Genomic DNA, 56725 nt, shown 5'->3' on the forward strand with positions numbered 1-56725 from the left:
AGGGGAATACTCCTCTCCTTCCGATTCCATCCATCTCCCAGGACCTTGGAATTGAGGGGTATGTCAAAATTGAAGGAGCGAACCCGACAGGCTCTTTCAAAGACCGCGGCATGGTGATGGCGATGGCTAAGGCGATTGAAGAAGGTTCAGAAGCTGTGATCTGTGCTTCTACAGGAAACACGTCCGCTTCTGCAGCTGCATTTGCTGCACGAGCAGGCCTTCGCTGCATCGTCGTCATCCCTGATGGAAAAATCGCTGAAGGAAAACTGGCGCAGGCGGTTATGTACGGCGCGGAAATTTTTGCAATCAAAGGGAACTTCGATGACGCTCTTCGTATGGTACGGAAAATGGCAGAGAATGAGCCGGTCACTCTCGTAAACTCTGTGAACCCTTACCGTATCGAAGGACAGAAGACGGCTGCCTTTGAAGTTTGTGATGCGCTTGGAACAGCACCGGATATCTTAAGTATTCCTGTCGGTAATGCCGGAAACATTACGGCGTATTGGAAAGGGTTCAAAGAATACAACGAGCGACATGGTTCCGGACTTCCCCAGATGATGGGCTTTGAGGCGAGCGGTTCTGCCGCAATTGTCCGCAATCAGGTTATTGAAGATCCGGAAACATTGGCGACAGCGATCAGAATCGGGAACCCGGCAAGCTGGGATAAAGCGTTAAGCGTGCGTGCTGAATCGAATGGCCTAATTGATGAAGTGACAGATGAAGAAATCGTTGAAGCCTATCAGTATCTCGCGCAAAAAGAAGGCGTGTTCGCTGAGCCTGCCTCCTGTGCTTCCATCGCAGGTATGATTAAAAAAGTGAAAGACGGTACGATTCCACAAGGTTCTAAAATCGTTCATGTGTTAACAGGGAACGGGTTGAAGGATCCGACGACAGCCATGGACCAGAGCCCAGTCAAACCGACACGCATCGAAAATGATTACAACATCTTCGCTTCTGCTGTGACAGGTGTTCAATCATGAGCCGGTTTCAAATCCGAGTGCCTGCGACATCCGCGAACCTCGGCCCGGGATTTGATTCCGTCGGTATTGCACTATCGAAATATGTGACGCTTGACTGCCAGCCGGCCGATGAATGGTTTTTTTCCGTTCCTGAAGAAGACCAGCCTTATATCCCTTCGGGTAAAAACAACCTGATTTACAAGACGGCGTTATTCACAGCCGAAGCCATGGGGCATGAAGACCTCCCCCCCACCTATGTGCAGCTTGAGAATGATGTGCCAATCGCCCGAGGGCTTGGAAGTTCATCAACCGCAGTAGTGGGAGGTATTGAACTGGCTGATCATCTCCTTGACCTTGGCTTAAGTCGTTATGAAAAATTTAAAATTGCCTGCGAGATTGAGGGGCATCCTGACAATGTAGGACCGGCGATTTTCGGCGGCATTATGGTTTCTAATTATGACGAGGAGCATTTGGATTATGTCCATTTCACAGAAGGAATGGATAAGTTAACCTGGCTCGCCATCATTCCCGACTATCATTTGGAAACGGAAAAAGCACGTGGATTACTGCCTGTGGAAATGGAGTACAAACAGGCGGTGAACAATAGCGGGAGCGCCAATGTGCTCGTCGCTGCCTTAGCTACAAAAAATTGGGCGCTTGCCGGAAAAATGATGCAGAGCGACCGCTGGCATCAGCCTTACCGGCAGATTCTCATTCCTGGATTCTCTTCTTTTAAAGAAATACTGGAAAAAGAACATTCGCTCGGCCACTATATCAGTGGGGCAGGACCGACCACTGTGGCCCTTTTTGATGAATGGGATGAAGGTAAACGAGAACGACTTGAAGTAGCTCTTGATGAATATCAGGTCGAACCGCTCCAGGTGAACCTGAGTGGTGCAGAAACATTGGTTTTGACCCCTGAAAAATGACAAAGAGAACCAGTACATGAAGTACTGGTTCTCTTTTTGTTTTGGTGTGAATGGGCGAGCCTTTTGCGCGACTCGGCACTTCTTTGGCGCGATTCGGCTTCCCTTTGGCGCGACTCGCTCTCCCTTTGGCGCGACTCGGCACCTCTTTGGCGCGATTCGCCTTCCCTTTGGCGCGATTTGGCACCTCTTTGGTGCGCTACTATAAAATATGGAGTCCAGGATCAACGTTTCTCCGTGCTTTTTCTAACATAAAAGAGGAGAATGAGTAAAACTCCCACCAAGCCTCCAATGCTGTCTAAAACGACATCCCCGGCATAAGGCGTGCGGTTGGGGGTGAGTGACTGGTGATATTCATCAAAACAAGCATAGAGGACGGTGATCATGTAAGATACGATCAATTTCCCTTTTAATCCCCACCTCGTGTTGTGATGGAAAGCGAGAAATGTCGTGATCATGAGGAAGAAAAAAACGGTCAGGTGGGCTGCTTTCCTAATGAGAAACTCCAGCATGCCATCAACCCCACGGCTTTCTATATTGATCGTCTCCCCGTAGTAAGTAAATTCGATGAGGGATAACACGGGTTTGATAAAATCTAAATTCATATAAAGATTCATCGTTGGACGCAGGTCCTGTTGTTCATAGGGCTGGGAAGAAAAGAAGAAAATTAAACCCATTACACCCAGGGGTAATAAACCATAAATAACTTTTTTACACAAAATCAGTCACACTTTCCTATTATCTTTTCATTTGCATATTTAATAGTTTACAACAACTGTAAATGATTTTAAAAGATTTAAAGAATTACTAACTCACACTATTATTAAGGAGAAAATTTGTATACAATATTATTAGAAAATCAAAAGGGGGATTCGAAATGGCGAAGAAGAGTAAACAATACGACTATGACCTCAGCGAAGTAAAACGTCTAATCGGCGAGACAGATAAAAACTACCGAGAAATTGCTGCAGAGACAGGATGCCCGTATGCGAGCGTCGTGTATCACGGTCGTAAGATTCGCGGACGTGTCAATCGTATGCGTCAGGAAGAAATGATGGAAGAACAACCACAATCGTTTTTATCGATTAAAGAGGATCAACATACATCAGAGGAAGCGACGATGTTGTCTGGCGGGACGACGTTGAGCATTTCCAGAAATGACGTGCAAATCCAGGATGCAGAGCAAGAGGCGGCTAAGATGATTAAAGCTGCACGCGCGCTTGGATTGAGCAAAATAAATATAACCATTAATAAATAAGCGCACAGTCTCGGGGTCCCCTCCGAGGCTTTTTATATGGTCTTACCAAGTTCCTTCAGTTTCTTCCTTGCGTGTCTCCCCCAGTTTTTCACAGCATCCTGACTTACCCCTTCCAGACGAGCAATCTGTGAAATGGACCGGTCCCTAATGATATAGTGATAGACCCATTTCCACTGATTCGGTGTGAGCGCCTCTTTTACCTGGTTCCATAGGGGTTCGTCTGTAATTTCGTCCTCCCATTGATCGCGTCCCTCCTGTACCATCTGCTCGGCGATCCCCTCCTCCTGCTCATAGGTTCTTGAATCTTTACGGATTTTATCAATCAACGCATTGCGGACTTTCCAGTGCATGTATGAATGCAAGGTTCCCGCCTCAGGGTCATATGTACGGTAGGCATTCCACAGAGCGAAAAGACCTTCGGCATAGAAATCGCCGTTTCGATCTCTAATATTCAGCTTATGAATATGATAATGAATCAACTCTTCACTTTCTGCTACTAATTTTTCAAACATATCATCGATAACCATAAGACACCCTCCCTAAATAATCCTTCATACTATAATCGATAGAAAAAGGGATTTTGGTGTCATGTTTTTGCAAATTTTTCAATTTTATGTAGAAGAAAATTGAATTTTTCTTTTCATTCGTTAGGAAATACAGGATAATAGATGCATAGAAAGGAGTGTGTCATGAAAGATCATATTCTTGATTTCCCCGCTTATCAACGCCTTATCCATTCCTGCCTCCGTCGTTGGAAGCTCCCGGAGCCTTACGAAGACTGCCTGCAGGAGAGCTATCTCATTTATGTACGTTGTGTAGAAAAGTATGACTACAAACGCAGCAAGTTCTCCACGTTTTTCATTCAATCCTTGTACAGACACTTCCAAACGATGAACAGAAGAAACCATCAAAACAGGGAAGCCATTCACTTTTTCTCCATCCAACAAAACCCACACGGAAAAGACCCGCTGCACGAACCTCTTCTTCTTCTTGACATTCATCACTTTTCCTCTCTCACACTTATAGAACAAGCCGTTTTTGAAAGATGCTATATCGGTTACACCGTGAATCAAATTTCTTCATTGATAGGAAAGAGCCCTTCTACTATTCTAAGAGCCCGAAGACAGATCAGGAGAAAAACAGCCGACTGTTTACCCACGTAGTAAATAGGGAAAATATAATTATCCCAATAAAAACGGAGGAATCCTCTTTGGAACAAACGTCCCGGTCCTTGTTCCCTCTTGCGAATATATGGCTCGATGATGCACCAACTACGTTCACCCATGCATTCCTTGAGCGTCTGGCTTACGAATGGATGGTTGAAATCGTCAATCCTTTTCCGCTGCCACTGTTAGAAGATCGAGAACTTATACTCGACATCTCCATCGAACAAACCGACGGCACTCTATTTGCCCACCTCCCCATTCAGTCCTACAGCATCGAAGCCGGCAATGAATTTAACGTCTATCGGTTTCACATGTACCCACCGGAGTAATCACGATTTTCCTCCACGTTCCTTAGAATGTTATAATGTCAGGGACGTTTTATGGAAAGGAAGAGACGATGCTCTATCTCGGATTTGCCGGATTTTTTCTCATTTATTTAATTCTGGGCTGGTTCACGAATGTCGTGGAAATGTCGACCTTCAGCGCCATCTTCAGTGTCGCGTTTCTATGCCTGAACCTTTATATGTTCTGGAAAGATAAGAAAAACCAAAGCTCCACATAAAAAAGATCCGTCTATAAAGGCGGATCTTTTTTATGTGGAGCTTTCCTGTAGTTGTGGTGTTATTGGAATTATTTGTATTACCTGGTACAACAATATTTGGAAATGGTGCAGGAGTTTAGACGCTTTTGTCGAATAAAGGAGAGGTGTAATTATTGATGGAGAAAGGATTGATGTTATGCGTAAGCGTCGATGGTTTCCGAAGGCCTGGTACCATATAACGGCTAGAGGAAACCGAAAAGTAGATATTTTTTATGATGAGAAAGACAGGTACAAGTATTTAACACTATTGCAGGAAGCAAAGCTTTCCCACCCGTTCCACCTTCACTCTTTTTGCCTCATGTCCAACCACGTCCACCTCCTTATCGAAACCATTGAACTCCCACCAGGCACTTTCATGAAGGATCTTCACTCCCAATACGCGATGTATTTCAACAAGAAATACGGCTATGCTGGTCATCTCTTTGAAGGGCCCTATAAAGCGAAGCTCGAGGATGATGTGAATGCCGTGCTCCAGGTCAGTCGCTATATTCACTTGAACCCTTGTCGGGCACTCATCACCTTTCAGCCTGAAGATTACAAATGGAGCAGTTACGCTCATTACTTATCCCCCTCTCCTTATTACTCCGAGTTCGTTTCCACCTCTACGATTCTTTCTTATTTCAAAGACGTGAAGCAGTATGAGTTTTTTGTTCAAATGGCAAATAAAGTAAGACCTGGTCACCCAAATAATGGATGACTAGGTCTTACATAAAATCCCACACAGAACCTCTATCCTTTCACAATTTATGATAACTTAAGTTTATAATGATTATTCGACATCATATCTTTTTCTAAGGAAGTGCATAGGTATATGACTGAGAATATGTATTTAAGAAAGTTCTTGGTGGGTATGATTTTTTATTTTATTTTTCTCTTATTCACCATTTTTTCAAGTTTCATCCTAGGATGGGAGATCGTAGAGTTGGTGACTGCGGTTACGAACATCCATTTCCTTTTTGCATTTTTTGTTTACGCCCCGTTCTGGTCGCTCATTAGTGAAGGGTTAAGTGATGCACTAAGGAAAAAAGGAAGAATTAAATCAAAGAACGCACGATACGTTTCTCTACTCTTCCATCTCGTAGGGGGACCTCTTTTTCTATTCTTTTTTCCGCTGCTTGAAAACAATCTGGAAGGTTTATTCACCAGGTTTTACCCGACGATACTTTTTCTATTTTTATCTTCCATTCCGGCATTTTTTTACTGGTGCATAGAGGAAAGTTTGATGCGAAATAGAATGGATTCCAAAGCTTAAAAGCCCTGCTAAAAAAAGACCTGGTCACCCATATAATGGGTGACCAGGTCTTACATAAAATCCCAATTAAGGCTGAAGGAAGGTTTCTACTTCTTCGAGGGCTTGGGCGGCGTCGGGGCCGATGCAGGTGACTTCGATTTCGTCGCCTTCGTGCAGTCTTAAGTTGATCAGGCCGAGAAAGCTTTTCAGGTTGGCTTCGTGTACGCTTCCCTGGACCACTTTCTTCAGAATGATTTCTGAATCATAGCTTTGGATGATCTGAGAGAGCTCCATGATTGTTTGTGTTTCTTTCATGTGTACCTTCACATCTTTCGATACTTTTTCGCTCATTTCAATCTTCCTCCTTTATATGAATAAGTTCAATAGTATAGGGATGGTGACGATACTGAATAACGTCGTCACTAAAGTAATGCTTGAAACAAGGTCCGGCTTCGAATTGAACTGGACGGCATAAATGGTCGTCGTTGCTGCTGAAGGCATGGCCGCGGAAACGATCAGCACAGCAGCCATCATGTCACTCATCGGCAGCACTAGTGTCAGAACGAAGGCGATGAGTGGTGAACCAATCAGACGAAGGGTCGTGGCATAGGAAACTTTCGGCCATTCCAGGTTTCTCAATGGGATGCCGGCAAGCTGCATGCCAAGTACCACCATCACCATCGGAACTGTTGCGGCTGCCAGCAAGTCGATGCTGTTCATAAGATTATCGGGGACGGGTACTCCGCCAAGATTCATGGGAAGTGCCACAAGTACCGCATATGTCGGTGGCATTTTCAAAACAGAAAGCAGGGCCATTTTCAATCCGGAGGTTCCTTTAGCCGCATAGTACACGCCGAAAAAGTTCATAATGATGGCCTGCAGAACCATGAAGGACACGGAGTAGACAAATCCTTCTTCACCGAAAGCAAAAAGAATGATCGGTACGCCGTAGTTCCCGGAATTCATGAACGCCGTTGATAAAATCAACCCGCTCTCCATGCTCTGGTCGTAGTTTTTTACCTTGCTGACAATTTTGTTGATTCCAAGAATGCTGAAAAGCAACAGGCCGGAGAAGACGAGCATCATCAAATATTCCCCGTTCAAATCCGCTTCGTAAAATGTCTGGAACACTAAACAGGGCAGCATCACATACAGAGCGATCGTCGATACAGATTTCACATCTAATTTAGCGATTTTTTGTATGGTAAAGCCGGCTCCGAAAATGAGAATAACCGGCAATACGACTTGGATAAATACACTCATAACACATTTACCGTTCGGCTGCGTCCCGCCATCCAATAGACGGCGTCCGCACCGCCTTTCCTTTTAAACTGAGGGGTGTAATGTAACGCTTAAAACCGAAAAACCCCTTGCCTAAAAGCAAGGGATTCCGGGTGACGTACAAGGAGGGTCAGTCCTTTTTTCATCATTCAGCGAAGCTGATCAACCATAGAGATAATTCTGGAATAAATGTAATCATCAGTAGCGAGAAGATCATCGCGAAAAAGTATGGGATGATCGCACGGGATAGCTGCTCGATGGAGAGCCCGGATATTCCGGATCCGACGAACAAGTTGACGCCGAGTGGCGGTGTAATGAATCCGATCGCCAGGTTCACGACCATGATGATTCCGAAGTGGATCGGATCGTAACCAAGGTTTACGGCAATCGGTAGCAGGATCGGTGTCAATATGATGATCGCTGCCAGTGTATCCATGAAACACCCGACGATAAGCAGAAGCAATGTGATCAATAGAATCAGAATGATCTCATTTTCTGATATGGACAACATGAAGTTGGCCACTTGCGTAGGGATCTGCTCGATCGTAAGTAGACGGCCGAAAGCGGTTGCGGAACCAACGATGATTAGGACGGTCGCCGTCGTCAAAGCTGAATCTGCGAAAATTTTCGGCATGTCTTTGATGCTGAGTTCACCGTAAAGGAACAAGCCGGCGATCATACCGTACACGACAGCAATAACGGCTGCTTCTGTCGGCGTGAAAATTCCGCCGTAAATCCCACCTAAGATAATGACAGGAATGACAAGGGCCCATTTGGCTTCCCAGAGTGTTTTTCCGATGTTTGCGAGGGACGTTTTTTCTGCCAGACCTTTATACCCTTGTTGTCTTGAATAAATGTACGCCCAAGCAAGAAGTGCTCCACCGACGATAAATCCTGGGATAATTCCTGCGATGAACATGTCTCCGATGGAGGCTCCACCAACGACACCGTAGATGACCATTGGAATACTTGGAGGGATGATGACACCAATGGAACCCGCTGCAGCTACCGTAGCTGTCGCGAATTTCTTGTCATATCCTTGTCTCACCATGGCAGGAATCATAATACCACCGATCGCTGCAACGGTGGCTGGTCCTGAGCCGGAAATCGCTGCAAAGAACATACATGTGACGATGGTCGCCATCGCAAATCCACCCGTTTTGTTACCAACCAGAGCGTTTGCGAAGTTGAACAATCTCTCGGATATGCCGCCTTTCCCCATGATTTCACCAGCTAGGATGAAAAAGGGAACGGCCATCAATGGGAATGAATCGACAGATGTGACGAGTTCCTTCATTAAAAACTGCACCGGAATGGCGCCCGTATAGAAGATGGTCGCGAGTGTCGATAGTCCGAGAGCGATCCCGATTGGTACACTAAGCAATAGGAAGAGGGCGAATGTCCCGAATAATACGATTGTTGTCATGATTCATCCTCTCCTTCCTGCTGCTGCATACGATCGCGTTCATCGTCGACGTCGAGTTCTTTTTTACCAATCAACATTTTGATCTGAACAATCAAATTTTGTACGAGACGGATCGCTGTCAAAGCAAATCCGACTGGTGTCGCCATGTAAACAAGCCCCATCGGTATATGTAAGGCCGGTGACTGTTGGCCGAACGATAGCAACTGGGAAGCGATGCTGTATCCATTGACGACCACATACAAACTGAAAACTAAGAATAGTAGATTCGCAATGATGGCGAGCATCAATTTTGCTTTTCCTTTAAGTAACAGCAGCATGACATCCACTTTGATGTGGCGCTGCTTCTTCACTCCGTAACTGATTCCGATATACACTAACCAAATGAAGCAGTACCGTCCGAGTTCCTCTGACCAGGACAATGAATTTCCCGACACACGCATCGCGACTTGCAGGAAAATGACACTGACCATGATGGTCGAGAAAATGACGAGCAATACTTCTTCAAATCTTCGGTCGATCGCTCGAATGATGTTCATTTTCTTCACCTCAACTGACCCTGAATGGAGAAGAATACGCTGCAGACCCGCTACAGCGTACCCTTTTGCATTCTATTATTTTTGCGCGTCTTCAATCGCTTTGTACACTTTGTCTACCGTTTCTTCACCAATCTTACTCTTGTAATCTTCAATGACAGGAGCTACCGCATCGACCATTTCCTGGCGAGCTTCATCTGAGATTTCTGTGTACTCCATGCCTTCTTCTTGAAGCTGTTTCAAATACTTTTCGTTCGCTTCACGGTTCAACTTACGCTCATGCTTACCTGCTTCTACTGCTGCATCTTTCACAATCTTCTGCTGATCTTCAGTCAATCCATCATAGAAAGATTTGCTCATCAAGAATACGAATGGGCTGTAGATGTGGTGCGTGTTGGATACGTGATCCTGAACTTCATAGAACTTTTGAAGATAGATTGTTGCATAAGGATTTTCCTGACCGTCAACTGTACCTTGCTGCATTGCTGTGAACAATTCTGTGAATGCCATAGGTGTAGGGTTTGCTCCTAGTGCCTTGAAGGCATCCAGGTGAAGATCGTTTTCCATGGTACGGATTTTCAAACCATCAAAGTCATCAACGGAGGCTACCGCGCGCTCACTGTTTGTAAGGTCACGGAAACCATTTTCCCAATAAGCAAGGCCTACAAGGTTCTGTTCTTCTAGTTTCCCAAGCAATTCTTGTCCAACTTCACCGTCTAGTACTTCATCCGCTACTTGTTCGTTAGGGAAAAGGAACGGAATGTCGAAGACGCTGAATTCTGGTACGAAGTTCGCTAGTGGTGCTGTAGAAGGAACAACCACTTCCTGTGTACCAAGCTGAAGGGCTTCCGTCATGGAACGGTCGTCACCAAGCTGACCACTGTGATAGGTATCCACTTTGATCGCGCCGTCTGTTTTCTCTTCCACAATTTCCTTAAACTTCAATAGACCTTTGTACTGAGGGTGGTCACTGTTCAGACCGATACCCGCTTTAATCGTTTTTGTTTCCCCGCTGTCGCCTGAAGCGCTTTCACCTTCGCCACTGCTGGACTCTGCATCGCCGTTACCACAAGCGGCAAGGACCGTAATCAAAAGAACCATGGACAATAAACCAAATAATTTCTTCATGTTCAACCTCTCTCCTTTTGTATGTAAAATTTTTTTCACAAAGCTTACGTACTATTCCTAAAACAGTAACCGCTTTCAATAAAGGGCCAACGTAACAGGAATCGATTCCATAGAAAATAGTTTCCGTATGTACATCTCCCTCTGCGTCTTGATTAGAAGCGCTTTCAAAGAACCTCTAAAAAAAAGCGTGTTGAAAAATGTGAAAATTATTTTCTGTAATTTCGATTATACAATAAATCTTTTTTAGTTCAATAGTTTTTCAGAAAAAAATTTCAACGAACCCAAACTTTCTTTTGAAATTAATTTCATATACAATAAGAGAAAGTGGAAATTCGAAGGAGGAATCCCTATGATTGAAGCTCCCACGAAACACGTCATCAGTCGAATCCGTTCTTCTTATACGCAGTTCAGTGAAAAAGAAAAACTGATCGCTGATTACATTTTAGAAAATTCAGAAGAAATCGTTCACTCTACCATTAACCAGGTTGCGGATGATCTTATGGTCGCTGATGCAACCGTTTTCAGATTTTGTAAGCGCTTAGGTTTTAAAGGCTATCAGGCCATGAAAATTGCTTTAGCCTCAGAAATCGTCAATCCGATCCAGGATATCCATGAAAAGATATCTGAAGAAGATACCGACTTTGAAATTACTGAAAAAGTTTTTCAAGCGAATATCCGGGCACTTGAAACATCCCGGGATGTCCAGAACCCGCTTTCTTTGAAAAAAGCAATGGAGTACTTGGTCGAAGCCGATCGGGTGTTCTTTTTCGGAAGTGGGGGCTCGAACATCCTTGCGATGGACGCTCAGCACAAGTTTATGAGGACCGGAATGGAAGCCTATGCGTACCCGGATACACACTTACAGCTGATGTCCGCTTCGCAAATGAGAGAAACGGATGTAGCGGTCGTTATTTCCCATACCGGTTCCAATCAGGATATTCTCGATATTGTGGATGTCGCGAAAGAGAACCATGTGAAGATTATCGCTATAACAAACTTCGCTAAATCTCCACTGACAAAAGTGGTTGATTTGTCTTTGTATACTGTCGCAGAGGAAACGGAATTCCGTTCAGAAGCGCTCGCTTCAAGAATCGCCGGTCTTTCGCTGATCGATTCTCTTTTTGTCAATTATAGTGTAAAAATGAAGGAACAAGCGCAGACCGCTACGCAGCGCATGCGTGATGCGATCTCAAGAAAGCGTGTGTAGAAAGGAAATTTAAGATGAGTTATGTGATTGGATTAGATCTTGGAACGACGAGCGCGAAATCCGTCGTTTTTCATAAAAATGGAGAGGTAGCCGCTGAATACGAAGTGGCTTACCCTCTCTCCCACCCTGTCGTCGGTCACGCCGAACAGGACCCGCTTCAAATAGAGCAGGCCGCACTAGAAGCGTTGAATTTAAGTACGGAAACGATTGAACGTGAAGACATTGTGGGCGTCGGAATCTCTGCTGCTATGCACTCCCTGATTTGTATGGATGAAAAAGGGGCTCCTCTTTCCCCGTCAATCATTTGGGCAGACGCGCGCAGTGCAGAGGAAGCGAACACCTTGAAGGAAAGCCACCCCGATGTGTATAGGCGCACAGGTACACCGCTGCATCCAATGTCTCCGTTATCGAAACTGTTATGGATGAAAAACAACCACTATGAACCATGGCAGAAAGCCGACTACTTTGTATCGGTGAAAGAATTTTTATTGTATCGCTGGTTCGGGGAAAAAGTGGTCGATTATTCGATTGCTGCAGCCACGGGGCTTTTCAACATTCTTGAACATACTTGGGATGAAGAAACGCTCACTGTTGCAGGCATTGGTCGCGAACAGCTTTTCCAACCTGTGGAGCCTACGTATGCAATGAAAGGCATGAGTGCAGAAGCCGCTGAAAAGGCTGGTCTCGATGCAGGAACGCCGTTTGTCATCGGCGGCAGTGATGGGCCTTTGGCGAACCTTGGAATTGGAGCGATTCAGCCTGGTGAGACAGCCATCACCATTGGGACAAGTGGAGCGATCCGACAATTTTCCAGTGAACCGCTTCTGGATGATCAACAGGAAGTGTTCTCCTACAGCTTTACCGATGATTTATGGATTACCGGCGGACCGTCAAATAACGGAGGTCTTGTGTTGCAATGGGTGCAGCGGCTCTTTTCCGGTGAGGAAAAAATTTCAGTGGAAGAGTTGACTCGTCTAGCCAGTGAAGTGGAAGCGGGTGCGGGAAATTTGATTTTCCTTCCTTATCTAAATGGGGAGCGCGCGCCGTTCTGGAACGCAGAAGCGAAAGGATCTTTCATCGGTCTCACACCTGCCCACGGCAAGGAACATATGACGAGAGCCGCGATGGAAGGCGTACTGTTTTCCATTTTACATATTGGAAGTGCCCTGGAGCGTCTTGGTAACAAGCATGACAAAATTTATGCGAGTGGCGGGTTTGCCCGGTCAGAGGCGTGGGTTCAGATGCTCGCTGACATTTTCAACAAGCGGATCGACATTCCGGTAAGCCATCAAAGTTCCGCCTGGGGAGCGGCCTGGGTAGCCTTGTACAGTCTCGGTCACGTGGACAGCTTAGCATCGATTAAATCTTCGATCCCAATGAAGGAACATTATGAGCCGAATGCCGAGAATCATCAAAAATACAAAGCCCTCTTTGAAGTCTACGAATCCGTATCAAGCAAACTGCAAACCGACTTCGAAAAACTTCATCGTATGTAAGATGTAAATAAATGGTGTACCAGGTCATCCAAATATTGGATGACCTGGTACACCTCTTTTTTCCATTTTTTATTTGACGTTTTCTTTGAGCCAGTATTCTCCGTCTTTGTATTCGATTTGTTCAGGATAACGGAGGTCCGTGACTTCATCCTGGGTTTGTTTGGATGGTGGTGCGGTCGCGAGAGAGACAACGACGTTCGCTATGATAGCGGCGGATGCCCCGAAAACGCCGGCACCGGTATCAATGATTCCTAGAATCGTGAACCCTCCGTATTTCGCTGCAAAAATGTATCCGAGGGTCACGGAAAGTCCGACAAGCAAACCAGCAATAACCCCAGGTCCATTGGCCCGCTTCCACCATACGCCGAGGAGCAAGGCCGGGAAGAACGAGCCGGATGCTAAAGCGAAGGCCCAGGCGACGATTTGCGTGATGGCCCCTGGCGGATTCAAGGCAATCAAACCTGCGGCGACAGTAGCAAGGACGATCGACCAACGTCCGACAGCCAGACGTTTTTTCTCACTCGCATTCGGATTGATGGAGCGGTAATAAATGTCGTGGGACAAGGCTGCGGAAATCGCGATCATCAATCCACCGGCTGTTGATAAGGCAGCCGCCATTGCACCGGCAGCCATCAAACCGATGACGAAGATGCCAAGGTTTGCGATCTCTGGTGTTGCCATAACGACGATATCATTACTGATGACAAGTTCCGACCACTGAAGGACCCCGTCACTATTATTGTCCGCAAGGGAAAGCCGTCCGGTATCCACCCAGGCTTGTGTCCATGCGGGAAGGTTATTCAATTGCGAACCAGCCACTTCCGTCATCAAGATGAAACGGGAAAAAGCGGCGTACGCAGGAGCAGACAAATAGAGTAAACCGATGAATAGCAAAGCCCAGGCTCCACTCCAGCGAGCAGCTTTCATCGTCGCTACCGTATAGAAACGGACGATGACGTGTGGCAGACCGGCTGTTCCCGCTGTCAGTGTGAACATCAGAGCGATGAACTGCCATTTCGATCCTTCTGTAAATGGAATGATGTATTCAGAAATGCCCAATTCCTGATCGATCGTACGCATCTCCGAAATGACGTCCCCGTATGAAATCCAAGGGACAGGGTTCTGCGTCAGCTGCAGCGACATGAAAATGACCGGAATCAAATACGCGATAATCAATACCAAGTACTGGGCGACCTGTGTCCAGGTGATTCCTTTCATTCCACCCATCGCTGAGTAAAAGGCGATCAGCACGACGCCAATCAACGTCCCAGTGACCGTGTTTATTTCAAACAGACGTCCAATAACAACCCCTGACCCAGATAATTGTCCGACCGAGTAGGTGAAGCTTATAATGATGGTTGCTACCGCAGCAATTAACCTGGCCGTATTGCTGCGATAGCGGTCTCCAATGAATTCCGGCACGGTGTACCGGCCATATTTTCTTAACTGTGGTGCTAAAAGGAACGTAAGGAGCAAATACCCGCCTGTCCATCCCATAATGTATGCGAGTCCATCGTATCCAAGAATCATAACCGTACCGGCGAGTCCGATGAATGAAGCTGCACTCATCCAATCTGCTCCAATGGCCATGCCATTGTAAACAGGCGGCACCCCGCGGCCGGCAACGTAGAAATCTGAAGTAGCCCTTGCTTTATTGTAAACAGCGATACCTATGTACAGAGCAAAAGTAGCGACAATCAAAGCAAGGGAGACTATAAACTGTGCGTCCATATTTCTCCCCCTATCCTATTGGTTAACCACTTGATTTTGATCGGAATCTTCTTTTGGTACCAGCCCGAATTTCTTATCGACGACGTCACTGATGATGGCATTAAAGAAAAGCAGTGCAATAAACGTAATAATAGCTCCCTGTGCTCCCATGTAATAGGGAAGAGGTATCCCCATCACTGTAAAGGACTGAAGACTTTCGGCAAAAAGAACAACTCCAAAAGATACGATTGCCCCGATAGCGAGATAGATGATGATCAAAGTCGTACGCAAACGGAAATACGCTTTCGCCTTCTGTGGATCCATTTTTTTCACAACGATTCACCTCCCTTTGCATTATCCTCTTAGGTTAAAAATGAACTGTACGGTTTCCCAGAACGGCATCGGCACCATGATGATCTTGGTGAGAGCGACACCGAAGAGCGCAATGAATGGCACAGCCAGTAGGAACGGCCGCTTCTTTTTCAGTGCGAAAACAACAGAAAGTACGGTTATAACGGAAAGAATAATCGGAATCAGCAACGAATCTACCCTCCTTTTGTGTAAGCGTTAACATGACAAGGTAAAAATTTTTGTGTGAATATTTAGATTTAACTGAATATTACAACTTGTATTATTATAAAATTCTCATAATTTGTCAACAGGTACGATATGACTAGACAAGTTTCGAGGATTTATGTAATTTCCTCTTATGCATCAGTGCGATTCTATTAAAAACCAGCATCCTATGAGGGATGCTGGTTTCCAAACATCTTCCGCCACGTGCGAGGTCCAACAACACCATCAATTTCAAGCCCGTGCTGTTGCTGGAATGTACATACGGCCGCTTCAGTTAATGGCCCGAAATGGCCGTCGTCTGCTATTCCGACTGCCCGCTGGATCCGTTTGACCACGGACCCTTTAGCGCCGAAGTAAATGGGATTTCCCGGATAGGTGCGCGCGTTGAGCCGGTTTGTCGTCAACGGGCCGGCACTCCCATCCACTTCCAACCCTTCCTGGTGTTGAAAAGTTACGACTGCTTGTTTGGTCCGTAGCCCATAAAGGCCATCGATGGGGCCTGGTTCGTAACCTAATCGGCGGAGCTTCGTTTGAAGATCACGGACATCCTGGGATTTTTCCGGCCATTCGAGATGGGCATAATCCTTGAAGCTAGACCAGTCTCCACCCCACTGAAAACCGAGTGACTTCGCAATATCCGCTACTTTACGCCAATCCTGATTCACCGTCCAGAGTGCTTTTCTCCCATCTGAACTGACCAGGAAAAAATCAACCGCGCGGCCGCTGTGGTGATTGCTTTCTCCAGGTGTGGCATAGGTGACGATGTTCCCGCTGTGTCCATATCTTTTCCCGTTCCAATAATAGTCCGGCCGTCCCTGTCCATACAAGCGGGCCTGCTCCTCATGCGTGCGATGGCCGGAGGAAATTTGTACAAATATTCCCTCTGTGTAGGATTGCTCGATCATTTTCCAAACCTTTTCTTGTACGATTGTTTGGACGTTCCCCATTTTATCCAAACTGCGATGCTTCAAGGTTTCTATTGTAATCATAAAATCCCTCCCTGCTTCTATAATCGAAGCGGAGAGGGATTTGGTGTCAGGCTGCTTTCAAATTTTTCAACACATTGAACACGAAGAAGAAAATGCCGAGTGATGTGATGGTTGCGCCTGTCGCGACAAGGGGAAGCCACACGTCATTTTCGAAAAGGACGACTAAAAATAAGCCGAGCATCATGATCGGTAGACCGATGTTATGAAGCCAGAAATGAATTTTTCCAGATAAAGATTTCGCTAGGTCGGGAAAGAGATGATATAAAATACCCGCGAGTGTGAGGGCGCTCCATCCGAGTACATTGATATGGACGTGCACAGGTGTGAGCGCATAGTCGTGTGCACTGGACATGTAGTAACCGATGGCAATGCCGATGGCAAAATAGACAGTTGAAATTTTAACCAACGTAATCCCCATAAAGTCCAACCTCCTTTTTCCCATATATACGTGGGACAGCTTCCAAACAGAATCATGGAATTCCGCTGATCAGCATCGTAAAATGGAGGAGAATCTAATGAAGAGGTGAACGCAATGAAAATAGAAATTTGGTCAGATTTCGTCTGTCCTTTTTGTTATATCGGAAAACGCAGACTAGAAGAAGCGCTGGAACATTTTCCAGGCAAACAAGTGGATGTCGTTTATAAGAGCTTTGAACTTGATCCGAATGCCGAGCGCAACACGGGAAGAAACATGCATGAGAAACTCGCGGCTAAATATGGCCGGTCAATGGAAGAAGCGCGTGAGATGACGCAGAACATGACCGAGCAGGCGAAGATGGTCGGCCTTGATTTCCACTTTGATTCGGTGGTACCGACAAACACGTTTGATGCCCATCGTGTCTCTCAATTGGCTAATGAAAAAGGATTGGGCATAGCTTTTGCTGAACGCTTTTTCAAAGCCGTTCTGACAGATGGCAAAGATGTCGGGGATCATGAAACGATCACGGAGCTGGCCGTTGAGGTCGGACTTGACCGGGATGCGGTGGTTTCTGTTCTTGAAGGAACCGATTATACGGAAGCGGTTCGCCGTGAAGAAGCGGAAGCCCAGCAGATCGGTGTCCAGGGTGTACCGTTTTTCGTCATCAACCGGAAGTATGCCGTCTCTGGCGCACAGCCGACGGAGGTCTTCGTTCAGGGGCTTGAAAAAGCTTTTGCCGAAGAGGAACAGACGCCTGCATTTGAAGATTTATCCAGTGAGAGTGGAGCGGCTTGTACGGAAGATGGCTGTGAAGTACCTGGGGAAGAAAAGAAGTAGGATGAAAGCCGCGGGGTGTCCCGCGGCTTTTTTATGTGCATTTTCATGTGCGCGGAATGGTGCCAGGTCGATCCCCTCCTCCATTAGGAGGCTATCCTTTTTATAAAGAAGATCCCCTTTCTCACCTCTCCCTGTATTAGTGAATAGCCTATATAAAAAAGAGGAGGCATTTTAATGGAATTGACAATGTCTCATTGGATTTATGGGCTGTTCACATTTCTCATCATCTTAACGATGATTTTCCGTAAAGGGGTCGTACTCCCCACTTTGCTTGGTACTTTTGTGGTCGCATGGATGTTTAATGGTAATTTAATCAGTGGCTTTGTGGGTGTCTTCAATGCCAACCTTGTGGCTGCGAAAGAATTGTTCAATATTTTCTTGATCATTACTTTTATGGTTGCCTTGTTACGTTCCTTAAAAGATCTCGGTGCGGATACACGCATGATCCAGCCGATTCAAAAAGTGATGATCAACAGTCATGTATCGTTTTTTATTCTTGTCGGAGTCACCTATGTCGTGTCTCTTTTCTTCTGGCCGACTCCTGCTGTTCCGCTCATCTGCGCCCTTCTTGTCCCTGCGGCCATCCGTACGGGCCTGCCTGCGATGGTGGCGGCGATGGCAGTGGCGCTTGCCGGCCAGGGGATGGCGTTATCGTCGGATTATATCATCCAGGTAGCACCAGAATTATCCGCAAAATCGGCAGGGATCGATACAGCGGGCGTCATGGATCAGGCTTTGATTTTATCGGTGGTTACAGGGATCGTTGCGATCGGTCTCGCTTATCTCTTCAATAGAAAAAGTTTCCGCTCCAAGGATGACCCTCATAACGAGCAGGAAATTGTTCAAATGCAGGGGCTCAAAGAACCAGGAGGAACGCCAAGTTCACGTGTTCATCTCTGGAGTAAAGTCTTTGCCATCCTCGTCCCTCTCTCCATGCTGGCTGTCATGATTTATATGGTTTCGACCAAGATTGGCTCGGGACGGATGGGTGGATTTGAAGGAGGAAGCGGAGCGGCCTTTATCGGAGGCGTTGCTGTCGTTTTATTGTTGCTTTCCAGTGTGGCCTTCGGAAAACATAAAGCCCTCGATGATGTGAGTGAGCATATTACCGAAGGTTTCGTTTTTGCCTTTAAAGCGATGGGACCTGTCATTCCGATTGCCGGTTTCTTCTTTCTCGGCAGTGGGGATTTTGCCAAAGATATTCTTGTGCTGCCTGCTGAAGCGGCCCCTTCCTTTCTTTTCGACCTCGTCCAATCGAGCCAGGATTATCTGCCACAAAGCGCCTTTTTGACCGCTTTTAGCATTTTAATCATCGGAATCATTACAGGATTGGACGGCTCCGGTTTCTCAGGACTTCCGCTTACCGGCGCGCTATCCGCCTCCCTCGCCAACGGAACAATTGACGCTTCAACCCTCGCTGCCATCGGACAGATGGGATCCATCTGGACAGGAGGCGGGACCATCATCGCCTGGTCGTCCTTGATTGCGATTGCAGGATTCTGCGGCGTCCCCGTCATGGAACTCGTCCGGAAAAACTTCATCCCCGTCATCCTAGGACTGATCACCTCCACCATCGTCGCATTACTCCTGTTTTAGTTTCCTTTATTTGGTGTACCAGGTCATCCATAATATGGATGACCTGGTACACCATTTTTTGTCAATCTCACTTTCCTCCTTCATTTGTTTGTTGGTTGGTGTTTCTTTAGACACACGAAGGGTTGGATATGCAGGAAAGATAGACTAGGGAACACCTGTCCGATTGATTCATTTTTCTGAATATTAATGAAATTAATTTCCTCACATGTTATATTTTGGTAAGCATTTCATTAGAGGGGGAAAATTGATGAATAAGAAACACATCGTTCTCAGCTCAGCGATGGCTGGGTTACTTGTCTTTTCTGCTACACCGACAACATTTGCGCACGACATGCTTGATGATGCTTTAGTAGAAAAGGGACAGGAAGGGTCTCAATCACTTAATGAGGTACCTGTTTTAGAAGGCACAAAAAACGTGGGGAACTGGAAGGAAGTCGGTTCTGCACAACTGAAAGAATATGACGGAATCCAGAACAACACCGCCGATGTTTATGCCCATGACGGCTATGCTTATGTGGGAACACATACTAGAAACGGCGGCGAAGGCGGCGTCCGTATCTTTGATTTGAAAGATCCATCCAATCCTGTGGAAATCGCGAAGTTTGCCGATGACATCCCAGGCACATGGCAGGAGAAGGTCATTGTTAAAAAAGTGAACACGAAGGAATTCAAAGGTAATCTTGCTGTCGTAAGTGTCCAGCAGCTCAACCGCAGCAACCCTGATTCAAAGGGTGGTTTCCTTTTGTATGACGTATCCAATCCTGAATCACCTGAAAAACTCGGTTTCTGGGAAATGGACAAGCGCGTGCCAGGTACTCATGAACTTTACCTGACAGTGAAAGAAGGAAAGCCTTTCGTATTAGCGGCCAATCCGTATGCAGATTACTACACGCACGGAGAAGAGAAGGATTTTGCTTTAGTTGACGTCAGCGATCCTTCAACTCCGGAAACGATTTATGAATTCGACCCGCGTACTCTCCCTGAAGTGGATGAAGACTTTAATGGATATCACTGGAATTCTCCGGATGGAAAAACGCGTCCAGTCTTCAACCACAGTACAATGACGGATAACAATGGAGATACGGCTCTTCTTTCCTTCTGGGATCTCGGTACAATCATTCTCGATATCTCTGATCCTTACAATGTGAAGTTTGAAGGTCGGACTGATTATGCTCCGGATGTCCAGGGTTCCGCGCACTCCGCTGCCCTTGCTAAAGGCGGCAATGTGCTGATTGAAACACGCGAAGTGTACAACCCTACGAAAGAAGGTTATGAAGAATCTTACGGCTACACAAGAATTTTTGATATTAAGGACAAAGAGAATCCGAAGCTGTTGAGCACGTTCAAGACAGAGCTTGTCGATGACGTGGAAGATGGCGTCACCTTCGCCAATACGGTTCATGATCCAAAAGTTCACGGCAACACTTTATACCTCTCCCACTATGCAGGAGGTATTCGAGCGGTAGATATCACAGATCCAAGCAACCCCGAGCAAGTTGGAGTTTATAGTCCAGCAGGTGGTTATTTCTGGGGAACATTCGTCGATCGCAACTACGTGCTCGGCTCAGACATGAACCAAGGTTTGAAAGTGCTGCAGAAAAATAATAGCGATAAGTAAAGGTAAAGCCTCCTGATCATACAGGAGGCTTTTATCAACCAAAAATCTCTTATATCAATTAAATCTTCTATATATCAATTAAATCTTTGATATATCAATTAAATCTCGAATATATCAATCAAATCAACAATAGATCAATCAAACAAAAAAGTGCAGGAGCTTTCTCCTGCACTTTCCTTATCCCTTCACAATTCTACTTTCAAATGGCCCCAGATTCTCCTTACCATACGACTTTTCCTTATCACTGTGATTCATCAAGAATAAATAGTAATCTCCACCGATATGACGGCGATACACTTCCACATCGCGCTCGGATTCGATTGTTTGAATGCCATGGTCACTCGTCACATCAGAAGCAATTTTCTCCAAAGCCTCTTCACTCAAACCTCCACCGATGTAGTAGACGCTTCCTTTTCCAAACGTGTTCTTCGTCACAGCTGCATAGTCTTTGTAAAACTGGTCCTGATACGAATAGAGGGTCTGTGCTTGTTCAGGAACGAGGAGATCGCGCCAGACAGAAATAGACGCTGGTACCTCAGCAAACGCACCTTCCCCTTGCAATTCAAGCTGATGAGCGGCTGTTAGAGATTCTATTTCCTCTACACGCGCACCGATCAAGTCGCGGACAGGCCCAGGCAGGACTTCTCCGAGTCGGATGTTGTTGTCCTTGCCTTTCAGTCCGGCACGGTAGGAAAAGATGACCGTGCCGCCTTCTTCTGCAAAGGTACGAAGACGACTGGCAAGCGCATCGTCCATCAGCTGCATGACTGGGACCAGTACGACTTTGTATGTACTGAGATCACGGCTTGCCGGGATGACGTCGATGTTCGTATTCTTCCGGTAAAACGGGCGGTACAAACGCAGCAATTCTTCGTTGAAGTCGAAGTCCTTGCTCTGGATTTGTGAACGCCAGGACCAGATGTTGTCATAATCATAGAGTACCGCAACATCAGACTTGATTTCCGCATTCAACAGCTCTTCATGTTCTTTGATCTCGCTGAATAAGGATTGAACCTCTTTATATTTGCGGCCGTAGACGTTGTCATGATCAACGACACCGTAACAGAACTGTTCGGCGCCCTTCGTCATGCCGCGCCAGCGGAAGTAGAGCAGGTTGGAACAGCCGTGTGCGAATGCTTGATACGACCACATCTTCGCCTGGTTCGTTCGTGGCAGATAACCGATGACATCGTGCCCCTGGGCTCCCATCAGTTCTTCGACGATCCAATAGTTTTGATCGAGCAAGCCACGATTGAAATCATGCGTCATCGCAATGGCCTCTGGAGGGATCGGTTTTTCGAGTCCGCCCCACACCGGATAGTTATCATACGAAACGAAGTCCATTGGCTTCACATTTTCTTCATGGTCAAACCATTTATCGAAAAATCCACCGGACACGTTTGTCGTAACGGTTTGATGGCTTCCCTTATGCTTCTTCACAATCTCCGTCATTTCGTGAGTGAATCCGTTGACGGAAGCAGAACGGAAGCGCGCCCACTCCAATTTCAATGTCGGATTGTGAGTCGTTACCGTCGGCTTTGGAATGGGGATTTCAGAAAAGTCATTGTACGTCTGTCCCCAGAAGATTGTGCCCCATTCGTCATTCAATTGCTCCACACTGTCGTATTTGTTTTCCAAATACTCATGAAACGCGGAATGACACTGATGACAGAAACACATGTCGCTTCCTTCATGGCCGAATTCGTTGTCAATCTGCCAGGAGACGATAGCTTCTTCGTCTTTATAGTGCTGGACGAGTTTTTCCGTAATCCCTGCTGCGTACTGACGGTACTTGTCCGAGTTGAAGCAGTACTGACGGCGGCCGCCGAATACTCTTGTGTTACCGTTTTCATTTTCAGCCAAAATCGAGGGGTGTTTTTGGGCGAGCCAGGCTGGAAATGTCGCGGTCGGTGTCCCGAACATAACATCGAGGCCCTGCTGTTTCACTTTTTCAATCACACGGTCAAAGTAGGAAAAGTCGAACGCTCCTTCCTCTTTCTCCATGAGATGCCACGCAAATTCCCCAATCCGGACGATGTTTGCGCCCATGTCCTTGATGCCTTGAATGTCTTCATCCATCATTTCTTCCGGCCAGTGTTCCGGATAGTAATCGACACCTAAATACGTCATTTATAAGCCTCCTGTCTCGATGTTCAACGTCCACGTGTATGAGCCGTGTGCTGGGATGTAGGAAACTTTGCCGATTTTTTCAGCAAGATACACATCATCATAGACGCCTGTGCAAGGTTCCAATGCAATATTATGCTCTCCCCGGTAGCCGCCACGCGTTTTCCAGACCCCGAGGTAAGGCACTTTCGTTTCAGGAAAGCGATACATCAATTTCCTGTTTACGTCCGGTTGTACGAGCGAGCACCATCCTTTGGAAAGCGGCTCTGTGAAATAAAATTTTTCTGCCGTTCCCTCTTCCATAGGCTCGAGCTGACTCAGGTCAATCGTGTTTCCTGTTTTCGCTGACTTTGTCTCAGGATAAGCGTGTGGCGTTCCCCAGTCACCTAAATGCTGTGACCCTTTTTCCACATTCATCACTTGATTCAAATCTTCAGGTACTTCGATGGCTGTGTGTTCATTAAGATTGAGCAGTGCATGCGGCGTCCAAATGAACGGAAACGGCTCATCACTCTTGTTGATCGCTTCATACTTGATTGTCACACCATGGCCGTGCAGGCAGATTTTCTTTTTCAATGCATAAGGAAATTCAGGACTGTGAACCTCAAGCGAAACCCCATCGTGGGTCGCTTTATATTCCCACGGAAGCGTCCATACTTCTCCGTGATCGGGAATCTCCTTCCAGTCTGTCGGGTGAGGACCCTTGTCGATTCCAGGAAACATCTCGTCAAAACCGCTGGAATCATAGTTGGAAAAATCCGCTCCGTACGGGGGAATCTCGAGATTTGGACGATCGGTCTGATACAGCCATTCATAATCGGCTTCTTTATCAAAAAAACTGACCATTTTCCCTCCGTATCCCGGTAGGATCACCGCTCTTACACTCTCATTTTCCAATACAACGGCATCCAGACTCTTGAATTTTGTCTTCTGGTACGTACATACATCGACCATCGGTCACCGCCTCCTTAACCTAATTGTTTCATGAAACGCTGGAATGCTTCCTTCCCTTCTTCTGTACGTTTGAACACCCCTGCATGTTCCAAAACAGTGGAAAATCGTTTGCCGATTTCTTTCTGCATCTGTTCCCAGACCGCTTGTTCAGATGTTGTGGTCCACTCGATCTGCTTCGCCCACGGCACATGTTTTCCTACCAATCCATCATTCACCGCAGCATCTAATTTTCCTTCTTTTATAAAACGGATCAACTGCTCCATTTCATCAACCAATCGTCCTGGTAGCACGGCAAGCCCCATCACTTCAATCAGACCGATGTTTTCTTTTTTAATATGATGGACTTCTTCATGAGGGTGGAAAATTCCCATCGGATGAGCTTCGTTCGTACGGTTATTCCTAAGGACGAGGTCAAGCTCATAGTGTCCCTTTCTATAACGGGCGATCGGCGTCACTGTGTTATGAGGTTCGCCCTCGGTTTCTGAGAAAACTTCTACTTTTTCATCCGAATACGTCCGCCACGATCGTAAAATGATGTCTCCGAGTTCAGATACACGGTCACGATCCTCGCCTTTCAGCCGAATCACGGACATCGGCCAGCGAACAATACCTGTCTCAACATCTTTGAATCGAGGAATCTCAAACGTTTCTTCCACTGGTGCTTTTGCCATCGGAAATTCATGGTGACCACCCTGGAAATGATCATGACTCAAAATGGACCCGCCGACGATCGGTAAATCAGCGTTGGATCCGACGAAATAGTGAGGCAGCTGATCTGTGAAATCGAGGAGGCGATCAAAGCCTTCTTTGGAGATTTTCATTGGCCGGTGTTCCCGTGATAAAACGATCGCATGCTCGTTGTAGTACACATACGGCGAATACTGCAGGAACCAGTGCTCCCCTTCGAGATCGACCGGGATGATGCGGTGGTTGTCTCTTGCCGGATGGTCGAGTCTGCCTGCGTAGCCGACATTCTCTTTACAAAGTAAACACGCTGGATAAGAGGTTTGCTTTTTGGTTTTCGCCGCTGCAATAGCTTTAGGGTCTTTTTCCGGTTTTGATAGATTGATCGTAATCTCTAAATCTCCATATTCCGTCGGGCTGAACCAGTGCTTGTTTTTAGCGATACGGTCTGTACGGATGTAATGGGAATCTTTGGATAGTTGATAAAAATGATCCGTCGCTGCCTGCGGTCCTTCTCTTTCAAACTTGTAATAAAAGTCTCGGGTGATCTCTGATGGGCGCGGGACGAGGGTATCCATAATTTTCGCATCAAAAAGGTCCCGGTCCGTGACCGTATCTTCTTCGATGATCTTTTTTTCAACCGCATAAGAAAGCATGCGGTGTAAAATTAAAACAGGAGTGGTGTAGTCCTCATCTTCAGGAGACACTTCCACGAAAGCGCCTTCAAGTTTGAACAAATGAAATAAACGGTTGCGGACATAATCCACATCCCATACCGAAATCATGCGTTTATGGAGTCCATAATGAATGAGATGTTCAATGTCTTGATAGATCGTCATATCCTCACCACCCTTTTAATCTTCGTACCCATTTGGATGTTCCTGAAACCACTTCCATGCGGATTCAATCATCTTTTCGACCTCTGGATATTGTGGAGACCATCCGAGCTCTTTTCTCGCTTTTTCAGATGATGCGACAAGCTGCGCCGGATCTCCCGCTCGTTTTGGCGCGACTTCAGCAGGAACCGGGTGTCCCGTCACTTTGCGGACCGCGTCGATGATTTCTTTCACGCTGAAACCCTGGCCATTGCCGAGGTTGTAGATGGCACTTGTGCCTTCTTTTTTCAAGCGATCGATTGCCTGCAGATGGGCAGCTACCAAATCTTCGACGTGAATATAATCGCGGATACATGTGCCGTCGCTGGTCGGATAGTCGTCACCGAAAATCATGATTTTCTCCCTTTTACCGAGGGCGACTTGTAAAACAATCGGAATGAGATGCGTTTCCGGACGGTGATCCTCCCCGATCCGCCCTTTGACGTCCGCTCCGGCCACATTGAAATAACGGAGGACGGTGTACTGGATGCCGTACGCCTCTTCGGCCCACTTCAACATTTTTTCAATCGCGAGCTTCGTCTCCCCGTAGGGATTCGTTGGAAGTGTTGGATCGCTTTCCTGAATCGGAATCTGCTCAGGCTCTCCATAAACAGCAGCCGTGGAAGAAAACACGACCCTCTTTACGTCATGGGCAGCCATCGCTTTCAAAAGGGATGTAGCTCCTCCAACGTTGTTATCATAATATTGGAGCGGTTTCTCTACACTTTCCCCGACCAGAGAGTCGGCGGCAAAATGGAGCACAGAGTCGATCTCATTTTCCTGGAAGACGGTGTGCAGGAAACTCTCATTCCGCAAGTCTCCGTCATAGAGTTTCGCTCCATCCAGTACAGCGGGATGATGACCTGTCTGGAGATTATCGACGACGATGACGCTCTCTCCCCGGTCCAGAAGCTGTGCGACAGCGTGACTTCCGATGTATCCTGCTCCTCCACATACGAGTACGGTCATATTCTCTCCCCCTCCAAACGTTTCGCTCCATCTCCAATTTCTACGACGTAAAAATCAGCTTCCAATCCTGTTTGTTCCTGGTAACGTCGTCCAACGGCTTCAATAAAGCCATCCACGTGCGTTCGTTTGACGATGCTGATCGTGCACCCACCAAATCCGGCTCCAGTCATGCGCGATCCGACTGCTCCTTCGTTCCAGGCTGCTTCCACGAGAGCATCCAGCTCTTTTCCTGTCACCTCGTAATCATCTCTCAGTGATACGTGGGAGGCATTCATCAACTTCCCGAACCCTTCAATATCGCCGGCATTCAATTGATGGACCGCTTCGATCGTGCGTTCGTTTTCATAAACGGCATGTTTTGCGCGCTTCCGGACGGTCGCATCTTCTATGCTCGATTGGTGGGTTTCAAAATCTTCCACACTCAAATCTCCCAAACTACGAATAGAAACGACTTGTTTCAGTTGTGTCAGCGCTTGTTCGCATTCCTCTCTACGCTCGTTATACTTGGAATCAGCAAGACCGCGTCGTTTATTCGTATTCGCTATAATTAATGCATGGTTTTTGAGCTGGAGAGGTGTGTATTGATAGTCCAAGGTGTCACAGTTCAAAAGCATAGCGTGATCACTTTTCCCCAAGCCGATGGCAAACTGATCCATAATGCCGCAGTTGACGCCGACGAATTCGTTTTCCGCCTGTTGAGCAAGCTGAATCATCTTTACACGGTCCATCGATAAATCGAACAGTTCATCCAGCACGACCCCTGTGACAAGTTCAATGGATGCAGATGACGAGAGTCCGGCACCATTCGGGATATTGCCATAAAAAGCAAGATCAAGTCCTGTATCGATGTCATAGCCCGCTTTCCTGAAAACGTCCATGACGCCTTTCGGATAATTGGCCCAGTCATCCTCTACCTCATATACCAGTCCTTCCAGATGAGATTCGACAATTCCTTTGTCCGGAAAATTCATAGAGTAAAACCGGAGCTTCTGATCGTTTCTTTTTCTTGCAGCCACATACGTTCCTACACTTAACGCACATGGAAAAACATGTCCTCCGTTATAGTCCGTATGCTCCCCGATCAAATTCACCCGGCCTGGTGCGAAGAACATTTGCGCATCCTGTTCTCCGTTGAATTTCTCGTGAAAAACGGAAAGTAAATCTTCCATTTCGATTCCCTCCTTCTTCATTTTTTCTCTTTAATGACGAAAAGCTGAGACTGGTGGTCTCCGCTGCGTTCTGATTTTTCATGATTAGCCCCATTGAACTCCACACCAAGCGGCAGTCCGTGATACATGAGTTCGTCGCCATAAAACGTCCGCTCTGCTCCCTCTATTTCATACCGTTTCTCAGGATCCAGACCACGTAGTTTCACGACCTGGTCGTTCTTCGGATTCGGGAAATAGTGAGCCCGGTACCAGCCGACGACCGCATGATCTTTTTCCTCTGAGACGACTATCCAGGAGGTATCCTCATGTTTGAATGGGTTTGTCAGGCGATAAAATGTACCGGAATGAATCAAACCCCGGAGTGATTGAAACTGCTTGATTTGATCTCTTACGATGAACTTTTCTTCCGCCGTTAATTGACTGGGATCGAATTCATAGCCGAACGTGCCAAAATAGGCCACATCGGCACGGAACTTCAAAGGCGTGTTCCGATAGGTCTGGTGGTTCGGCACCGCGGAGACGTGTGATCCCATGCTGCATAACGGGTACGCAAGAGAGGTACCGTATTGAATCTTCAACCGTTCCACAGCATCGGTATCATCACTCGTCCATGCCTGTGGAGCATAGTAGAGCAGCCCCGCATCAAACCGTCCACCTCCGCCAGCACAGGATTCGAACAAGACATCCGGATACTTCGTCGTCAAACGCTCATACAACTCATAGACGCCGAGGATGTACTGATGAAAAAAGTTGACCTGGTCATACAGATATTGGGAATATGGTTCGGTGATGTTGCGGTTCATATCCCATTTGATGTAGTCGAGTCCTGTTTCTTCAATAAGAGAGCTCATGCGTTCGAACAAGTAGTCGACCACCTGAGGGTTGGCGAAATCGAGCACCTTTTGATTTCGTTCGAGCGTCTGATGTCTGTGTGGTGGACCGACGACCCATTCCGGACGCTGTTTGATCAGTTCACTTTCAGGACTGATCATTTCCGGTTCAAACCAGAGTCCGAACTGAAGTCCTTTATCTTTCACCGTTTTCGCAAGCGTCCCGATCCCGTTCGGCAGTTTCTTGTGGTCAACAAACCAGTCGCCAAGCGAAGTGGTATCATCATTGCGTTTTCCGAACCAGCCGTCATCGAGGACGAACAATTCGACTCCTAAATCCCGCGCTTCATCTGTAAAACGATCCAATTTTTCTTCATTGAAATCAAAATACGTCGCTTCCCAATTGTTAATCAGAATCGGACGTTCTTTTTCCATCCACCTTGGTGCAATTAAATGCTTGCGGTGCAAGTCATGAAACGTCTGACTCATTTCGTTCAGGCCGTTTTCCGTGAAAGTCAAAATCACTTCCGGGTTCTGAAAGCTTTCCTTCTGTGCCAGTTTCCATTGAAAAGCCTGGGGATGGATTCCCATCGACAAGCGTGTCGCATCATAATGATCGACTTCAGCCTGAGCGAGGAAATTCCCACTGTAGACGAACTGCATCGCAATCGCCTCCCCGCTGTCTTCGGTCGTCTCTTCCCTTTTCAAAGCGAGAAAAGGATTATGCTGATGAGAGCTCGCCCCGCGTACGCTTCCGATGGACGAAATGCCGGGAGCGAGTGTTCTCGTTTCGATGTGACGTTCCCTTGCCCATGCGCCAGACAGATGAATCATTTCATAATCCGCGTCAGGAAGATCGATGGAGGAAGACATGAAATGCTTCAACGTTACAGAACGTTCCCCGTTATTTGTGATCCGGTTACTTCTAGTGAGAACAGGCAAATCACGGAAGATCGTGTACAGGAGCTCCCACTCCACCTGCGCCTGGTCGTCTATGAGTGTGACCACCAGCGTTTCTGCAGCTGATTCATCTGCGAAAGTTGCCGGAAGACCTTCTAACTTCGGCTTTCCTTTTATAATCTGGTGATGTTTATATCGAAAATCAGCGACAGCTGCGCCCTTTTGTTCTTCCAAAATGAGTGCTGGCGTACGGAAGTCACCTTTGCCGTAAACCGGTGCTTCCTGCCTGACGGTTTCTAATGAAAAACCAGGGTCCCCTTCGAACGGATGTGTCGTCGAAGGGTTGGTATTTTCATAGTCTTGCAAATGGCGGAAGTCCCGGTCGCGGAGCGCTTTTCCATAGTAGAGATGACCGAGCTGCCCGTTTTTCATGACATGGAAAATGTAACTGATTTGTCCATTGGTGAGATGAAATTGTTGTGTTTCTTCATTAATAAAGATCAATGGCTCCGCCTCCTTCTACTCTTTAACAGACCCGCCAAGAATTCCGGAGATAAACTGCTTTTGCAGCAACAAGAAGAAAATCATGATCGGCAAGGTAGACAACGTCGTTCCCATCATGACCTGTCCGTAGTCAATCCGTGACATCCCGACAAGACTGGAGAGAGCGACCGGCAAGGTGTACATTTCCTGTGACTGCAGGACGACGAGCGGCCAAATGAAGTTGTTCCACTGGAACATGAACAAGAAAATCGCGACTGCGGCAAGCGCCGGACGCATGACGGGAAGTACGATGCGGAAGAAGATATGAAACTCTCCGGCACCATCGACACGCGCAGCTTCAAGCAGGGAATCCGGAATCGACTGCATGTTCTGTCTCATAAGGAAAATCGCGAATGGATAAGCGACTTGTGGAAGGATGACCGCCTGGAACGTGTTCAACCAACCGACATTTCCGAAGATTTCAAACAAAGGAATCAACGTTACGTGATATGGAATCATGATCGCTACCAGCAGCATGAAGAAAATCGCGTTCCGTCCTTTGAATTTGAACTTCGCAAACGCATAGCCCGCTGCCGTACAAACAATAGCGGAAATGGCTGTAAACGTGAGTGTAATGAATAAGGAGTTACCCATGACGCGGATAATCCCGACGTTTTCATTCAGGTTCTTAAAGTTCTCCCATCCATAGTCGCCTGGCAGGAAGTTCGGTGGAACCTTGAAAATTTCTCCGGACGGGTTCGTTGCCCCGACAAACATCCAATAGAACGGGAAGACGGAGATGATGACTCCAATGAATAAGAAAGCGTATAGAAGTGTTTTTTTAAGCGGACTGACCTGTTGATTCATTTATCTTCACCTGCCCATTTCATTTGTGCCCAGGAAAGGACCCCGATGATTAATACAAGAACGTATGCAATCGCGGATGCGTAACCGAAGTCAAAGTAACGGAAACCATTTTGATACAAGTAAAGGGTAATGGTCAGTGTGGCATTGTTCGGACCACCCTGCGTTAAAATGTAAGGCTCATCGAACAACTGCAGCGTCCCGATGGTTGATAATACAAATGTGAACAAGAAAATCGGCTTCAACTGAGGCACGGTAATGTAAAAGAACTGACGAACCTTTCCTGCCCCGTCCATCTCAGCCGCTTCATAAAGCGAGCCGGGAATGTTTTGGAGACCGGCAAGGAAAATGACCATGTTGTACCCGGTCCAGCGCCAAGTGATGGCCGCCATCAAAGCGACTTTTGCCCAGAATGGATCAGACAACCAGGCAATCGCCTCAATACCGAAAAGGGAAAGCACATAGTTTGCAAGGCCGTAGTTTTCATCAAGAATGATCATGAAGATGATGGAAGAGGCGACCAATGCCGTAATGGCCGGCATGAAGAAGGCCACCCGAAAAAAGCTCTTCATTTTGACCAGTTGAGAATTAAGAGCCACCGCAATGACGACAGCTAAGAACAACTGGATCGGTACTTGAATGAGCAAAATGAGGAACGTATTCCCTAGTGCTTTGTAGAATAACGTGTCCTGGAACAATCGAATGTAATTATCCAGGCCGACAAATTCATACCCTGATCCTGCACGCGTCTGGAAACTTAATAATAATGACGAAATGACTGGATAAACGGTAAAGATCAAGAAGAAGGTAACGGCTGGAAGAATAAATAAGTACGGCACCGTTTTCGGTGTAATCCACTTCTTACGGGATTTAGGTTTTTGGCTGGACGGACCTGGTTTCTTAGATGGCTGCTTGTTCGTTTCGTGGTTGTCGTTTGCCATCTGTTCAGCATTCGTTTGACTCACAATGTTCTACCCCCTCAAAGATATTGGTCGAATCTAAAAGCGCTTTCAAAATAGAGCGATTAGACTTTGTTAATTAATTTAATTTACTTAATAGTAACATAGCCTGTATCGTTTGTCTGCTCCATTTTCAGAAAAATCGCATTCATTTTTCCTTCTATAAATGCTCTTATTCTTAAAGGGCTTAGTTTGGAGACTTTTTTTGGGGGAGGGGGTGTTCGGGGAGCTGCAAAACTCCCGCGAGAAAGCGAGTAGCTTCCCATACACCCATGAGCTCAACCCTGGCAACGAACCCCGTAAAGTCTCTAGACTGAGTCTTTTCCAACCCTGCCATATACTTTAATAAAGTCATGAAACAAAAAAAGGTCGATCTCCAAAAGAGGAGATCGACCTTTTTTATTCTATTTCATATAGGGAGTTTAGTGAAACGGATTAATTCGTACTGCGTCCTGTCTCACTTTCAAGCTTGTCAGCAGCGTTTTGAAGCGCTTCTTCAATTGGCGTGCCGTCAAGCAGGATGGATGCTTGTGTATCAGACATCGTATCGAACGCACGTGCATAATCAGCTGTGTAATTCGCTACAGGAATATCAGATACTTCATCTGCAAACAGTTGGAAAACAGGCTGATTGTTAAAGAATTCGGATTCCTGACTGAAGTAATCTTCTTCATATGTTGTTTCCAAGGATGGGAAGATTCCTTTTTCTTTAAGAGCCTTCATCTGAGGTTCTACTTCTGTAGTGAAGTACTCAACAAATGCATACGCTGTGCTTTGGTTATCTGTTGAAGATGGAATCATTAGATCAGATCCACCAAGGTTGGCTGCGCGGTTGCCGCCTTCCTCAAACGCCGGCAGGTAGAAGACATCCCAGTTGCCGCTTTGGTCAGGAGCCTGGTCCATGATTGTACCGGAATACCATACGCCGAATGGAACAGTGGCCACTTCGCCGTTAACCGTTGCAGAAACGACGCCGTCCCAACCGTTGTTGTTCAGGACAAGATCTTCATCATGCAAACGCTGGATTACATCAAAAGCTTTTTTTGATTCTTCAGAAGCGACATCAATGTTCCCTTCCTCGTCGAAGTAAAACGCTCCTTGTTGGTTCATCATCATACGGTAAAGCGCATCGTCTGCTGCCACATCGATAGGAACCATTTTAGTTCCTGTTGCTTCTTGAATGGTTTTACCTGCTTCAATGTAGTCATCCCACGTTTTGATATCATCCGGGTTGACGCCTGCTTCTTCGAAAATGTCTGTACGATAGAAGACACCGGCAGGTCCTACGTCCCAAGGAGCGGCAAAGAATTCACCGTCTTCATTTTGTGTGACGGACTTCTTATATTCCCCAAATTTATCTGCGTGCTCATCGTAACCGAGTTCGGAAAGATTAGCGATCGCATCCGGGAATTGATCCTGATAGTTGGCTAGACGATCGGACTCGACCATCACGACGTCCGGCAGTCCATTCCCACCGGAAGCTAGTCCTACAGTTAACTTTTCATAAACATCCAAACGTCCGATATCTTCCACGTTCACTTCCACATCCGGGTATTGTTCTTTAAACCCGTCAACAGCAAGTTCCATCGATTCAGCAGCTACGTTCCAGCCCCAAACGGTAATTTCACCGGAGGGCTCTCCACCTTCTCCACTTTCACTTGAGGATTCTCCTCCTGTTTCACCGGAACAAGCAGCCAGTCCACCAGCCACAAGGCCTACCAAAAGAAAACTCTTCAACCAATTTTTCATTCTGTCTTCCTCCCCCTTTTAATGATAGCGTTTTCAAAACTTAATAAAATAAATTAACTAACTAGTTATAAGGTAGCACAGAACCATGTAAATGAAAAGAGTTTTTTCAAAATTAACTCTTTTAAAGGGAGGGCTGTTCTATAATAGATGCAGCGGAGACAGCATTTACGCGAGTAACTTAGTAAAATAAATTTAATAAGTTACTTTTTGTGGTAAAATGGAAATAGTACAGCATAGTTGGAGGAATCGTATGAGCACGCACTATACTAGAGGCAGTTTTCAGTTGATGAAATCGATGAACCGCTCAATTATTTTAAATATGATTCGCGAGCATGGTCCGATCTCACGGGCGGATATCGCGAAGCAGTCGAGATTGACTCCACCTACAGTGAGCAATATCGTCAAAGAACTCATCCAGACACAATTTGTGATTGAAACGACCCAGGGCCAGTCCAAAGGTGGACGGAAACCGACATTACTTGAAATCAACGCCGATCATTTTTACATCATTGGTGTCGATGTAGGCACCTTTCATATGAACTTTGTCGTGACGAACTTATACGGAGAACTGAAGGATGTTGCGAAAAAAGACATCCCTCCTTATCCGTCAAAAGAAGATATTCTAGAAACGATGAAGAGCGGCATACGCGAATTCTTCACCTCCGGAAAGTGTGATCCTAAGAAGTTCCTCGGCATTGGCATCGGGATGCACGGAATTGTGGATCCGGTGGAAGGAGTCTCTCGTTTCGCTCCATCTTTTCAGCTTTATGATATACCCATTAAAGCAGAGCTTGAACATGAGTTTGATATGATTGTCAAAGTGGAAAACGACGCAAAAACAATGACGCTTGGGGAATACTGGTTCGGCAGTGGGAACGATGCGGATAACATGGTCGGTGTCAACGTCGGGAACGGGATCGGCGCTGGGATGATGATCAAAGGGCAGCTTTTTCATGGTGAAAACAATATCGCCGGAGAGATTGGTCACATCACGATTGACCTTTCCGGCCCGAAATGTACGTGTGGCAATTACGGCTGTCTGCAGACGCTTGCTGCCGGGCCGGCCATTGCGGAAAGAGCCCGCAAAGAATTGAAAACAGGGAAACCATCGATGATTCGCGACCTTGTGGATCACGATTTTGAGAAAGTGGATGGAAGGCTTGTCTATGATGCGGCCTGCGAGGGGGACGAGTTCAGCATTGAACTGCTGAATCAGACAGGAAGGTTCCTCGGCATCGGCTTGACCAACTTAATTCATACATTGAACCCGAAGCGGATCATTATCGGTGGAGGGGTTTCAAAGGCTGGGGACTTTCTGATGGATGGAATCAAAGAAACGATCCACTCCCGGGGGCTGACGAGTAAAGCGAAGGAAACACCGATCGTTTTGTCCAAATTGGAAGAGCATGCATCAGCGATCGGTGCGTGTGTATTAATATTAGAGGAATTTTTCTCGAGGTAAGAAAAAGAGCCTCCCGGCAGTGTGAAGCTGTCGGCAGGCTTTTTTCATGGATTCGCTTGCATCTGCAGGACCATTCCTTCCAACACGTGAATGTTCCTTGCGTTATACCGAACCCCTTTGTAATCAAAAACGAGAATCTGGCTATCTTTCACATCGAGAAGTTCCTGATAATTTTTTTCGGCCACGATCTTTTGATAGCTGATTGTGGCGATGACGTTCTTCCGGGCTAAATACACCTTCATTCCGTTCAATTGAGAGCGGATTTTTTTGTCTGGTGGTTCTTCATCATAAAAATAAACAAAATGCAGTTCATTCTCCATAGAAGATGTAAACTGTTGGATTGACCTCTCTGTCGCATTCTGTGCACATCCAACTAAAAGACCCAAAACGAGCAACAGCCCCAACCACTTTCTCAATTTACATTCCTCCAAAAGAATAGCTTATGCCACTATATGCCGAACCCCTCCCTCGTACCACACCTTCCAGAAAATAACGTACCAGGTCATCCATATTCTGGATGACCTGGTACGTTAAAATTTACCAAAACCACCCTCTCTTTCTTTATGTATCAGTGTGTTTTTACATATATCTACAAAAATCGTATAATAGGATAGTAGTTTATAGAAAGAGGTGGGTGAATGGAACGCAGGGAACTGAAGAAAAAGAAAAGGCGTAAACGCAGACGTTGGAAAGTCCTCCTATTTGTAGTTGCACTCATATTTTTAATCGGAGGCGTTTATTTATATACCATCTATAATGAAGTACGTACCACAGTGAACCAGGATTTACACGAGGATGTAACGTCCATCGATACAGATCAAACCAAAGAAAAAGTAGATAATAAGGAACCGTTGAACATTCTCCTTCTCGGTGTGGATGAACGGGAGAACGATGTCGGCCGTTCTGATACGATGATTGTCATGACGCTTGATCCGAACAATGACCAAATGCAGATGGTCAGTATTCCGAGGGATACGTATGCAGAAATTGCAGGGGACGGACGTATGACACGAATCAACCATGCCTACGCCTATGGTGGGAGTGACATGGCTGTGAATACAGTCGAAAACTTCCTTGATATTGAACTGGATTATTACATCAGGGTCAATATGGAAGGGTTATCTCAAGTTGTTGATGCTGTGAATGGCATCACAGTCAATAACGACCGCGCATTCAGCTCAGGCCCATTTGATTTCAAAGAAGGCGAAATTAAACTGGACGGCCGCGAAGCGCTTGCTTTCGTGCGCATGCGTAAAAATGACCCTAACGGTGACTTAGGCCGTAATGAACGTCAACGCCAGGTCATCCAGGGAATCATCGATAAAGGAGCACGTCTCGACGCTGTAAACAAAGTCGGTGATGTTATGGATGTACTCGGTGACAATGTGAGCACAAACATGCAGTTCGCGGATATGCGCAGACTCGTCACCAATTACAGCAGTGCCCGTAAAAACTCGACCACCTATCAAATGGAGGGAGAAAACTTCCGGGCGAACGGCATGTATTTGATTGATATGCCGGAAGAAGAAATTCAAAAGACGCATGATATGATTGTTAATTTCGGTTCTGAATAAAACGAAGCCCCCTTCTCTTCATGAGAAGGGGGCTTTTCATTTCAAAGACCAGCCGCCTGCTTAAGCCGCATCCTGGTCTTCCTTATTAATAGCTGTATATTTTTTTATGGCTCTGATGATTCCAATGAAAACAAAATAAATGCCGCAAAACAGGAAAAAACCAAGGACACTGACAAGGGCATCCGCAAACTCCATGTTTCCACTGCCGGTTATTTTCTGCTGAATTTCCACCGCAAAAACAAACACAAGCACCATCGCAAACGTAAATAGAAACGAAATGGCGGTTATGCTCCATTTCGCTATGGCATGGAAAAGGATATCCACGAAAATAAGCCCGATGAGTCCCAGTACACCAATGACCCAAAAGTGAAGGTCCTTATCTGTAAGGTTCCACCCCATCATTTGCGTGAACTTCAAAATTACGTCATGCCAGACATTGACTACATCAGCCAATAATAAAATAACTTCTCTCATGGCTAATCTCTCATTCTCCCATCTCAAAAGCTAAAAACACATCACAAGATTAAACTAAAAATACCATAAGGAAGAACACTTGTATATGGTTTCTTACAAATACTGTTAGACCTGGTCATCCATGAAATGGATGACCAGGTCTAACAGTTATTTCCATATCACACATACATGTACCGCAGCATAACATGAGCCGCAAGCCTGCTCGTCATATCCCTGAAATCTTTGGTTGGATCGACTTCTACGATATCCATGCCTTTGACTAGAGGGTGTCTGGAAGCAAGAGATACACTGTTTAGCAGTTCTCTCGCTGTCAATCCTCCTGGTCCTATCGCTGGACAACCAGGTGCATACGCCTGATCCACCGCATCCATATCGACAGACAAATAGATGCAGTCACATTTGGTTTCCAATATCTGTATGACCTGGTCTGTTAGATTATGGATGCCTTTCTCCTCAACATCAGCCATGGTGTAGGTGTGGATGTTGTGGTGTCGGGCGTAATCGGCGTAGGCTTTGGCGTTGGAGAAGTCCCGGATGCCGATTTGGACGAGATCTTCACCACGGAGGACTCCTTCTTCAATTAAACTTCGAAAAGGGGTGCCGTTGGTTCGACCTCCATCATCCACGTTTCGCAGATCATGGTGAGCGTCCCATTGGATGACTCCAACTCTCCCGTATTTTTCTTGAAAGGCGGAGATGCTGGGGAAACTCACACCATGATCCCCACCAAGCATGACATACTTGGAACAAGCTTCGGTGTCGATCATTTCTTTCACACTCGTTCTAAGCCGCTTCCGCGTTTCTTCGTTATTCGTTGGATGTACCGGGACGTCCCCAAAATCCAACACCTGCACATCTTCAAAACTCTTATCTTTCTCCCCTGAATACGTACTGTAAGCTCCCAGCGCTTTTCTAATCGACCCAGGTGCTTCTGATGCGCCTGACAATGATATAGAAGTTTTAGATAAAGGGAGACCGATGAGCCCTATATCCCCGGTTTCCCCAGGCTCGTAATACGAAACCGTTTCATCAACTTTCGTCGTATGACGATCTTTGAATCTAGCATCCTTGCCCGGGTTGAGGTACTGAAAAGACATGGGCGCCCCTCCTTTCCCACACCTTTCTTCCGCTCTTCCATACTGCCTTCGCATGGTTTGCTGCATAGTGATACGGGATGTACTTATAATTCGGAACGTCCCACAGGACAACATCCGCTGTTCTCCCAACACTCAAACACCCGGCCACATCCCCTCTTCCAATCGCATGCGCGGCATTCACTGTCACACTATTCCATATCTCTTTCGGGGTCATTTTCATTTTCAGCGCTGCGAGCGACATGATCATCTGCAGGTTGTAGGTGACACAACTTCCAGGGTTGAAATCAGTAGCCAAAGCGACGGCCGCTCCACGGTCGATCATTTTTCTGGCCTTCGCATAATGGTCTTTTCCTAAGTAAAAGGTCGTTCCCGGAAGCAGCACAGCCACCGTATCTCCCTCGGCAAGGTTGTCGATCCCTTCCTCAGAAGCGGCAACAAGATGATCCGCCGATGCGGCTCCCATAGAAACGGCGAGCTCTGTTCCTCCGAGCGGATCGATTTCATCGGCATGAATCTTCGTTTGTAATCCAAGTTCCTGTGAGGCTTTCATAAAACGACGGGACTGTTCAATGGTAAAGACCCCTGTTTCACAAAAAATATCCGTAAACTCTGCCAATCCTTCCGCACTGATTTCAGGAAGCAGGCGGATCATTTCCTCAAGAAACGCTTCCTCCTTTCCCTTATACTCCGGCGGAATCGCATGAGGACCTAAAAAAGTCGACACTAAATCGAGGAGGCTTTCTTCATTCAATCGTTTGACGACACGAAGCTGCTTCAACTCTGCTTCCCGATCAAGTCCGTAACCGCTCTTCGCTTCAAGCGTCGTCACTCCATGGGCAGCTATCTGTTCCAGCGTCTGTTTTGCTTTTTCGTAAAGGTCATCCTCACTCTCTGCTCTAGTCGCTTCCACCGTTGATAAAATCCCGCCTCCCTGCTTCAGAATCTCCAAATAAGGGACACCGGCCTGCTTCAACGCCAGCTCATTTTCCCGTGAACCTCCGAAAACGAGGTGTGTGTGCGGATCGACGAGACCAGGGGTTACAGTTTTTTCCATAGCATCGACTCGCTCGCTGGCTTTGAGTTTCTGCGCTTCTTCATTTGTGCCTATCCAGGCTACTTTACCCTCATGAAAAGCAATCGCCATGTTTTCCTTCACTTCCAACTGCTTCATCGCATCCCCTTTTAAAGGACCTTCTGCAGGCAGGATCAGCTGTCCGATATTTTCAATCAGCGTGTCGTACATCACTGTCCCCTCCTTTTCATCGGGATATCCATCTCATGCTTATCCGCTTCTTCGATCGCCTTCTCATAACCGGCGTCCGCGTGACGGAGTATGCCCATGCCTGGATCTGTCGTGAGGACACGTTCCAGTCTTTCTTTCGCAAGATCGGTGCCATCAGCGACAACGACCATCCCCGCATGTAGCGAGTACCCCATTCCGACACCGCCACCATGATGGAACGAAATCCATGAACCGCCAGCTGCTGTATTAATGAGTGCGTTCAGAACTGCCCAGTCCCCGACCGCATCACTGCCATCCAGCATCGATTCGGTTTCTCTGTTCGGTGAAGCGACGGATCCACAATCGAGATGATCCCTGCCGATGACCACCGGGGCACTCAACTCCCCTTTTTTCACAAGCTCATTGATCGCCAGCCCCATCTTCTTCCGCTCCCCGTACCCGAGCCAGCAAATCCTTGATGGAAGTCCTTGAAACTGGACTTTTTCCTGTGCCATGTCGATCCATCTCAACAGCTTCTCATTTTCAGGAAAAAGCTCTTTGATAAGCTGGTCGGTGCGGTAGATATCTTTCGGATCTCCAGACAAAGCGGCCCATCGGAACGGCCCTTTCCCTTCGCAGAACAACGGCCGGATGTAGGCGGGAACGAAACCGGGGAAATCGAACGCATCGTCTACCCCTTCTTCCAGTGCGACTTGACGGATGTTGTTTCCATAGTCAAAAACGACGCTGCCTTTTCTTTGAAACTGAAGCATGATCTCTACGTGTCTGGCCATGGATTTCGATGAGAGACGCACATATTCGTCTGGATCTTTTTTTCTCAAAACAGCTGCTTCTTCCAGCGAATACCCGACAGGTACATAGCCATTCAGGGGATCATGGGCAGATGTTTGGTCTGTGACAATATCGATCTCCAACCCGCTTTGCAAAAGTCGTTCATGCATTTCTGCCGCATTACCTAAAAGAGCGATTGAAAGAGCCTCTCCGTTCGCCTTCGCTTCCTTCGCCCACATAACTGCCTCATCCATAGACGCTGTACTCACATCGCAGTAGCCGGAATCCAGGCGCTTGGAAATCCGGTCGGGATCCACTTCGACAGCGATGACGACTCCGCCGTTCATCGTGACCGCAAGCGGTTGAGCCCCTCCCATACCGCCAAGACCTGCCGTTAATGTAATCGTTCCTTTCAACGATTCTCCGAAATGTTTTTCAGCAAGGGATGCAAACGTTTCATACGTTCCTTGTAAAATGCCCTGGGATCCAATGTAGATCCAGCTGCCTGCCGTCATTTGGCCGTACATCATCAGACCTTTTTGATCGAGTTCATGGAAATGCTGCCAATTCGCCCACTTCGGAACCAGCACGGAATTTGAGAGCAGCACTCTCGGGGCGTTTTCATGTGTTTTAAAAACACCCACCGGTTTTCCGGATTGGACGAGCATCGTTTCATTTTTTTCCAAACGCTTCAATGTTGCTACGAGCGCATCAAAAGCTTCCCAGTTCCTTGCCGCTTTACCGATACCCCCGTAGACAACAAGTTCCTCCGGGATTTCTGCGACCTCCGGATCAAGGTTGTTGCAGAGCATCCTTAAGACCGCTTCCTGTTCCCATCCTTTACATTCCAACTGAGTTCCTGTTTTGGCTTTCACTTTACGTGTAATCGACATACGTTTCTCCTCCTTCATGAACGGATCTCCACTTTTTCCAGTCAAAGGCACTTTCCTTCAACCATTGCTCCACGTTTTCGATATCTTTGGAAAACACGCGGTCCTGCGTGACTTTCGGTACGACAGTCCTTGCCGATTTCCAAAGGTCCTGGGCCAGTACCGATGCGCGCTCAATCCCTCTCAGCTCCAGTGCCTGCAGACTGCAGATCAACTCGATCGCTACCACTTTTGTCGCGTTGTCGATGACCATGGCCGCGTGCCGGGCTGCCGTTGTCCCCATGCTCACATGATCTTCCTGATTCGCAGACGATGGAATCGAGTCGACACTTGCCGGATGGGCGAGCGTTTTATTTTCAGAAACTAACGATGCGGCCACATACTGTACGATCATCAACCCTGACTCCAATCCTGGATTCGCGCTGAGAAACGGGGGAAAGTCGTTTAACTGCGGATTGACGAGACGTTCGATCCGGCGCTCCGAAATATTGGCCAGTTCACTCATTGCTATTTTTAAAAAGTCCATCGCAAAAGCAATCGGCTGGCCATGGAAATTGCCGCCGGATACGACCACTTTTCCACCCTCCAAAAGCAGCGGATTGTCTGTGGCAGCATTCATCTCAATCGTCAATTTTTCCCGTACGTAATGCAGCGTCTGCCACGTGGCTCCGTGCACTTGTGGAATGCATCGTAAAGAATAAGCGTCCTGCACCCTTTTTTCTCCTTGAAAAGTGACAAGATGACTGCCGTTGATCAAATGGCGCATCCGCTCGGCGACAGCCATTTGTTCCGGGTAACCGCGCGCTTCATGGATGCTTGGATGAAAGGCGTCCCGAATGCCTTCGAGAGCTTGCAGTGTAAGACTTGCCACCCAATCACACTGTAAGGCCAGCCGCTCCGCTTCGATGTAACTGATGACTCCGACTGCTGTCATCGCCTGGGTTCCGTTAATGAGCGCAAGCCCTTCTTTCGCCTTCAACGATAACGGCTTCAACGAAAGCCTCTGCAAAATATCTCTCGTTGCATGCCGCTCTCCTTCATAAAAAACTTCTCCTTCTCCCATAAGTACGAGCGCCAAATGGGCGAGTGGAGCCAAGTCGCCGGAAGCCCCGAGTGATCCTTGTGAGGGAATGACCGGGTGGACGTTAAGATTAACGAGCTCACACAGTCTCTGTACAAGCACTTCCCGGACGCCCGAATAACCTTTCATAAGAGCATTCAACCGGAGCACCATCATGGCGCGACTCACTTTTTCAGAAAAAGGTGCTCCCACCCCGCACGCATGTGAACGGATCAGGTGTTGCTGCAGGCTGTCAACGTCTTCAGCAGCAATTCGGACATCACTCAATTTTCCGAACCCTGTGTTGATGCCGTACACCGAATGCCCTCTGGTCACGATTTCTTCGACGGTTTCCCTGCTTGCTCTGACGTCTATCAGACTGGTTTTTGCTAAGCTGATTTTAGCGTTTTCAAAACAAATCTCTTTCATCTGTTCAATCGATAAGTCTCTTCCATTTAATTCGACCATCCACAATCCCCCTTTCACACGAAAAGATTCTGGTGGATTTTCTACAAAAAGAGGCGACAATGGCATAGGAAATACCATTGTCGCCCCCTCATCGCTCATGACTATAGGCCACCTATTCTTTATATATGATTGATCCCGAGTCCAAATGTCTCATGTTCCAAACCTTTTATCGGAGCTCCGATTGTTCCGTAAAAAGCGACGGCGATCCATTCGCCTTCTTCTGATCGGTCATAAGGCTTTCCACGTACCACGGCAAAACGCAGTCCAACGGTCCGCATCATATTGCCGACACCAATCTGTCCCCGCGTCACGCCCTGCAAGGATTCTAAGATCGCATGATAAAGGGCATGCGTTTCCCTGTAGACGTTTTCTGCGATGATGCCATTCCGTTTAGCCGCTGTTTCGACGGCTGCAATCACTTTTTGAACTTCCATCGAACCCGCTTTCCCCTGGCAGTACTCCACCTGCTCGAACGCGTCTGTAAAAAGCTCCCTCTCGCTCTCATCCAGAGATGCAAGCAGCATCGCAAGCTTTCCTATTTTCACCGTTTGGGTCATACCATCTCCACCCTGCTCATCACTAATAACTACTTAAATTGTAACCGCTTTCTTAAATGTCCGCAATACAAAAAAGATGACCTCATCCAAATGGACCAGGTCATACAGTATTTTCCATGTTATTCAGTTTCAAATAAAGTCTGTAGTAGGCGGAGAAAGCGAGAAAGGCAATGATGGATCCGGTGAAGATCGGGATGATCAACGGAAAAATATACAGACTGACGGCCAGGATGAATCCTGAGCTGATGGCGACTGTCAAAAACAGAACCGGGCTGACAAATGTAAGCATCAACGCTTTTTTCAGTGCCGCTCCTACTTTCAAATCAAAATGGACAAGCGTACTGAACGTGTTAATGGTGTACACGAATAAGAGGATTCCCAAGATGAGAAACAGATTCATGAGCAGCGAGCTCGTCGTTGAAAAATAATAGAGATCAGCGGCAAGTACACTCCACAAAATTGTAAGAACGATCCCAGCCTTCAGACTGTTTTTGTAATTCTCTTTGTAATAGCTGAGGTAAGACCGATCCGCCGTTTCTTTATGATCCTTCCTCACCCAGTCACGCGCTTTTGCAAACATGGCGGTCGTGGCAGGGAAGAAGATGAAAGGCAGCAAAAGGACAAGCGGCGGTAGCAAATACCACAATTCCTGTATATCTCCCACGTTCAATAAGCTCAACAATAATAGTGCGACGGGCAGATTGAACAACGCCCACTGAAGGTTGGTTAGTGCGAATTTACTGATCCACTCGCTGACGGCGTATAATCCGCCCCTGATTCCTGATGACTGTTTCATAATCTTCCCCTTCCTCAATAAAAAACCCCTCAATAGTCTGAGGGGTTTTGTCATTTCCTAGTTACGCCCACCACATCTCCGTTGCCGGTTCTTCAATCAGCACAGATTTCAAGTTTTTCACGGCTTGATTGAATCCTTCGTTGATCGACATGATCGGATCTTCGTGCTCGATACTGACGACATGATCATAGCCGAACGTACGGAGTGCACTGATGATGTTGGACCATTCTTCAATTCCGTGACCGTATCCGACGGAGCGGAAACTCCATGCGCGCGTCTGTACGTTTCCGTAATTCTGCATGTCTGTCAGACCGTACATGTTGACGTTATCCTGATCGATGTACGTGTCTTTCGCATGGAAATGGTGGATCGCATTTTCTTTACCCAAAATCTTGATAGCTGCAACAGGATCAATGCCCTGCCACCATAAGTGGCTTGGGTCAAGGTTCGCCCCGATGGCGTCGCTCGTCGCTTCACGAAGCTTCAACATTGTGTAAGGCGTGTGGACAAGGAACCCTGCGTGCAGTTCAAGACCGACTTTGACATTATGTTCTTCCGCAAACTTCCCTTGTTCTTTCCAATAAGGGATCAGTTTTTCGTTCCACTGCCATTCTAACACATCTGAATACTCCGGTGGCCATGGAGTCACCGGCCAGTTCGGAGCCGTATCGTTTTCGTGTCCACCTGGTGTACCTGAGAAGGTATTTACCACAGGTACATCCATCAAGCTTGCCAGTCTTACCGATTTTACAAACGCATCATGTGACTCTTCGGCAAAAGCTTTATCCGGTGAGACCGGGTTGCCGTGACAGCTGAATGCACTGATGGTAAGCCCGCGGTCATGGACTTTCTTTAAGTACTCGTTTCGTTTCTCTTCACTTTCCAAAAGTTCATCAACGTTACAGTGAGCGTTGCCAGGGTAGCCGCCAGTTCCGATTTCGACCGCTTTCAAACCTGCTTCTTTTGCGTGGTCCAGCATTTCTTCAAAGGATTTATCGGAAAATAATACAGCAAAAACGCCTAATTTCATGAACAATCTCCTCCTGCTAAGTTTATAGTTTCACACTCGTACCTGTTTCACTGCTTTGATAGATCGCTTCCATCAGCTTCGTCACTTTCAACGCCTGTTCAGGCTTCACGACTAATTCGTCATTTCCTAAACAGCTGTCGATGAAGTTCTCTGCCTGAGCGAGACCAGGGGTCGGCTCGCCTTCACGGATTTTTGCTGTACTATCGAGCAGCGCTCCGTATTTGGCTTGATAAAGCTCAAAAGGATAGACGCTTAGACCACCGTCGACGCCAGAAATCGAAAGCGATGTGTGGTCTTCCTTAATATTCGCTGCCCAGGAACATTCAAACTGCAAGGACTCTCCGTTTTCAAACGTAATGTAACTTGTCACATGGTCGTCGACGTTGAACGTTTCATGATCGAACGCTCCCCAGTCGTTTACCTGTCCTGGCGTTTTGCTCAATCGGTCGTAGGTGCGTCCCATCACCTCTACAGGTTTTGGATCATCCAGAAGCCAAAGCGCAAGATCAAGCAAGTGACATCCGAAATCAATCAAACTTCCGCCGCCCTGCAGATCTTTATTCGTGAATACGCCCCAGCCCGGAACCTTCCGGCGTCGCATCGCCTGGACCCTTGTTACGAGAGGATCGCCAATTTCATGATTAAGAATTGCTTTTTTAGCCAGCTGCGCTTCCGGTGTGTAGCGATAATGATAAGCAATGGACAAAAGACGCTCATTTTTCTCTGCCGCTTCCATCATCGCTTCGCATTCCTCTGTCGTAATCGCCATCGGCTTTTCACATAACACGTGCACGCCAGCTTCAAGAGCGGCAATGGAAATTTCCGCATGAAACTTATTCGGCGTACAAATCGTGACCGCATCGACTTCTGCGAACATATCCTTATAATCTTTGAAAACGTAGGGAATCTGATGGGCTTCGGCTACTTCTTCCGCTCGTTCTTCATTCACATCCTGAACAGCCGTCAGCTCCACTTTTTCTTTTAAATCAAGGAAAGAGGGAATATGCCGTCCCTGGGCAATTCCCCCTACTCCGATGATTCCCATTTTCAATCGTGTCATTTCGTGACCTTCTCCAGGCTGCTGATTTGTCTCGTTTCGCCTGAGCGGAGGGCACCGAGGATGACTTCCAATGATTTCATACCTTCTTCTCCAGTGATGAGCGGTTCGGTATCATTTAGAATGCTGTCAACGAAGTGGTCGATGACGTGGGAATTGCTTTGTCCACCTTCTTCGTTGGATTGGATTTTTCCAAGTTGATAATTGACGATATCGCCATTTGTGTATTGAGCAATCAAGGAGTATTCAGGATCGTCTTCTAGACGAAGCGTTCCTTTTTCCCCATAGATCACGGTAGAGTTATCTTCGTTCGGGTTATACGCCCAGCTTGCTGCCATTGTGCCAACAACTCCGGATTGAGAACGTAGAATGCAGACCGCATTATCATCGACCGTGATGTCTTTCTTCGCATTGTTCTCGACAAAACCTGCGACATCCACGAATTCTTCACCAAGGATGTAGCGGAGCAAGTCTGCTTTATGTACTCCTAAATCACCCATGGCACCGATGAACGCCTGATCTTTCTTAAAGAACCAGCTGTCTTCTCCTTCTGCACTCCATCCTTCCGGTCCACCGTGGCCGAAAGCGGTACGGAAGCTGTACACCTTACCAATGGCGCCTGACTCGATCAGTTCTTTCGCCTTCACATGGGACGGTACGAAGCGCTGGTTGTGAGCGATCATCAATTTCTTGCCGTTCTTTTCAGCTGCCTGAATCATTTCCTCTGCTTCTTCTTTTGTAGTCGCCATCGGCTTTTCACAAAGAACATGTGCACCGGCATTCAGCGCAGCAATCGAAACGGGTGCATGCAGATAGTTCGGCAGGCAGACGCTCACCGCGTCCACTTCTTCGTTCTTCAATAGTTCTTCATAGTCTGTGTAAAGAGTCGCGCCTTGTACCTGTGCCACTTCTCTCGCACGTTCTTCAACAATGTCACAAACTGCTTTAACTTCTACATTTTTGTTAGCTTCGTATTCCGGCAGGTGTCGATTTTGAGCAATACTTCCGCATCCAATTATCGCGATTTTCAATTGTGTCATAGTGAAAGCTCCTTTATGATTTAGTTGAAATTTCTTCTAAAGGTTGAGCATTTCCGTAAACAGGTGTCGGCGTTTCTGTGTTGTTCACCCATTTCACACCATTACGGATGACGGTTTGTACTTCTTTGTTGTAGTAGGTCGGATACGTTTCATGTCCCGGGCGGAAGTAAAAAACTTTTCCTCTGCCACGACGGAAAGTGGCGCCGCTGCGGAACACTTCTCCACCTTCAAACCAGCTGACAAAAATCAATTCTTCAGGTGTTGGGATATCAAAGTGTTCGCCATACATCTCTTCTTTTTCGATTTCAATGAATTCGCCGATGCCTTCCGTGATCGGGTGACTTGGATCAACGACCCAGATGCGCTCTTTCTCATCTGCTTCACGCCATTTCAAGTCACAGGACGTGCCCATCAATTTTTTGAACGGCTTCGAAAAGTGGGCAGAGTGAAGAACGACCAGTCCCATGCCTTCAAGGACGCGCTGCTTGACCTTCTCAGCAATTTCATCCTGCACTTCGTCATGAGCTTTGTGTCCCCACCAGACGAGTACGTCCGTTTCTGCAAGGGCTTCATCGGTCAAACCATGCTCTTCCTCGTCCAATGTCGCTGTTTTCACATTTTCATGGTCTTCACCGAGAAAATCCGCGATCGCACTATGAATCCCCTCTGGATAAATATCAGCAACAACCTGGTTCTCTTTTTCATGGCGGTTTTCATTCCATACTAGTACGTTCATGTTCATTCCCCTTTTCTATAAAAATAAGCGCTCTCTTTCTGTGGAAAAAAATTAATCCGTTTGTTTGATTGTGTTTTTTGGGTGACAGGAATCCCTTTCAACGATGACCGTCGGGATGATCACACTTTTTTTGATCATGTCCGGCCGGTTCAATAAATCGATCAAGCTCCTGGCTGATTCATGACCCAATTGAAACGACTGGGTATCTACCGTTGTTAGTGCAGGGTTTGATAAACGGGCAATCATGGTGTTGTTGAACCCGACGATACTCATATCCTCCGGCAGTTTCAAACCTTTGGAAGTCAATGCTCTCATCACGGTCAATGCATTATAATCATCAGTGATGACAAGGCCCGTGGGCGGGTCCTTTATCTGCAGGAGCTCCTCCACCACTTGATCGGCATCCGCCAGTCCGGATTGGATATTTTTTTGTAGGTTCTTGTCTTCCTCTATTTGACCATTCGCCAAAGCTTGTCGAAATCCTTCTAAACGGTCCCTGGCTACTTCGAAATGATAGTCCCCTCCGATAAAGCCGATCCTCTCATGGCCAAGTTGAATCAAGTAATCCGTCACTTCTTTACTTGCGAGGATATTGTCATTATCTACAAACATCGTTTCACCTGCCCGATTGACAGGTTTTCCGATCATCACGAAAGGAAAGTTGCATTCCCTTAGGTACGGGACGACTTGATCATCTTCCCGAGAGTACAAGACGATCACCCCATCGACCCGCTTTCCCTGTACCATTTTGACGACTTCTTTGAAAATCGCTTCTTCTGTATTGCCTGTCGTCAAATAAATGCTGTAATCCTCTTCATGACATGCATCGCTGATTCCCCTCAACAATTCTGAGAAAAAGGGATTATCAAATGAGTGGACGGTAGAAACTTTCGTAACAATACCGATCGTCTGCGTCGATTGGCTGACGAGGACGCGGCCATTGTAATTGATGTGATAACCAAGTTCCTCCATCACTTTTCTCACTTTCCGTTTTGTCCGTTCACTGATCCGCGGACTATCGGAAATGACCCTGGATACCGTAGAAGGAGCGACATTCGCAACTCTCGCCACATCTTTAATCGTGACAGACACGCGCATCGACTCCTTTCTTCTATTTATCTTTTATTCTCTATTGATTCTTCATAAATGTACTGAAGCTAATCCCTATTTCACGGCTCCTTCAGATACACCGTTGATGATTTGTTTTTGAGCGAAGAAGTAGCCGATAATGACTGGCAGAATCGCGATGGTCAGACCAGCAAGTGCCAGGTGCCATTGTTTGGTATATTGGCCGAAGAAGTAGAACATCTTCAATGGAATCGTCGCATTGGATTCACTCAACACAAGAGAAGGAAGGAGGTAATCGTTCCAAATCCAAATGACGTTCAGAATGGCTACGGTTACGGAAATCGGCTTCAACAATGGGAAAATGATGTACCAGAACGTTTGGAAACGGTTCGCGCCATCAATGATGGCCGCTTCGTCCATGGACTTCGAAATCCCTGTCATCGCTCCGTGATAAAGGAAGATCGACAAACTACAGCCGAAACCAAGGTACATGAAGATCAATCCACCAGCGTTCAGCATGTCCGCCTGCCCGAAAATAGAGACGAGTGGAATCATGACCGACTGGAACGGGATCAACATCGCTGCAACGAAAATGAAGAAGATGATGCCGCTGAGTTTACTTTTGTTCCTTGCTAAAGCGTATCCTGCCATGGAAGAGAACAGGATGATAATGGCGATACTCAAGCCTGTAATCAAAACCGAGTTGAACAGCGACTTCAGGAAGGCCAAATCAATAAATGCTTCGACAAAGTTCGAGAATACAGCTTCTTCAGGAAAACCGAGAACGCCGGAAAAGATGTCACGCTTGGTTTTGAACGCATTGACGATCATCAAATAGAAAGGCGCAATCCAGATCAGACCAAGCAGAAGGCCGAGAATTTCAATGGAAATTAAATTCCGTTTTTCTTTATTCTTTTTCATTACATCTCAACCTCCCGTTTCTTGTTGTAATACACTTGCGTCAATGCAATGACAGCAACGATCAAGAAGAAGATAACGGCTTTGGCCTGAGCGTAAGCCATTTGATTATCAGAGAACGCGGTACGTACAATTTCCATCGCTACCATTTGTGTGGAGTTGAACGGTCCGCCGTTTGTCAGGGACAAGTTCTGGTCATAGATCTTGAAGGCCATAGAAAGCGTCAAGAACATACTGACCGTGAATGCCGGTGCAACGAGCGGGAACGTAATGTTTTTGAAGCGTTGGAAGCTGCTTGCTCCGTCAATTTTCGCTGCTTCAATCAATTCTTTTGGAATGTTTTCAAGATAAGCAATGTAAATAATCATGATATACCCGGCCATCTGCCATGCGGTCAGGATAACAAGGCCCCAGAAACCGGTGTTCGTCGTAGACAGCCAGCCGTTTAAGCCTTCAATTCCAGTAAGACCAGCGATATCTCCAAACACACTAATGAAGATAAACTGCCAGATGAATCCTAAAATCAGACCACCGATCAAGTTCGGCATAAAGAATACGGTACGCAGAAGGTTGCCTGACTTGATGTTACGTGTAACTAGAAGAGCCAGTCCAAGCCCCATGATGTTCAAAAGGATGACGGTTACAACAGCGAATTTAACCGTAAACCAGATCGAATCCATGAATTCACTTTCCTGGAAAAGGTTAATGTAATTCTCAAAACCTATGAATGCATTAGCTGTAATCCCGTTCCAATCCGTGAAGGAATAGAAGAGACCATATAAGAAAGGAATGACAACGACTATTCCAAGACCCATAATCACCGGCGTCAGGAACAGCCAGAAAGATAAACTTCGATTCTGCATGTATTACTCCTCCAATGCTTTAAGCGGTCTGAACCGCACATTATGATATCGATTTCATACGATTGGATAAAACATCCCATCTATTAACATACTTATCTATTTAAATATCCTAATAGAGGGGATCTTTTATAGTACCAGTAAGGGCCCAAAGCCCTTACTGGTTCCAATTTCACTAATTATTGACGAGAATCTTCCCAAGCTTTCGTTGCTCTTTGTTCGACTTCTTCCCAGCTGATGTCTCCAGCAAGGTATTCTTGTACAGCAACTCCGAATGCGTCTTCCGTCCAGCCAGTCGGCGCACCAAGGAATACCCATCCAAGAGTGTTGCCTTCATTTGCATACTCATAGATTTCCTGAGAAATCGGATCTGCGATTTCCTGATCTTCGTACCCTTCGTATGCAGGAATGAACTTAAATTCTTCGGTTACGAATTTCTTACCTTGATCAGACGTGTACATCCAATCTAGGAAATCTTTACTTGCTTGTACGACTTCATCATCAGACTCTTTGTTTACAACCCAGTAGTTTGGTACACCAACAGGGATGCTTCCTTCATAACCTTCTACAGGAATTGGAAGAAGGCCGACGTTGTTTTCAGCAAATTCGGGATCCATGGATTCAACTGTGTTATAAACCCAGTTACCCTGCTGAATCATAGCAACTTTTCCAAGAGAGAAGTTTTCCTCTACCTGTTGAGAATAGTCAAGGCTCAGTGTCGGCTGTACAGAGTACTCATTTTGAAGGTCTACGAAACGCTTCATTTGGTCACCCATCTGGAATTCAATCGTATCCGCTTCATAAGCTTCCATGATGTCATTGTTGAATTCATCTGCGATATACGCATTGGCCAAGTGGTTACCGATGACCCATTTTTCTTTAGCAGGGAATGCAAATGGTGCTTCAATTCCAAGTTCGCCTTTTTGATCTTCCAACGTTTGGACAGCTTCTTCTAATGCTTCAAATGTCGTAATTTCTTCAGCATTGATTCCTGCTTCTTCAAAAACTTTTTTGTTATAAAGGAGGCCGTATCCTTCCTGGTTGAAAGGGAGACCTAACACTTGATCATTACGAGATACGCCGGAAAGTGTACCTTCAAGAGCTGCGTTTGCTGCATCTGTATCAGAAAGGTCAGCTAAGTATTTTTCATACTCATCGACGTCCGTCGGTCCGCCGACGTTGAAGATATCAGGCTCTTCTCCAGAAGAGAATGATGTTTTCAAGGAAGCCCCGTAGTCGTTACCTCCACCAACGGTTTTTACATTGATGTTTACGTCCGGGTTTTCCTCTTCGTACATGGAAACAAGCTCTTCAAACTGGTCCTTGAACTCTACTTTAAACTGAAAGACATCGACGGTAACGGCATCGCCTGAAGCACTGTCATCTGAACTGCCGCTGTCGTCGGATCCAAATGAACAACCAGAAAGAGCTACCGTGGACGCCAACAATGCTGTGGCAATACCAGAATAAAATTTGTTTCTTTTCATCTCATCCACCCCTATTTTTTATCAATCTTTGAATCCGCTTACATACCACACCTAAGAAAAGAGTTTTTCAACTTATGAAACCCTAAGCGCATACGTTTGCGCAAATGGTAGTTAAAAAACTCATCAGCTTGTCCACAATGAGTCATAAAAGTGCTATTGATTATGATGTGAATACGTTTGCACAAAATTCATTGATTAATGAAGTTGAGTAAATCATAACATGGGGGTCATACAAATACAACACCATTTTTCAAATAATTCTCCAAATAGACAGCGTTTACATTTATTCGTTTCTAACCGTCTTTCAGGTGTCATGTCATGAACACACGCCCTTCCACATACTTTGTAAGAGTGAGGTGAAAGAAATGATGAAAAAGAACGGTCCGATAAATTGGGACGCCTTCTCAGAAAATGTGGAAAAGGTGCTAGGGGAGGATTTCTGGAACGACATGCATCATGTGATTCCAAAGCGCGGTCCTTCTTACGACTTTTTTGAAACAGAAGATCAGGCTGTCCTTGTGATTGAACTGCCAGGTTTAACAAAGAATGACCCGGTCTATCTGACCCAGGAGGGCACGTCCATTATTGTCAGGGGGGAGATTACTCCCGATTACCCCGTAGCACAAGAAGATTTAATCCATAACGAACGCATGAAGGGAAACTTTAAACGGGTGATTCCTGTCCCCTTCCATTTTACTGCGGAAGATATCGCGACGGCCTACAAAGATGGCTTGTTGATTGTCACTATACTAAAACGTCAGAAAAACAGAGAAATCCCGATTGATCTCGAGGACCTTTAAAAGTGCAGGAAGATCTCTTTTTCATCGGAGCTCTTTTTTTGTAAACGAACTTCAATCGCCCCATCCTGGTATTGGGCATACCCATTTCTTCTGCTCGTCTGAGCAGGCAGCGCAATCTCCATCCTTTCTACCCATATTCCGCTTACAAACAGTTTCCCACTTCCTACACTCAACCGGATCCCTTCTACATCCACATCCAAAGGAACGGGGATGATAACGACAACTTCTTTCATCAGCTCCATCACTTTATAATCCCCGTTCGAATGTGTCGGTTTTTGTTGCTCTTTTGGCATCATTGCTTCCTGAATCGACTGTTGTACGAAGTCATTCATCTTCCCCATATCCATTAAATCGTCAGGAAGAAAAGAGCTGCCTTTCCCCAAAGGATTGAACCAATTCATAATGTCTTTCATGCTTATCTTTTCCTTTCATACATTAGTCATAGGAGGTGATGATATGAGTCACATTCAGTTTAAGAATTTGTCCGTGGACCAAATCAGTGCCACATCGGGGATCTTTTCAGGAACCAACCTCCAGTACGGATTTAAGGCGGTGCAGCAGAGTTGGGAAGGAAATGGAAGAATCATCGGTGATAAAAACACCCTCCAGCACAGTAAACACCTAGTCATCAAACGGCCTTCTAAAAGAGTGTAGACGATATGTTCTTTAAAAAACGTCGCCAAAAGCAAACGGATATCGATGATCTTGTAAAAGAGATCCATGCACTAAAACAAGTGATCCAGGGAATGCAGGGGAAGCATGTGGAATACCATATCCATTTTGACCAGGTGGATATTCATGACCCCAATCTTGAACAGCTGACGTTCCAGTTGGACCATTTAGATATCGATGAATTAAGCGGAGCCCTCAACATGGGCAACAACTTTGGTGTGAACGTCAAACCTAAACCCTCTTCCCGTCCTGAGTTGAGTCGAACGGACAACGGATTGAAGTTCAGCTTCAAATCAAAGGAGGATTCCTAATATGGCCGGTCTGTCTCCTTACTTTTTCATAGGAAACATTAGGATTGGAACGATTGAAAATGCCTCATGTTTGAACATGGGCAACAATATCCCCACAGGATTTGAGAGCCACCAGAAGCATAACCAGGGGTTCGGGAACGTTTTTGGTGATGGGAATACCCTGGAAGGGTTACGTTCTATTTTAAGTGACTCTGCCATCCTTGACCTGATGTCCCAGGAAAATGGCCAGGAAATTCCCGAGTGGGTTCAAAAACTCATGGAAAAGAAAATGGAGGATCATCCAGTAGAATGATCCGCTCCATTCTCCTTTTTTGATGGACATGTGACTTTTGTAATCGGCATATCCACTTCATCGTTATCATGAATGACATTGACATTATTAGAAATGATGTTTCCATCACCTACAACCGTACCAAGAGCTGCATTCTGCTTTTCCTGCGACTCCCAGTGGGTCTGCGTGTTCGGCCCTACGAATATACCTGAGTTACTTGTCATGTGATTGACATAGATGGAGTCAAATTTGATATCGATTGGAACTCCCCCTATACCTGGACGTTTGGTTGAGGGTTGTTGACGGTAGGCGTAATAATTGGTGTATCAGTGACATCATTATCAATAATGGTATTCACATTGTTGGTCGCGATGAAAAAGCCGACGGGAATTCCTGCAGCATTGTTATTCTTTCCTTGCCAGGACCAATCCGGCTGATTATTCTGCCCTGTGGATATCATTCCGTTTTCCGTAATGGAGTTGACAGCAATTTGATTGAAGACGACAGATACGGGCATTCTTATTCACCTCACCTTTTCTTCTGATATCCTATTCTAGAACAATTGGAATGTGTCTTTCTCGGACAAACCTGCATCTGCCCCTTGCATCCCATAACACTCAAAACACAAGTCAATATCAAGATTGCTTCCATCTGTAACCTTGCACACTTCATAGTCACGAAGCTCTTTTTTACAAATCCAGCAGAGGGTGTAAATTTCATTCAATTGCAGCATCATTTCTTTCCAATCCATTCGTATTCCACCTTTATATGTTTAGTTATAGCGTTATCTTAAGCGGTATCTAAGCTCTTTCAAAGTCGGCATAATGGAATGGATCCGCCACTTTCGGCTTTCATTTTTCTACTTTCTTCAGGTTATTTTTCAATTTCGGAAGGGAATTCGACAATGGAAATCTAATTTTGATAAGTGTAGTAGAAAATGAAAAGGAAAGGAACGGGATCGATATGAATACACCTATACCTATCGCAGTGCAGCTTTATACCCTGCGAAATGAAACAGCAGCAGACTTTGCGGGAACATTAAAGAAAGTAGCAGACCTTGGCTTTGATGCTGTAGAGTTCGCCGGATTTGGCGACTTAACAGCTTCAGAAGTCAAAACATTGTTGGATGAACTTGGTTTGAAAGCCGCTTCCAGCCATGTCCCTTTGGAGCAACTGAAGAACAATCTTCCGCAGGTCATTGAAGATCAAAAAACAATTGGCAGCGAATATGTGGTCTGTCCGTACATCGAGGATCGAAGTGAAGCCGATTATATGAATTTAATTGAGGATTTGAAAGAAATCGGTGATGAATGCCGAGAACATGGCCTTACATTGTGTTATCATAATCATGATTTTGAATTAGAGCCGCTGCCGGATGGGAGAAAACCTCTGGATGCGATTCTAGAGGAAACAGATGAGAAACAGGTTCAGGCGGAGTTTGATATCTACTGGCTTCAAAAAGCAGGCGATCAACCCTCTGCATGGATCGACCGCTACCAGGGACGTACACCATTGATCCATTTGAAGGACATGACCCTTGACGAAGAACAATATTTCGCCGAGCTCGGAACTGGTGGAGTTGATTTAGATACCGTATTTGTTCTTGGAGAGAAGGCTGGAGTGAAGTACTGGATTGTCGAGCAGGATGAAAGCCGGCGCACACCTTTAGAAAGTCTGGAGATCAGTATGAATTACTTAAAAGAAAAGTTTCCACAGTTGAATAAATAAATGGAAGGGCGTGATGCTTTCACGCTCCTTCTTTATGTCAGGAGAAACCAATGGAAAAAACGCTTGTATTATGGATTTACAATTTTTCTGAAGTTGATTGGGTGGATGCACTCATGATCTTCATTTCATCATGGGGATACAAAGCGATGATGGCATTATTCATTTTTTTAGCTTTTTCAAAAACGACGAGGAAACTCGGAATTGCAGCCATTGCTTCCTCTGTGATGGGACTCGTCATAAGCAGGATCGTTCGCTGGGTCGCACCAAGGGAAAGGCCTTTCATAGCCCTTGAAGAGGTGTCGCCATTGATTGAAAAAGAAGCGAGCGCCTCTTTTCCAAGTGAGCAAGCTTTGATTGTGGGTATCTTTATCGCCTTGCTGTGGTTAATGGAGAACAGTTTCAAATGGACTGGGATCTTTCTAGGGTCGATGATACTTGTTTCAAGAGTGTACCTTGGTCATCACTATGTTTCTGATGTGGTAATCGGGGCTGTTTTGGGTATCTCTCTTTTTGTCACCACCAACAAATTATCCAGCCGCAAGCCGCGTTTCCCGCAAGAAAAAAGCCTGACCTCTTAAAAAAGAGTCAGGCTTTTATTTATTCTGGTGGATTCTCCATTTATTAAACTCCAAATATTCACGGAATTGTTCTTTAGAGATCCCTGAATTCATCGCTTCCTGAACTAAATTCATCCAATCCTTATCCAGCGTTTCATCATGAGGTTCGTTTTCTCCGTGGAGTAAAAAGTTGATCGAAACGTCTAGTTCCTGAGAGATTTTAGTCAAGAACTGAATAGATGGATTGGTCTGGATATTACGCTCAATCGAACTCAAATA

Annotated in this window: 62 protein-coding genes (2 of these 62 only partly in view); 20 read left to right on the forward strand and 42 right to left on the reverse strand. The window is 46.3% G+C overall.

Features of this window, described 5'->3' with window-relative positions:
- A protein-coding gene (thrC, locus tag VKA52_RS10210; protein ID WP_160911064.1) for a threonine synthase crosses the window boundary here: on the forward strand, window positions 1-980 show its 3' portion. Its footprint begins 76 nt before the window's first position; the window shows 980 of its 1056 coding nt (coding positions 77-1056); the start codon falls outside the window, past its left edge; its stop codon occupies window positions 978-980.
- On the forward strand, window positions 977-1888 hold the full coding sequence (gene thrB, locus VKA52_RS10215; RefSeq protein ID WP_326315589.1) for a homoserine kinase: 912 nt from the start codon (window positions 977-979) through the stop codon (window positions 1886-1888). Before thrC ends, thrB begins: the two co-directional genes overlap by 4 nt.
- Before the next feature lie 221 nt (window positions 1889-2109).
- On the opposite strand, the gene VKA52_RS10220 is transcribed toward thrB, so the two are convergent.
- Window positions 2110-2562, reverse strand: coding sequence for a VanZ family protein (locus tag VKA52_RS10220; protein WP_326315590.1), 453 nt, complete (start codon window positions 2560-2562; stop codon window positions 2110-2112).
- Window positions 2563-2762: 200 nt separating this feature from the next.
- On the opposite strand from VKA52_RS10220, the gene VKA52_RS10225 reads away from it, so the two are divergent.
- Complete coding sequence (locus tag VKA52_RS10225; protein ID WP_160911058.1) at window positions 2763-3143, forward strand: hypothetical protein; 381 nt, start codon at window positions 2763-2765, stop codon at window positions 3141-3143.
- A 32-nt stretch (window positions 3144-3175) separates the two neighbouring features.
- On the opposite strand, the gene VKA52_RS10230 is transcribed toward VKA52_RS10225, so the two are convergent.
- The gene (locus VKA52_RS10230) at window positions 3176-3670 is read right to left on the reverse strand and encodes a sigma-70 family RNA polymerase sigma factor (RefSeq protein ID WP_326315591.1); all 495 of its coding nucleotides are present in this window, start codon (window positions 3668-3670) and stop codon (window positions 3176-3178) included.
- Window positions 3671-3832: 162 nt separating this feature from the next.
- Here VKA52_RS10230 and VKA52_RS20790 point away from each other — a divergent pair, with 162 nt between their 5' ends.
- The 4 genes from VKA52_RS20790 to VKA52_RS10250 all read left to right on the forward strand — a co-directional run bounded on the left by VKA52_RS20790 (window position 3833) and on the right by VKA52_RS10250 (window position 5607).
- Entirely contained in the window at window positions 3833-4306 is a 474-nt protein-coding gene (locus VKA52_RS20790; RefSeq protein WP_442788837.1) for an RNA polymerase sigma factor, read from the forward strand.
- A gap of 47 nt (window positions 4307-4353) precedes the next feature.
- Window positions 4354-4638, forward strand: coding sequence for a hypothetical protein (locus tag VKA52_RS10240; protein WP_326315593.1), 285 nt, complete (start codon window positions 4354-4356; stop codon window positions 4636-4638).
- Window positions 4639-4673: 35 nt separating this feature from the next.
- Window positions 4674-4871, forward strand: a complete 198-nt coding sequence (locus tag VKA52_RS10245) for a hypothetical protein (protein ID WP_160911053.1) — start codon at window positions 4674-4676, stop codon at window positions 4869-4871.
- Window positions 4872-5046: 175 nt separating this feature from the next.
- Window positions 5047-5607 carry a transposase gene (locus tag VKA52_RS10250; RefSeq protein WP_326315594.1) on the forward strand — a complete coding sequence of 187 codons (561 nt, stop codon included), beginning with the start codon at window positions 5047-5049 and terminating at the stop codon, window positions 5605-5607.
- A gap of 621 nt (window positions 5608-6228) precedes the next feature.
- Here the strand turns inward: VKA52_RS10250 and VKA52_RS10255 are convergent.
- From VKA52_RS10255 to VKA52_RS10275, 5 genes are all read right to left on the reverse strand, one after another.
- Window positions 6229-6492, reverse strand: a complete 264-nt coding sequence (locus VKA52_RS10255; protein WP_160911049.1) for an HPr family phosphocarrier protein — start codon at window positions 6490-6492, stop codon at window positions 6229-6231.
- A gap of 15 nt (window positions 6493-6507) precedes the next feature.
- The gene (locus VKA52_RS10260; protein ID WP_326315595.1) at window positions 6508-7404 is read right to left on the reverse strand and encodes an AEC family transporter; all 897 of its coding nucleotides are present in this window, start codon (window positions 7402-7404) and stop codon (window positions 6508-6510) included.
- Window positions 7405-7567: 163 nt separating this feature from the next.
- On the reverse strand, window positions 7568-8848 hold the full coding sequence (locus VKA52_RS10265; protein ID WP_160911047.1) for a TRAP transporter large permease: 1281 nt from the start codon (window positions 8846-8848) through the stop codon (window positions 7568-7570).
- Window positions 8845-9384, reverse strand: a complete 540-nt coding sequence (locus VKA52_RS10270) for a TRAP transporter small permease (protein WP_160911046.1) — start codon at window positions 9382-9384, stop codon at window positions 8845-8847. Before VKA52_RS10270 ends, VKA52_RS10265 begins: the two co-directional genes overlap by 4 nt.
- A 75-nt stretch (window positions 9385-9459) precedes the next feature.
- Window positions 9460-10509, reverse strand: coding sequence for a TRAP transporter substrate-binding protein (locus VKA52_RS10275; protein ID WP_206947403.1), 1050 nt, complete (start codon window positions 10507-10509; stop codon window positions 9460-9462).
- A gap of 349 nt (window positions 10510-10858) precedes the next feature.
- Here VKA52_RS10275 and VKA52_RS10280 point away from each other — a divergent pair, with 349 nt between their 5' ends.
- Window positions 10859-11716, forward strand: a complete 858-nt coding sequence (locus VKA52_RS10280) for a MurR/RpiR family transcriptional regulator (protein ID WP_326315596.1) — start codon at window positions 10859-10861, stop codon at window positions 11714-11716.
- A gap of 14 nt (window positions 11717-11730) precedes the next feature.
- Complete coding sequence (locus VKA52_RS10285) at window positions 11731-13212, forward strand: gluconokinase (protein WP_326315597.1); 1482 nt, start codon at window positions 11731-11733, stop codon at window positions 13210-13212.
- Window positions 13213-13281: 69 nt separating this feature from the next.
- Here the strand turns inward: VKA52_RS10285 and VKA52_RS10290 are convergent, their stop codons facing one another.
- The 5 genes from VKA52_RS10290 to VKA52_RS10310 all read right to left on the reverse strand — a co-directional run bounded on the left by VKA52_RS10290 (window position 13282) and on the right by VKA52_RS10310 (window position 16905).
- Complete coding sequence (locus VKA52_RS10290) at window positions 13282-14943, reverse strand: sodium:solute symporter family protein (protein WP_160911038.1); 1662 nt, start codon at window positions 14941-14943, stop codon at window positions 13282-13284.
- Between the two features lie 15 nt (window positions 14944-14958).
- Window positions 14959-15255, reverse strand: a complete 297-nt coding sequence (locus tag VKA52_RS10295; RefSeq protein WP_160911036.1) for a DUF4212 domain-containing protein — start codon at window positions 15253-15255, stop codon at window positions 14959-14961.
- A 21-nt stretch (window positions 15256-15276) separates the two neighbouring features.
- Window positions 15277-15462 carry a hypothetical protein gene (locus VKA52_RS10300; RefSeq protein WP_160911035.1) on the reverse strand — a complete coding sequence of 62 codons (186 nt, stop codon included), beginning with the start codon at window positions 15460-15462 and terminating at the stop codon, window positions 15277-15279.
- 203 nt (window positions 15463-15665) lie between these two features.
- On the reverse strand, window positions 15666-16487 hold the full coding sequence (locus VKA52_RS10305) for a peptidoglycan-binding protein (protein WP_326315598.1): 822 nt from the start codon (window positions 16485-16487) through the stop codon (window positions 15666-15668).
- A gap of 46 nt (window positions 16488-16533) precedes the next feature.
- Complete coding sequence (locus VKA52_RS10310) at window positions 16534-16905, reverse strand: cytochrome-c oxidase (RefSeq protein ID WP_326315599.1); 372 nt, start codon at window positions 16903-16905, stop codon at window positions 16534-16536.
- 114 nt (window positions 16906-17019) lie between these two features.
- Between VKA52_RS10310 and VKA52_RS10315 the strand changes: the two genes are divergently transcribed.
- The 3 genes from VKA52_RS10315 to VKA52_RS10325 all read left to right on the forward strand — a co-directional run bounded on the left by VKA52_RS10315 (window position 17020) and on the right by VKA52_RS10325 (window position 20956).
- On the forward strand, window positions 17020-17742 hold the full coding sequence (locus VKA52_RS10315) for a DsbA family oxidoreductase (protein ID WP_326315600.1): 723 nt from the start codon (window positions 17020-17022) through the stop codon (window positions 17740-17742).
- Window positions 17743-17916: 174 nt separating this feature from the next.
- Window positions 17917-19338 carry a hypothetical protein gene (locus tag VKA52_RS10320; RefSeq protein WP_326315601.1) on the forward strand — a complete coding sequence of 474 codons (1422 nt, stop codon included), beginning with the start codon at window positions 17917-17919 and terminating at the stop codon, window positions 19336-19338.
- A gap of 247 nt (window positions 19339-19585) precedes the next feature.
- Window positions 19586-20956 (forward strand): LVIVD repeat-containing protein, encoded by a 1371-nt coding sequence (locus tag VKA52_RS10325; RefSeq protein WP_326315602.1) that lies wholly within the window; start codon window positions 19586-19588, stop codon window positions 20954-20956.
- 177 nt (window positions 20957-21133) lie between these two features.
- Here VKA52_RS10325 and VKA52_RS10330 read toward each other — a convergent pair whose 3' ends face one another.
- From VKA52_RS10330 to VKA52_RS10370, 9 genes are all read right to left on the reverse strand, one after another.
- Window positions 21134-23086, reverse strand: a complete 1953-nt coding sequence (locus VKA52_RS10330) for a beta-galactosidase (protein WP_326315603.1) — start codon at window positions 23084-23086, stop codon at window positions 21134-21136.
- The gene (locus VKA52_RS10335) at window positions 23087-24037 is read right to left on the reverse strand and encodes an aldose epimerase family protein (RefSeq protein WP_326315604.1); all 951 of its coding nucleotides are present in this window, start codon (window positions 24035-24037) and stop codon (window positions 23087-23089) included. It abuts the gene before it with no gap.
- A gap of 14 nt (window positions 24038-24051) precedes the next feature.
- Window positions 24052-25560, reverse strand: a complete 1509-nt coding sequence (galT, locus tag VKA52_RS10340; RefSeq protein WP_326315605.1) for a UDP-glucose--hexose-1-phosphate uridylyltransferase — start codon at window positions 25558-25560, stop codon at window positions 24052-24054.
- 15 nt (window positions 25561-25575) lie between these two features.
- Window positions 25576-26565: a UDP-glucose 4-epimerase GalE gene (galE, locus tag VKA52_RS10345; RefSeq protein WP_326315606.1), complete on the reverse strand. Its 990-nt coding sequence runs from the start codon at window positions 26563-26565 to the stop codon at window positions 25576-25578.
- Window positions 26562-27734: a galactokinase gene (locus VKA52_RS10350; RefSeq protein WP_326315607.1), complete on the reverse strand. Its 1173-nt coding sequence runs from the start codon at window positions 27732-27734 to the stop codon at window positions 26562-26564. The genes galE and VKA52_RS10350 overlap by 4 nt, the downstream gene beginning before the upstream one ends.
- Before the next feature lie 17 nt (window positions 27735-27751).
- Window positions 27752-29968, reverse strand: a complete 2217-nt coding sequence (locus VKA52_RS10355) for an alpha-galactosidase (protein ID WP_326315608.1) — start codon at window positions 29966-29968, stop codon at window positions 27752-27754.
- Between the two features lie 15 nt (window positions 29969-29983).
- A complete protein-coding gene (locus tag VKA52_RS10360; RefSeq protein ID WP_160911015.1) occupies window positions 29984-30814 on the reverse strand; it encodes a carbohydrate ABC transporter permease in 831 nt (276 codons plus the stop codon).
- Window positions 30811-31776: a carbohydrate ABC transporter permease gene (locus tag VKA52_RS10365; RefSeq protein WP_326315609.1), complete on the reverse strand. Its 966-nt coding sequence runs from the start codon at window positions 31774-31776 to the stop codon at window positions 30811-30813. Before VKA52_RS10365 ends, VKA52_RS10360 begins: the two co-directional genes overlap by 4 nt.
- 429 nt (window positions 31777-32205) lie before the next feature.
- Window positions 32206-33519, reverse strand: coding sequence for an ABC transporter substrate-binding protein (locus tag VKA52_RS10370; RefSeq protein ID WP_326315610.1), 1314 nt, complete (start codon window positions 33517-33519; stop codon window positions 32206-32208).
- 250 nt (window positions 33520-33769) lie between these two features.
- Between VKA52_RS10370 and VKA52_RS10375 the strand changes: the two genes are divergently transcribed.
- The gene (locus VKA52_RS10375) at window positions 33770-34981 is read left to right on the forward strand and encodes an ROK family transcriptional regulator (RefSeq protein ID WP_160911011.1); all 1212 of its coding nucleotides are present in this window, start codon (window positions 33770-33772) and stop codon (window positions 34979-34981) included.
- A 44-nt stretch (window positions 34982-35025) separates the two neighbouring features.
- Here VKA52_RS10375 and VKA52_RS10380 read toward each other — a convergent pair whose 3' ends face one another.
- Window positions 35026-35397, reverse strand: a complete 372-nt coding sequence (locus VKA52_RS10380) for a hypothetical protein (RefSeq protein WP_326315611.1) — start codon at window positions 35395-35397, stop codon at window positions 35026-35028.
- A gap of 222 nt (window positions 35398-35619) precedes the next feature.
- Between VKA52_RS10380 and VKA52_RS10385 the strand changes: the two genes are divergently transcribed.
- Entirely contained in the window at window positions 35620-36555 is a 936-nt protein-coding gene (locus tag VKA52_RS10385) for an LCP family glycopolymer transferase (protein WP_326315612.1), read from the forward strand.
- Window positions 36556-36615: 60 nt separating this feature from the next.
- Here the strand turns inward: VKA52_RS10385 and VKA52_RS10390 are convergent, their stop codons facing one another.
- From VKA52_RS10390 to VKA52_RS10460, 15 genes are all read right to left on the reverse strand, one after another.
- Window positions 36616-37029 carry a hypothetical protein gene (locus tag VKA52_RS10390; RefSeq protein ID WP_326315613.1) on the reverse strand — a complete coding sequence of 138 codons (414 nt, stop codon included), beginning with the start codon at window positions 37027-37029 and terminating at the stop codon, window positions 36616-36618.
- A 158-nt stretch (window positions 37030-37187) separates the two neighbouring features.
- Window positions 37188-38126, reverse strand: coding sequence for a formimidoylglutamase (hutG, locus tag VKA52_RS10395; RefSeq protein WP_326315614.1), 939 nt, complete (start codon window positions 38124-38126; stop codon window positions 37188-37190).
- Window positions 38089-39369 carry an imidazolonepropionase gene (gene hutI / locus VKA52_RS10400; RefSeq protein WP_326315615.1) on the reverse strand — a complete coding sequence of 427 codons (1281 nt, stop codon included), beginning with the start codon at window positions 39367-39369 and terminating at the stop codon, window positions 38089-38091. Before hutI ends, hutG begins: the two co-directional genes overlap by 38 nt.
- The gene (gene hutU / locus VKA52_RS10405) at window positions 39369-41033 is read right to left on the reverse strand and encodes a urocanate hydratase (protein WP_326315616.1); all 1665 of its coding nucleotides are present in this window, start codon (window positions 41031-41033) and stop codon (window positions 39369-39371) included. Before hutU ends, hutI begins: the two co-directional genes overlap by 1 nt.
- The gene (gene hutH, locus VKA52_RS10410) at window positions 41017-42558 is read right to left on the reverse strand and encodes a histidine ammonia-lyase (RefSeq protein ID WP_326315617.1); all 1542 of its coding nucleotides are present in this window, start codon (window positions 42556-42558) and stop codon (window positions 41017-41019) included. Before hutH ends, hutU begins: the two co-directional genes overlap by 17 nt.
- A 119-nt stretch (window positions 42559-42677) precedes the next feature.
- Window positions 42678-43115 (reverse strand): hut operon transcriptional regulator HutP, encoded by a 438-nt coding sequence (gene hutP, locus VKA52_RS10415; protein WP_326315618.1) that lies wholly within the window; start codon window positions 43113-43115, stop codon window positions 42678-42680.
- Between the two features lie 100 nt (window positions 43116-43215).
- Entirely contained in the window at window positions 43216-43911 is a 696-nt protein-coding gene (locus tag VKA52_RS10420) for a YesL family protein (RefSeq protein WP_326315619.1), read from the reverse strand.
- Window positions 43912-43972: 61 nt separating this feature from the next.
- On the reverse strand, window positions 43973-44941 hold the full coding sequence (locus tag VKA52_RS10425; RefSeq protein WP_326315620.1) for a sugar phosphate isomerase/epimerase family protein: 969 nt from the start codon (window positions 44939-44941) through the stop codon (window positions 43973-43975).
- Between the two features lie 22 nt (window positions 44942-44963).
- On the reverse strand, window positions 44964-46001 hold the full coding sequence (locus tag VKA52_RS10430; RefSeq protein ID WP_326315621.1) for a Gfo/Idh/MocA family protein: 1038 nt from the start codon (window positions 45999-46001) through the stop codon (window positions 44964-44966).
- The gene (locus tag VKA52_RS10435) at window positions 45998-47038 is read right to left on the reverse strand and encodes a Gfo/Idh/MocA family protein (RefSeq protein ID WP_160910991.1); all 1041 of its coding nucleotides are present in this window, start codon (window positions 47036-47038) and stop codon (window positions 45998-46000) included. The genes VKA52_RS10430 and VKA52_RS10435 overlap by 4 nt, the downstream gene beginning before the upstream one ends.
- A 13-nt stretch (window positions 47039-47051) precedes the next feature.
- Window positions 47052-47774, reverse strand: a complete 723-nt coding sequence (locus VKA52_RS10440) for a ThuA domain-containing protein (RefSeq protein WP_326315622.1) — start codon at window positions 47772-47774, stop codon at window positions 47052-47054.
- Window positions 47775-47825: 51 nt separating this feature from the next.
- Entirely contained in the window at window positions 47826-48866 is a 1041-nt protein-coding gene (locus VKA52_RS10445; protein WP_326315655.1) for a LacI family DNA-binding transcriptional regulator, read from the reverse strand.
- 72 nt (window positions 48867-48938) lie between these two features.
- Window positions 48939-49763: a carbohydrate ABC transporter permease gene (locus VKA52_RS10450; protein ID WP_160910985.1), complete on the reverse strand. Its 825-nt coding sequence runs from the start codon at window positions 49761-49763 to the stop codon at window positions 48939-48941.
- Window positions 49763-50623, reverse strand: coding sequence for a carbohydrate ABC transporter permease (locus tag VKA52_RS10455; RefSeq protein ID WP_089652024.1), 861 nt, complete (start codon window positions 50621-50623; stop codon window positions 49763-49765). Before VKA52_RS10455 ends, VKA52_RS10450 begins: the two co-directional genes overlap by 1 nt.
- A 176-nt stretch (window positions 50624-50799) precedes the next feature.
- Window positions 50800-52107, reverse strand: coding sequence for an ABC transporter substrate-binding protein (locus VKA52_RS10460; protein ID WP_326315623.1), 1308 nt, complete (start codon window positions 52105-52107; stop codon window positions 50800-50802).
- A gap of 368 nt (window positions 52108-52475) precedes the next feature.
- Between VKA52_RS10460 and VKA52_RS10465 the strand changes: the two genes are divergently transcribed.
- Entirely contained in the window at window positions 52476-52907 is a 432-nt protein-coding gene (locus VKA52_RS10465; protein ID WP_237417394.1) for an Hsp20/alpha crystallin family protein, read from the forward strand.
- Here VKA52_RS10465 and VKA52_RS10470 read toward each other — a convergent pair.
- On the reverse strand, window positions 52904-53320 hold the full coding sequence (locus tag VKA52_RS10470) for a hypothetical protein (RefSeq protein ID WP_326315624.1): 417 nt from the start codon (window positions 53318-53320) through the stop codon (window positions 52904-52906). The two genes, VKA52_RS10465 and VKA52_RS10470, sit on opposite strands and share 4 nt — an antisense overlap.
- Before the next feature lie 43 nt (window positions 53321-53363).
- Here VKA52_RS10470 and VKA52_RS10475 point away from each other — a divergent pair, with 43 nt between their 5' ends.
- Genes VKA52_RS10475 through VKA52_RS10485 form a run of 3 tightly spaced genes read left to right on the forward strand, consistent with a single transcriptional unit; the run spans window position 53364 to window position 54182 of the window.
- Window positions 53364-53561, forward strand: a complete 198-nt coding sequence (locus VKA52_RS10475; RefSeq protein WP_326315625.1) for a hypothetical protein — start codon at window positions 53364-53366, stop codon at window positions 53559-53561.
- A 5-nt stretch (window positions 53562-53566) separates the two neighbouring features.
- Complete coding sequence (locus VKA52_RS10480) at window positions 53567-53890, forward strand: hypothetical protein (RefSeq protein WP_160910975.1); 324 nt, start codon at window positions 53567-53569, stop codon at window positions 53888-53890.
- Between the two features lies 1 nt (window position 53891).
- The gene (locus tag VKA52_RS10485; protein ID WP_160910973.1) at window positions 53892-54182 is read left to right on the forward strand and encodes a hypothetical protein; all 291 of its coding nucleotides are present in this window, start codon (window positions 53892-53894) and stop codon (window positions 54180-54182) included.
- Here VKA52_RS10485 and VKA52_RS10490 read toward each other — a convergent pair.
- Genes VKA52_RS10490 through VKA52_RS10500 form a run of 3 tightly spaced genes read right to left on the reverse strand, consistent with a single transcriptional unit; the run spans window position 54167 to window position 54912 of the window.
- Window positions 54167-54385 (reverse strand): hypothetical protein, encoded by a 219-nt coding sequence (locus VKA52_RS10490; protein ID WP_326315626.1) that lies wholly within the window; start codon window positions 54383-54385, stop codon window positions 54167-54169. The two genes, VKA52_RS10485 and VKA52_RS10490, sit on opposite strands and share 16 nt — an antisense overlap.
- A gap of 47 nt (window positions 54386-54432) precedes the next feature.
- Window positions 54433-54678 (reverse strand): hypothetical protein, encoded by a 246-nt coding sequence (locus tag VKA52_RS10495; RefSeq protein ID WP_160910970.1) that lies wholly within the window; start codon window positions 54676-54678, stop codon window positions 54433-54435.
- Between the two features lie 36 nt (window positions 54679-54714).
- Window positions 54715-54912 carry a hypothetical protein gene (locus VKA52_RS10500; protein ID WP_326315627.1) on the reverse strand — a complete coding sequence of 66 codons (198 nt, stop codon included), beginning with the start codon at window positions 54910-54912 and terminating at the stop codon, window positions 54715-54717.
- 212 nt (window positions 54913-55124) lie between these two features.
- Between VKA52_RS10500 and VKA52_RS10505 the strand changes: the two genes are divergently transcribed.
- Together VKA52_RS10505 and VKA52_RS10510 are read left to right on the forward strand one after the other, a co-directional pair.
- Entirely contained in the window at window positions 55125-55889 is a 765-nt protein-coding gene (locus VKA52_RS10505; RefSeq protein ID WP_160910966.1) for a sugar phosphate isomerase/epimerase family protein, read from the forward strand.
- A gap of 146 nt (window positions 55890-56035) precedes the next feature.
- Window positions 56036-56467 (forward strand): phosphatase PAP2 family protein, encoded by a 432-nt coding sequence (locus VKA52_RS10510; RefSeq protein ID WP_442788841.1) that lies wholly within the window; start codon window positions 56036-56038, stop codon window positions 56465-56467.
- A gap of 15 nt (window positions 56468-56482) precedes the next feature.
- Here VKA52_RS10510 and VKA52_RS10515 read toward each other — a convergent pair whose 3' ends face one another.
- Window positions 56483-56725: the 3' portion of a helix-turn-helix domain-containing protein gene (locus VKA52_RS10515; protein ID WP_160910964.1), read on the reverse strand. Its footprint extends 87 nt past the window's final position; 243 of the gene's 330 nt are visible here — the last part of the coding sequence; the start codon falls outside the window, past its right edge; it ends in the stop codon at window positions 56483-56485.

Source organism: Halobacillus sp. HZG1, assembly GCF_035818575.1.
GTDB classification, from domain to species: domain Bacteria; phylum Bacillota; class Bacilli; order Bacillales; family Halobacillaceae; genus Halobacillus; species Halobacillus litoralis.

Coding starts and splice junctions, on each gene's coding strand:
- thrB (WP_326315589.1), top strand. CDS start 977: ATGAGCCGGTTTCAAATCCGAGTGCCTGCGACATCCGCGAACCTCGGC.
- VKA52_RS10220 (WP_326315590.1), bottom strand. CDS start 2,562: ATGGGTTTAATTTTCTTCTTTTCTTCCCAGCCCTATGAACAACAGGAC.
- VKA52_RS10225 (WP_160911058.1), top strand. CDS start 2,763: ATGGCGAAGAAGAGTAAACAATACGACTATGACCTCAGCGAAGTAAAA.
- VKA52_RS10230 (WP_326315591.1), bottom strand. CDS start 3,670: ATGGTTATCGATGATATGTTTGAAAAATTAGTAGCAGAAAGTGAAGAG.
- VKA52_RS20790 (WP_442788837.1), top strand. CDS start 3,833: ATGAAAGATCATATTCTTGATTTCCCCGCTTATCAACGCCTTATCCAT.
- VKA52_RS10245 (WP_160911053.1), top strand. CDS start 4,674: ATGTCAGGGACGTTTTATGGAAAGGAAGAGACGATGCTCTATCTCGGA.
- VKA52_RS10250 (WP_326315594.1), top strand. CDS start 5,047: ATGCGTAAGCGTCGATGGTTTCCGAAGGCCTGGTACCATATAACGGCT.
- VKA52_RS10255 (WP_160911049.1), bottom strand. CDS start 6,492: ATGAGCGAAAAAGTATCGAAAGATGTGAAGGTACACATGAAAGAAACA.
- VKA52_RS10260 (WP_326315595.1), bottom strand. CDS start 7,404: ATGAGTGTATTTATCCAAGTCGTATTGCCGGTTATTCTCATTTTCGGA.
- VKA52_RS10265 (WP_160911047.1), bottom strand. CDS start 8,848: ATGACAACAATCGTATTATTCGGGACATTCGCCCTCTTCCTATTGCTT.
- VKA52_RS10270 (WP_160911046.1), bottom strand. CDS start 9,384: ATGAACATCATTCGAGCGATCGACCGAAGATTTGAAGAAGTATTGCTC.
- VKA52_RS10275 (WP_206947403.1), bottom strand. CDS start 10,509: ATGAAGAAATTATTTGGTTTATTGTCCATGGTTCTTTTGATTACGGTC.
- VKA52_RS10280 (WP_326315596.1), top strand. CDS start 10,859: ATGATTGAAGCTCCCACGAAACACGTCATCAGTCGAATCCGTTCTTCT.
- VKA52_RS10285 (WP_326315597.1), top strand. CDS start 11,731: ATGAGTTATGTGATTGGATTAGATCTTGGAACGACGAGCGCGAAATCC.
- VKA52_RS10290 (WP_160911038.1), bottom strand. CDS start 14,943: ATGGACGCACAGTTTATAGTCTCCCTTGCTTTGATTGTCGCTACTTTT.
- VKA52_RS10305 (WP_326315598.1), bottom strand. CDS start 16,487: ATGATTACAATAGAAACCTTGAAGCATCGCAGTTTGGATAAAATGGGG.
- VKA52_RS10310 (WP_326315599.1), bottom strand. CDS start 16,905: ATGGGGATTACGTTGGTTAAAATTTCAACTGTCTATTTTGCCATCGGC.
- VKA52_RS10315 (WP_326315600.1), top strand. CDS start 17,020: ATGAAAATAGAAATTTGGTCAGATTTCGTCTGTCCTTTTTGTTATATC.
- VKA52_RS10320 (WP_326315601.1), top strand. CDS start 17,917: ATGGAATTGACAATGTCTCATTGGATTTATGGGCTGTTCACATTTCTC.
- VKA52_RS10325 (WP_326315602.1), top strand. CDS start 19,586: ATGAATAAGAAACACATCGTTCTCAGCTCAGCGATGGCTGGGTTACTT.
- VKA52_RS10330 (WP_326315603.1), bottom strand. CDS start 23,086: ATGACGTATTTAGGTGTCGATTACTATCCGGAACACTGGCCGGAAGAA.
- VKA52_RS10335 (WP_326315604.1), bottom strand. CDS start 24,037: ATGGTCGATGTATGTACGTACCAGAAGACAAAATTCAAGAGTCTGGAT.
- galT (WP_326315605.1), bottom strand. CDS start 25,560: ATGACGATCTATCAAGACATTGAACATCTCATTCATTATGGACTCCAT.
- galE (WP_326315606.1), bottom strand. CDS start 26,565: ATGACCGTACTCGTATGTGGAGGAGCAGGATACATCGGAAGTCACGCT.
- VKA52_RS10350 (WP_326315607.1), bottom strand. CDS start 27,734: ATGGAAGATTTACTTTCCGTTTTTCACGAGAAATTCAACGGAGAACAG.
- VKA52_RS10360 (WP_160911015.1), bottom strand. CDS start 30,814: ATGAATCAACAGGTCAGTCCGCTTAAAAAAACACTTCTATACGCTTTC.
- VKA52_RS10370 (WP_326315610.1), bottom strand. CDS start 33,519: ATGAAAAATTGGTTGAAGAGTTTTCTTTTGGTAGGCCTTGTGGCTGGT.
- VKA52_RS10375 (WP_160911011.1), top strand. CDS start 33,770: ATGAGCACGCACTATACTAGAGGCAGTTTTCAGTTGATGAAATCGATG.
- VKA52_RS10385 (WP_326315612.1), top strand. CDS start 35,620: ATGGAACGCAGGGAACTGAAGAAAAAGAAAAGGCGTAAACGCAGACGT.
- VKA52_RS10390 (WP_326315613.1), bottom strand. CDS start 37,029: ATGAGAGAAGTTATTTTATTATTGGCTGATGTAGTCAATGTCTGGCAT.
- hutG (WP_326315614.1), bottom strand. CDS start 38,126: ATGTCTTTTCAGTACCTCAACCCGGGCAAGGATGCTAGATTCAAAGAT.
- hutI (WP_326315615.1), bottom strand. CDS start 39,369: ATGTACGACACGCTGATTGAAAATATCGGACAGCTGATCCTGCCTGCA.
- hutU (WP_326315616.1), bottom strand. CDS start 41,033: ATGTCGATTACACGTAAAGTGAAAGCCAAAACAGGAACTCAGTTGGAA.
- hutH (WP_326315617.1), bottom strand. CDS start 42,558: ATGGTCGAATTAAATGGAAGAGACTTATCGATTGAACAGATGAAAGAG.
- hutP (WP_326315618.1), bottom strand. CDS start 43,115: ATGACCCAAACGGTGAAAATAGGAAAGCTTGCGATGCTGCTTGCATCT.
- VKA52_RS10420 (WP_326315619.1), bottom strand. CDS start 43,911: ATGAAACAGTCATCAGGAATCAGGGGCGGATTATACGCCGTCAGCGAG.
- VKA52_RS10425 (WP_326315620.1), bottom strand. CDS start 44,941: ATGAAATTAGGCGTTTTTGCTGTATTATTTTCCGATAAATCCTTTGAA.
- VKA52_RS10430 (WP_326315621.1), bottom strand. CDS start 46,001: ATGACACGATTGAAAATGGGAATCATCGGAGTAGGGGGAATTGCCCAG.
- VKA52_RS10435 (WP_160910991.1), bottom strand. CDS start 47,038: ATGACACAATTGAAAATCGCGATAATTGGATGCGGAAGTATTGCTCAA.
- VKA52_RS10440 (WP_326315622.1), bottom strand. CDS start 47,774: ATGAACGTACTAGTATGGAATGAAAACCGCCATGAAAAAGAGAACCAG.
- VKA52_RS10450 (WP_160910985.1), bottom strand. CDS start 49,763: ATGAAAAAGAATAAAGAAAAACGGAATTTAATTTCCATTGAAATTCTC.
- VKA52_RS10455 (WP_089652024.1), bottom strand. CDS start 50,623: ATGCAGAATCGAAGTTTATCTTTCTGGCTGTTCCTGACGCCGGTGATT.
- VKA52_RS10460 (WP_326315623.1), bottom strand. CDS start 52,107: ATGAAAAGAAACAAATTTTATTCTGGTATTGCCACAGCATTGTTGGCG.
- VKA52_RS10465 (WP_237417394.1), top strand. CDS start 52,476: ATGAAAAAGAACGGTCCGATAAATTGGGACGCCTTCTCAGAAAATGTG.
- VKA52_RS10470 (WP_326315624.1), bottom strand. CDS start 53,320: ATGAAAGACATTATGAATTGGTTCAATCCTTTGGGGAAAGGCAGCTCT.
- VKA52_RS10475 (WP_326315625.1), top strand. CDS start 53,364: ATGAGTCACATTCAGTTTAAGAATTTGTCCGTGGACCAAATCAGTGCC.
- VKA52_RS10480 (WP_160910975.1), top strand. CDS start 53,567: ATGTTCTTTAAAAAACGTCGCCAAAAGCAAACGGATATCGATGATCTT.
- VKA52_RS10485 (WP_160910973.1), top strand. CDS start 53,892: ATGGCCGGTCTGTCTCCTTACTTTTTCATAGGAAACATTAGGATTGGA.
- VKA52_RS10490 (WP_326315626.1), bottom strand. CDS start 54,385: ATGACAAGTAACTCAGGTATATTCGTAGGGCCGAACACGCAGACCCAC.
- VKA52_RS10495 (WP_160910970.1), bottom strand. CDS start 54,678: ATGCCCGTATCTGTCGTCTTCAATCAAATTGCTGTCAACTCCATTACG.
- VKA52_RS10500 (WP_326315627.1), bottom strand. CDS start 54,912: ATGGATTGGAAAGAAATGATGCTGCAATTGAATGAAATTTACACCCTC.
- VKA52_RS10505 (WP_160910966.1), top strand. CDS start 55,125: ATGAATACACCTATACCTATCGCAGTGCAGCTTTATACCCTGCGAAAT.
- VKA52_RS10510 (WP_442788841.1), top strand. CDS start 56,036: ATGATGGCATTATTCATTTTTTTAGCTTTTTCAAAAACGACGAGGAAA.